Consider the following 52,449-nt stretch of genomic DNA (forward strand, 5'->3'; position numbering starts at 1 on the left):
AGCGAAGGAACCCGAGCCTGCGAGGGCCGAACGTAGGAGCAAGCCTTTTCGGTTACCTTTTCGGCGTTTGGAAAAGGTGACCCGCCGTAAGGGCGGAACCGTAATCAGCAACCCCGCAGCAACGGATATTCACCCAAACCACCCAGAGCATGGCCGGCCCAAAGGCCGCCAAGCCACCAAAAACAAAAAAGCCCCGACCAACCAGGCCGGGGCTCCTTCAAACGTCAGTCAAAAGATCAGAACCGCTCGATCTCCGCCTCAGCTTCCAACTGCTTGCGATACGCCGCAAAGTCCTGCTGCCCTTCACGGGAAGCCAGGAAGCGACGATATTGCGCCTTCTCTTCATCAGTAGGCGCGGCAGCTTCGTTAACACCGTTGAGTCGCACAACCATCAGGCTGCCATCCGGCAACGTAACGCTGGAGAACGTCGGCTTGTCCTTGGCAGCCGGCTTCGGCATACGGAACAGTGCTTGCAGCACAGCCGGATCAACCCCTTCCTGACCACGGGTGGCCGCTTCGGTGATCTTCCAGTTCTGGCCATCGATGGCCTTGTCCAGCGGCGCCTTGCCGTCGTGCAGATCAGCGATCAGCTTCTCGGCACGGGTCTTGGCCTCGGCACTGGCGTGCTCCTTGGTCAGCTGAGTGCGGATCGCCGCGCTCACACTTTCCAGCGGCAGTTGCGCAGGCTTCAGGTGCTCCTTGGAACGCAGCACGATCACGGTTTCCGGGTCCAGCTCGATGGCGGTGCTGTTGGCACCTTCATCAATCACTTCCGGGCTGAACGCGGCAGTGACCACGGCACGGTTGGCGGCAACACCTTCGCCACCTTCACGGCCGAACGGCTTGGAAGTGTGCACGGTCAGTTTCAGATCCGCTGCTGGCTGCGCCAGGTCAGAGGCTTCGAACGCCGAGTCTTCCAGTTGCTTGGTCGCCTCAACAAAACGCTGCTCGACCTGAGCGGCTTTCAGCTCGCGGGTCAGCTTGTCTTTCAGGCTGGCCAGGGTCGGCACTTCAGGCGCTTCCACGCCCAACAGCTTGATCAGGTGATAACCGAAGTCGGTACGAATCGGCTCGGACACCTGGTCTTTCGACAGCGAGTACAGAGCCTTTTCGAAGGCCGGATCGTAAACGCCAGGACCGGCATAACCAAGGTCACCACCATTGTTGGCGGAACCCGGGTCCTGCGAGAACTCCTTGGCCAGCGCTTCGAACTTCTCGCCCTTGGCCAGACGCGCCTGGACTTCGTCGATCTTCGCCTTGGCCTGCGCTTCGGTAGTCTTGTCGTTCACTTCGATGAGGATGTGCGCGGCACGACGCTGTTCCGCCAGGTTGGCGATCTCTTTCTGATACGCCGCCTCAAGATCTTCATCCTTGACTGCGACCTGATCAAAGAATGACGACTTCTTCAGCTCGACGTAATCGATGATCACCTGGTCCGGCGTCATGAATTCCTTGGCGTGCTCGTCGTAGTAAGCCTTGACCTCGTCATCGGTCAGCTTGACCGCAGCCGGGTCGGCCTTGACGTTCAGAGTGGCGAAATCACGGGTCTGTTTTTCCAGACGGGCGAATGCCAGCACTTCGGCGTCGGTGACGAAACCGCTGCCGGCAACGCCAGCGCGCAATTGGCCAATGAGCATTTCCTGAGCCAGCATCTGGCGGAACTGCATGCGGCTGTAGCCCAGTTGACGGATCACCTGGTCGAAACGCTCGGAGCTGAACTTGCCATCGACCTGGAATTCAGGCGTCTGCAGGATCACTTGATCCAGCGCGGCTTCGGAGAACGAGAACTTCGCCTGTTCGGCGCCTTGCAGCAGCAACTTGCGGTCGATCAGGCCTTTGAGCGCCGATTCGCGCAGCATCTTTTCGTCGAGCAAGGAAGCATCGAAGTCCTTGCCCAGCTGTTGCATCAGCTGACGGCGTTGCATATCAACGGCCTGGCTCAGCTCGTTCTGGCTGATTTCGTCACCATTGACCTTGGCCGCCTCGTTCTTGTGAGTCGTGGCCTGGAAAATGGCATCGAAACCGGTCAGGGCCATCAGTGCAACGATGACCCCGATAATGGTCTTGGCAATCCAGCCTTGTGAATTGTCCCTGATATTCTGCAGCATGCGTCCCCCAGAAACGGTTGAACTTCAATTTAGGCAACCGTGGAGCGTGGGTAGAATCCGGATAGAAGAAAGGCGCATCCGAGGATGCGCCTTCTCGTAACTGGCGGAGCGGACAGGGCTCGAACCCTCGATCCCGGCGTTACAGGTGGCTCTTTCAGCCACCTGCTCTACCGCTCCGCTGCCAAGTCAGGCTTGACCCCGACCCGGATGGGTAAAAACCTGGAAACTCAGTTAACAGCTTCTTTCAGCGCTTTACCGGCTTTGAAACCTGGCTTCTTGGCAGCCGGGATTTCCAGAGACTTGCCGGTTTGCGGGTTGCGACCGGTACGAGCCGGACGGTCAGTCACGGAGAAAGTACCGAAACCAACCAGAACAACGGAGTCGCCAGCCTTCAGAGCGCCAGTGACGGATTCGATTACAGCGTCCAGCGCACGGCCAGCAGCAGCTTTCGGGATATCAGCGGATGCAGCGATAGCATCAATCAGTTCCGACTTGTTCACTCTAAGTCCCCTTATATCTATTTTGAGATGTTTCTAAGTTTTTTGGTGAAAGCAAAAACGAGTGCTGAATGGCCTACAGACACTTAAGAGCCGCTTTATAACAAGGGCTCTAAAATGCTGTCAAGGAAAGCCCCCCAGGCTAAAACGTATTAATGCGTGCTAATTCTTTCCTTGGCATCAGACTCGCGTTTTTCGTCCTTGGCAACTATCTCCGGAGCCACATCCGGCAAGGGCTCCGGCGCGTATTGCAGCGCAATTTGCAGGACCTCGTCAATCCATTTAACCGGTTTGATCTGCAGATCCTGCTTGATATTGTCAGGAATCTCCTTCAGATCGCGGACGTTTTCTTCCGGAATAATCACAATCTTGATTCCGCCGCGATGTGCCGCCAGCAGTTTTTCTTTCAAACCGCCAATTGCCAACACCTGACCACGCAAAGTGATCTCACCGGTCATGGCGACATCGGCGCGCACCGGAATGCCGGTCAATGCCGAGACCAACGCCGTGCACATGCCCACGCCAGCGCTAGGGCCGTCTTTCGGCGTAGCACCTTCCGGCATGTGAATGTGGGTGTCGCGCTTCTCGTGGAAGTCCAGCGGGATGCCCAGGCTCTTGGCGCGGCTACGCACAACGGTCTGTGCGGCAGTGATCGATTCGACCATCACATCACCGAGCGAACCGGTCTTGATCAGTTGCCCTTTACCCGGAATCACTGCGGCTTCGATGGTCAGCAATTCGCCGCCAACCTGAGTCCACGCCAGGCCAGTCACCTGCCCCACCTGATCCTGCTGCTCGGCCAGGCCGTAGCGGAACTTGCGCACGCCGAGGAAATGCTCGAGCAGATCAGCTGTCACTTTTACCGAGAAGCGTTTTTCCAGCGCATGCTCTTTCACTGCCTTGCGGCAGACCTTGGCGATCTGCCGCTCGAGGCCCCGCACACCCGCTTCACGGGTGTAATAACGGATGATGTCGCGGATGGCTTCCTCGTCGAACTCTAGCTCGCCCTTCTTCAGACCGTTAGCGGCGATCTGTTTCGGCGAGAGGTATTTCACGGCGATGTTGATCTTCTCGTCTTCGGTGTAACCCGGCAGACGGATGACTTCCATCCGGTCCAGCAGCGCTGGCGGGATGTTCATCGAGTTCGAGGTGCACAGGAACATCACATCAGAGAGGTCGTAATCGACTTCCAGATAGTGATCGTTGAAGTTGTGGTTCTGCTCGGGATCGAGCACCTCCAGCAACGCCGACGCCGGGTCGCCACGCATGTCGCTGCCCATCTTGTCGATTTCATCGAGCAGGAACAGCGGGTTGCGTACGCCCACTTTTGTCATCTTTTGAATCAATCTTCCCGGCATCGAACCGATGTAGGTCCGGCGGTGACCACGAATTTCCGCTTCGTCACGCACGCCGCCCAAGGCCATACGTACGAATTTACGGTTGGTTGCGTGGGCAATCGATTCCGCCAGCGAGGTTTTACCCACGCCTGGAGGACCGACCAGGCACAACACCGGGCCACGGATTTTCTTCACGCGCTTCTGCACGGCGAGGTATTCAAGGATGCGCTCCTTGACCTCTTCGAGGCCGTAGTGATCGGCGTCGAGAATGTCTTCTGCACGGGCCAGGTCGAGGCGCACTTTGCTCTGTGCCTTCCACGGCACCTGCACCAGCCAGTCGATGTAGGAACGCACCACGGTGGCTTCAGCCGACATCGGCGACATCTGCTTGAGCTTGTTCAGCTCGGCAGTCGCCTTGGCCAGCGCGTCTTTCGGCAGGCCGGCAGCATCGATGCGCTTTTTCAGCTCTTCGATTTCGTTGTGGCCTTCGTCGCCGTCACCGAGTTCTTTCTGAATGGCCTTCATCTGCTCATTCAGGTAGTACTCCCGCTGGCTGCGCTCCATTTGCTTTTTGACGCGACCGCGAATGCGTTTTTCAACCTGCAGGAGGTCGATTTCGGCATCCAGCAGCGCCAGCACGTGCTCGACACGGGCCGACAGATCGATGATCTCGAGGATTTCCTGCTTCTGCTCGATTTTCAGCGCCATGTGCGCGGCCATGGTGTCGACCAGACGACCGGGCTCATCGATGCTGTTGAGCGACGACAGGACTTCAGCCGGAACCTTCTTGCCCAGCTGGACGTATTGTTCGAACTGCGAAAGCAGCGTGCGCACGAAGACTTCCGACTCGCGCTCGGCGGCGTCGACTTCTTCGATCAGAGACACTTCGGCGCGGCAATGGCCATCGACTTCGCTGAAGCGCTCGACAGTGCCACGCTGCTCGCCTTCGACCAGAACCTTGACGGTGCCATCAGGCAGCTTCAGCAGTTGCAGAACCGTGGCAATCGTACCTACGCGATAGAGAGCGTCTTCACCGGGATCATCGTCAGCCGGGTTTCGCTGGGCCAGCAGCAGAATCTGCTTGTCACCCGTCATCGCTGCCTCGAGGGCTTCGATGGATTTCTCGCGCCCCACGAACAGCGGGATAACCATGTGCGGATAAACCACGACATCACGCAATGGCAGGAGAGGCAATTCGATGGTTGTCTTCATGATTTCGCCTCTACGGCGGCCGTATGGCCGTAATCAGATGGAATTAAGCTTGAAACCAAGATGGGGGCTGCCTCGAAAAAAAACAAGCGCAAAGCGGAGGTAAAAAACGACTTAAAAAAAAAGAGGCCCGAAGGCCCCTTCTTTGTTGCGGCGCTGTGAACACTTACGCGTCCGGCGCTGCCTTGGCCGTCGGCTCACTGTTTTCGTAGATATACAGTGGCTTGGACTTGCCTTCGATCACGCTTTCATCGATCACGACTTTGCTCACCTCGGACTGCGAGGGGATCTCATACATCGTGTCGAGCAGCACACCTTCGAGAATCGAACGCAGGCCACGGGCACCGGTTTTACGTTCCAGGGCACGCTTGGCGACCGATTTCAGCGCGTCGGAACGGAATTCCAGATCCACGCCTTCCATCTCGAACAGCTTGGCATACTGTTTGGTCAGAGCATTTTTCGGCTCGGTGAGGATTTGCATCAGCGCAGCCTCGTCGAGCTCGTCCAGTGTCGCCAGGACCGGCAGACGACCGACGAATTCCGGGATCAGACCGAACTTGACCAGATCGTCAGGCTCGACTTCACGCAGGGATTCACCAACCTTCTTGCCCTCTTCCTTGCTGCGCACTTCGGCGTTGAAGCCGATGCCGCCTTTGGTGGAACGGTTCTGAATGACCTTTTCCAGGCCGGAGAACGCACCACCGCAGATGAACAGGATGTTACGGGTGTCGACCTGCAGGAACTCCTGCTGCGGATGCTTGCGGCCACCTTGCGGCGGTACCGAAGCGACCGTGCCTTCGATCAACTTGAGCAAGGCCTGCTGCACGCCTTCACCGGAAACATCACGGGTGATCGACGGGTTGTCGGACTTGCGGGAAATCTTGTCGATTTCGTCGATGTAGACAATGCCCATCTGGGCTTTCTCTACGTCGTAATCGCATTTCTGCAGCAGCTTCTGAATGATGTTCTCGACATCTTCACCCACGTAACCTGCCTCGGTGAGGGTAGTTGCGTCAGCGATGGTGAACGGAACGTTCAGCAAGCGGGCCAGTGTTTCGGCCAGCAGGGTTTTACCGGAGCCTGTCGGGCCAATCAGCAGGATGTTGCTCTTGCCGAGTTCGACGTCGTCAGCCTTTTTGTCACGCTGGTTCAGGCGCTTGTAGTGGTTGTACACCGCTACGGCCAAAACCTTTTTCGCACGCTCCTGACCAATGACGTACTGGTCAAGGATGCCGCTGATTTCTTTAGGCGAAGGCAATTTATGCGCGCTGCTTTCGGCCTGTGCTTCCTGCACCTCCTCGCGGATGATGTCATTGCACAGGTCGACGCACTCGTCGCAGATAAAGACCGAGGGGCCGGCAATCAATTTGCGCACTTCATGCTGGCTTTTGCCACAGAAGGAGCAATAGAGCAGCTTGCCGTTGTCCTCGCCGTTGCGGGTGTCAGTCATTCGTTCGATCCAAATCCGATAGGCTTGCAACACAAGATGAAGGCTATTGCGGGCTTTTTCAAGCCCGCCGCTGATCGGACGTGCCGATCAGGCCTGTTTTGCGCTGCTTATATTAAGCTGGACGCTGGTTGATCACTTCGTCGATCAGGCCGTATTCCTTCGCAGCTTCGGCACTCATGAAGTTGTCGCGATTGGTATCGCGCTCGATTTCTTCCAGAGTACGGCCGCTGTGCTTGGCCATCAGCATGTTCAGACGCTCGCGGATGAAGAGGATTTCCTTGGCGTGGATTTCGATGTCCGACGCCTGGCCCTGGAAACCGCCCAGTGGCTGGTGAATCATCACGCGCGAGTTCGGCAGGCAGAAACGCTTGCCCGGTGCACCTGCGGTGAGCAGGAATGCACCCATGCTGCAGGCCTGACCGATGCAGGTGGTCGATACGTTCGGCTTGATGAACTGCATGGTGTCGTAGATCGACATGCCGGCAGTCACCGAACCGCCCGGCGAGTTGATGTACAGATGGATGTCCTTGTCCGGGTTTTCCGCTTCAAGGAACAGCAGTTGCGCACAGATCAGGTTGGCCATGTAGTCCTCTACCGGGCCCACCAGAAAGATCACTCGCTCCTTGAGCAGGCGCGAGTAGATGTCGTAGGCGCGTTCGCCACGAGCGGACTGCTCGACAACCATCGGGACCAGGCCGCCAGCGGCCTGGATATCAGAGTTCTGCTGAATATAAGAATTACGGAACATGCTCTGCAGTCGCTCCCAAATAGTTATGTCTTGAATACGCATAAGCCAGCTCGAGAGCTGGCTTATGGTGTGCACTTCTAACGCAAAATCAATCAGTCGGCTGCTGGAGCTTCTACCGGCTTGACTGCTTCTTCGTAGGAGACCGATTTGTCGGTCACACTAGCTTTCTGCAGAACAGTATCCACAACTTGTTCTTCCAGCACAACCGAACGCACTTCGTTCAGTTGCTGCTCGTTTTTGTAGTACCACGACACGACCTGCTCTGGCTCCTGGTAAGCGGAAGCCATTTCCTGAATCATTTCGCGAACGCGAGCTTCGTCAGGCTTGAGGTCGAACTGCTTGACCACTTCAGCAACGATCAGGCCCAGCACGACGCGGCGCTTGGCTTGTTCTTCGAACAGCTCGGCCGGCAGTTGGTCTGGCTTGATGTTGCCGCCGAACTGCTGAACAGCCTGCACGCGCAGACGGTCAACTTCGTTGGACAGCAGAGCCTTTGGCACTTCGATCGGGTTGGTGGCCAGCAGACCGTCCATTACCTGATTCTTGACCTTGGATTTGATCGCCTGACGCAGTTCACGCTCCATGTTCTTGCGAACTTCGGTGCGGAAACCGTCGATGCCGCTTTCCTTGATGCCGAATTGAGCGAAGAACTCTTCGTTCAGCTCAGGCAGCTTAGGCTCGGACACAGTGTTGACGGTCACGGTGAACTCGGCGGTTTTGCCAGCCAGGTCCAGGTTCTGATAGTCCTCAGGGAAGGTCAGGTTCAGAACGCGCTCTTCGCCAGCCTTAGCGCCAACCAGGCCTTCTTCGAAGCCCGGGATCATGCGGCCGGAACCCAGTACCAGCTGAGTGCCCTTGGCGGAGCCGCCAGCGAATACTTCGCCGTCAACCTTGCCAACGAAATCGATGTTCAGCTGATCTTCGTTCTGCGCGGCACGGTCGGCCACTTCGAAACGGGTGTTCTGCTTGCGCAGGATGTCGAGCATCTTGTCCAGGTCAGCGTCAGCCACTTCAGCGCTCAGACGCTCAACGGTGATGCCTTCGAAGCCAGCAACGGTGAACTCAGGGAAGACTTCGAATACAGCAACGTATTCCAGATCCTTGCCCGCTTCGAGCGACTTTGGCTCGATCGAAGGCGAACCGGCAGGGTTGAGCTTTTGCTCGACCACAGCTTCGTAGAAGGAAGACTGGATGACGTCGCCTACCGCTTCCTGACGCGCATCAGCACCGAAACGGCGCTTGATTTCGCTCATTGGCACTTTGCCTGGACGGAAGCCAGCAATTTTGGCCTTTTGGGCAGTCTGCTGCAGACGCTTGTTGACCTGAGTCTCGATGCGCTCTGCCGGCACGGTGACGCTCATGCGGCGCTCGAGAGCAGTAGTATTTTCAACAGAAACTTGCATGGATATTCCTCGTTGCACAGACGTTAGCCGGCCGTTTCCGACCCCAGAATCAAGGGCATGCATTCTAGTGGGTCAAACTCAAGAAGTCACCCTACTGGAAACGGGTAAAAAAACAGCAGGCAATTTATAGGGAGCGCCGCACGAATGCCGTGCACTCCACTGGCGAATACAAGCGATCACGTCAGGGCTCTGCAGCAACGCTTCTATATATAGAAGCAACTATCAAATCCGCCCCGACAGACGTTCCGGCAAAACCGGAACGACGAGCAGTTCAGCGTCATCCGATCCTTTGAAAGCGATGAAGTGCCCTGCCCTGCGCTTCGAAATCGGCCATGGCCGGATTTCGAAACCGCTAAAACAAAAAAGGCGCCAGACTGTTAAATCTGGCGCCTTTCGAAATATGGGGTGGACGATGGGGATCGAACCCACGACAACGGGAGTCACAATCCCGTGCTCTACCAACTGAGCTACGCCCACCATATTGCGTAACAAAAAAGCCAAACAACTTCTTTGTCGAAACTGCATCAGGCCCTAGGCACAGATGAAGCTTTATTTGGTGCGGATGAAGAGACTCGAACTCTTACGCCTCGCGGCGCTGGAACCTAAATCCAGTGTGTCTACCAATTCCACCACATCCGCGGATGAAGCTTTTAAAGCAAAGGCGCCAGACCGTTAAATCTGGCGCCTTTCGAAATATGGGGTGGACGATGGGGATCGAACCCACGACAACGGGAGTCACAATCCCGTGCTCTACCAACTGAGCTACGCCCACCATATCGCGTTACTTGTGCCAAAGCTGCCTAATGGCGCACCCGGCAGGACTCGAACCTGCGACCATCCGCTTAGAAGGCGGATGCTCTATCCAGCTGAGCTACGGGCGCCTTGTTAATCTGTACTCTTAAAGGACTACAAACTAAGTGCTTTCCAGCGTCGCAGAACCTTGATTCCGCTACACCTTCTTAACCAGTGCTAGGCTGTGCCCGACAAGTGCGACGAATAGTATAGAGGGCTCCAAAGGTCGTCAAATCCTTTTTGAAAAAAATTCATTTAATTAAAGGAGTTAGAGGAATTTGCTGACCAAGCGCCTTTGCCCTCACCGCTCGACATGCGAGAATGCGTTCTCATTTTTTCCCCTCTCGATGGTTAATCACGCGCAATGACTGCACAACTAATCGACGGCAAATCGATCGCCGCCAGCCTGCGCCAGCAGATCGCCCAACGAGTTGCCGAGCGTCGCCAGCAAGGCCTGCGCACCCCCGGCCTCGCGGTGATCCTGGTCGGCAGCGATCCTGCCTCTCAGGTTTATGTCTCGCACAAGCGTAAAGACTGTGAAGAGGTTGGCTTCCTCTCTCAAGCCTACGACCTGCCCTCCGACACCACTCAGGAAGCCCTGACCGATCTGATCGATCGCCTTAATGACGATCCGGCCATCGACGGCGTGCTCCTGCAGTTGCCTCTGCCCGAACATCTCGACGCGTCCAAGCTGCTGGAACGCATCCGCCCGGACAAAGACGTCGACGGTTTTCATCCGTACAACGTCGGCCGCCTCGCGCAGCGCATCCCGCTGCTGCGCCCCTGCACCCCGAAAGGCATCATGACCTTGCTGGAAAGCACTGGCGCTGATCTTTACGGGATGGACGCGGTAGTCGTGGGCGCCTCGAATATCGTCGGTCGCCCGATGGCCATGGAATTGTTGCTGGCCGGCTGCACCGTCACTGTCACTCACCGCTTCACCAAGGACCTGGCCGGTCACGTCGGTCGTGCCGATCTGGTAGTCGTTGCCGCCGGCAAACCGGGCCTGGTCAAAGGCGAGTGGATCAAGGAAGGCGCGATCGTGATCGACGTCGGCATCAACCGTCAGGAAGACGGCAAACTGGTCGGTGACGTCGTCTACGAAACCGCCCTGCCCCGCGCTGGCTGGATCACTCCGGTACCGGGCGGAGTCGGCCCGATGACCCGCGCCTGCCTGCTGGAAAACACCCTCTACGCGGCAGAAACCCTGCACGTCTGACCGGTTTTTTCCGCCGCATCAGAACCCCGCCTCGTGCGGGGTTTTTAATGCCTGAGAAAAAACTTCAACCGTTCGCCGGAAACCGCTCTTTTTACAGGCCTTTTCACGAGATTTTCAGGTCTTACAAACAACCATCGACAGTTCTTCAGCCATACTCCTAATATTATTTTTGGGTTTTGCTATGGGGTGCTGAGTAGCCAACCCCAATGTTTATTGAGGTTGGCCTACTCTGCGACACCCACTGATCTACAGCAAAACGCACACAGTGGTACAAAAATTGGTACAGGATTTTTCCTTCCTCCGGCGTTCTGCCGACCGAAAACCAATCAAAAATTCTACAGCTCGTCGCCAAACCCTCGCCCGCTGGCAGCGCCTCGATTACTGTATATGCAACCAGTGATCAGCAAGGCACGCTCGTGGACCCCCTCTATATAGAAGACACCGACGATTGGCTCGGCAATCCGACCCCGCTCGAAACCTGCCGACACCAGCTCAGGATGTACGAGAACGAATTCGAGGCTCTCACGCTCAAGCTCGATCGAGCGCTGGCGAATATCGAAGGCCTGGTCAGAGACAATGACGCGCTCACGGAGGAGAGAAACTCTCTCAAGGCAAAGCTTCAGTACGCCGAAGGAGCTTTGTTGAGCGAAAAGCGAAGATTCGCCGACGTCGAGCACAACAGAAGCCATCTGTTCAATGAAAACCAGCGCCTTTTCAGAGAAGCTCGAGATCGGGGGGAATTCGCAGGTCATTGCGAATGCTGCGCCGAAAAAGGTTTGTGACGAAGCCTTCCCTTATGGGGTCTACGCTGAATCAGATCCAGCCGAGGGCATGGCAATGTGCGGACGACTTTCCCAGTACAGTGGCATTCACGACTTCGTGGCGGCACTCAGCATGCCGAACGCGCTCATCAACTCGACCGGCGAGCAACCCTTTGAGCGGTACAACGCGGCGCCAACCACTCAGCTCGCCCTCTTCCATCAGGAAGGCGAGTTTCTGCATGCAGATATGGTCCGCTGGGGATGGCGACCGCATTGGGCAAAAGACCGAGCCGCGCCAATCAATGCACGCGTCGAGAAAGTCGCCCATGGCCCTTTCTTTCGCGCGATCTGGCCGCACCGGGCAATCATCGCGATCAACAACTGGTTCGAGTGGGTAGACGAAGGCGGGCCGAAGAAGCAGCCCTACCTGATCAGGCATCGCGACCAGTCCCCGATCCTCTGCGCCGCGATCGGCCAGTACCCGAACGAAGAGCACGGCCCCGGCGAGCACGACGGCTTTGTAATCATCACCGCCGACAGCGCCGGCGGCATGGTCGACATCCACGACCGCCGCCCGGTCGCTCTTCCGCCAGAGCTCGCGCGGGAATGGTTGGACCCAGCCACGCCCAAAGAGCGCGCCGAACAGATGGTGCTGCATGAGGGCGAGCCATCAGAGGCTTTCGAATGGTTCAAGGTCGATCGCGCCGTGGGCAATGTACGCAATCAAAAAAGCGGATTGATCAATCCGATTGATGAAAAAGCTGAATGATTTAATGCTGAGAAAGTGTCTTCAGGTGCTCCACCAGCGCAGATTCGAAAATGATATAGAGCCTTTCAGCATCGCCAGCGCGCAGGGCGCCGGCGGTTTCCAGCCCAAGCACGAAGCCTTCTGCCCGTGCTCCCGCCTTTACCGCCGTGATCATCGAATCCGTCCGGACGATCTGCGCCAGCAGGCGATCGGCCTCTCGCTGCATTTTGTCGCCCATCACTACGCCTTCCACAACGATTCACCCTTTGTATTCACTGCGACATCCAATACATCACCGCCAGGACGACCGTAACCCAAACGAGGGTCATCAAAAACGAAAGCCCTGCGAGTCGCTTGTCCACGTACATATCGCCATCATCAAAAAGGAATGATGGTTCAAGACCAAAGGCCCTGCAAGCGTGGCGGAGGGCCATCAATGTTGCAAGTTTCGCACATAGTCCTGGCACGCCTGCAGCGCGATCAGTCCGCGGTCACCGGTGTCGGTGATGGCGATAATTCTTTGAGCATGCGCCGGGTCAAGTCGGGCGCGTACGGCTGCATGATCCACGCCGCCGGCGCCGGCGGCTTTTGGCACGTCACAGCTACCGGCTGAATCCGCGTCGATGAGGACTGACAGCCGGAGATCAGCAGTAGCAAGGCGATCGCGCAGGCGATCCTGGTCACGTTGGGCATCGTTCAGTTTCCTGTAATGGGTTTGCTCACTGGCTGCCAGCCTCTGCTCGAGCGCCAGACGCTTGTCTTGCTCCAACTTCTGCGCGTCGGCGCCGGCCTTGGCCAGTTGATTCAGCGTCTCGCCGTGCAGCTTGGCTTGCTCGGCGAGTTGCCGGCCGTAGCGCCAGTCCTGAAACTGCCAAGCGCTTCCGAAGGCAGCGAGCGCCAGCGCCAGCACGCCGACCGCTTTCCACGGAACGACTATCACGGCACATCCTTGAAGAAGACGTGGCCGCCAAGCTTGAGCGACTGCTTTGCCTTCGCCGTCCATGCCGGCGCCTTGATGCTGGTGGCGTAGTAGTGCGTGGCGCCGCCGGTAGGATCCGGCACCTTTCCATCAATCACCTGGTCAGCCACGACCTGGCACTGCGCCAGCTCGCGGAACGGGATCTGCTTCACGCCGATCAGGAACTGATAGTTCGGGTCGGTCTTGTTCCAGCAGCTGAACTGCCACGGCTTTTGGCAGACCTCGGCGTAGCCTTCGCCCCACCACGACTTTTCCTTACCATCGAATACGCGGTTGCGGATCGTCCAGGCCACGGCAATCTGGCCGGCCGTGCCTTCACCTCGCGCCTCGCCCCAAATCGTGCGAGCGAGGATGTCGCGGTCTTTCTCGGTTACTGGCATCACTTTTCTCCAGGCAAAAAAATCCCGCTCACTGGCGGGTTTCGGTGTTCAGCTCAAGTCAGATCGCGGCTGACTCGCTCAGCAACGGCGCGGCAATGATTTCGGGAATTGGAGGCTCAACTGGCCATACCGGCGCCTCATACCACGTCGGCTGCACGGTCACCTTTCCCAGCGCGAACTTGTACGCTTTCCACGCCTTCAGTGTGATCAGCAATGCTGCCTGCTCGGCTTCGTCTTCTGCGGTGGCTTCGCCGATGTCGATGCCAAAGCCGATCGTATCGACACGGTCCTGAATGCGCGCGATCTGAGTAACCGCCTTGTTGTTCCTGGATGCCAATTCGGCCTTGGCAGAAGCCAGCTTTTCAGCTTGGGCTGCAGCGGCTTTCATTTCTTTCGTAACGAGCTGGGTCCAGTCGATCCGGCCCGGCGTTGGGGGGCTGGGCAGAGATGGTAGATCAGAGTCAACGTCACCATTGGGAAGTGGCTTCGGCAGTTCAACGCGGCCATCCAGCACATTGACGAGGTCATCAGGGAAGGCCTGTTCAGGGCTGTAGTTCCAAGGGTTTGGAAGTATCAGGGTAAGCACCAGCTCCGCGTTAACCCGATCAACCGAGCCAGCGAACCATTCGGACTCTATGGCTTGGCGAGGCAGCGTGTCGCCTTCATCAATAGGCGATAGATCGAAAGCTTCCCCATTGAGTATGAGCGTGTCGCCGTCCTTCGCCACCTCAAGAATATCGTCTCGGCGCTGTCCGACTAATTTGATGATCATACGAACCACTTCCCGATCGCGATAAGGTTAAGAGTTGAGGCGCTCGTTCTCGACACCTCCGTGTAAATCGCCCAGCTGCCCCAAGTTGACGCGCTCCAATTTACGTAACACGAACCCCACCCGCCGCCCGATGCGTCGGAGATTCCGTTTGCGACCACGTATGGGTTCGCAGCGAACACGGCCGGCATTGCGCCTACAGCAGAGCTTACGCACGTGAAGATAGGGCCAGCGGCAAAACTGGTCGGCCCCAGAGCGACTTTCTTGGCACAGATCATCAGCCCGGAAGCAAACTTCCAGAACTCACCGCCGCTGTTTGTGCCGTACTCCATGAGCGCGCCGGTAGGCAATCCGCCAGACTGGCTGACCGTTCCGACAATTTGGGCTACAGCGGCAGATCCTAAACCCAATGCCGTCCTGCCCGCCGAAGCAGTGGTCGCACCGGTACCTCCCTTCGAAATTGGAACAGTGCTTTCTGTCGCCACACTGCCAAGACCAAGCCCCGCTCGAGCCCCAGCTTGGTCTGTCCCACCTGTCCCCCCTTTTGCTACGGGAACTACATTTTCGGTTGCTACCGAGCCGAGCCCAAGAGAAGATCGCGCCGCCGCAGGATCTGTTCCGCCCGTGCCGCCTTTGGTTACCGGCAAAACATCATAATTTCCGGTGGTGCCCAGCGCGGCCAGAGTTTCGCCGTAGTCATTGAGGATGGTGCGCACCTGGTCAGACAGGTCTTTCTGATAACCCTGCACCGGCATGATCGCGTAGAAACCGCCAGCCGCTGTCGGACCTTCGTAGTTCGGCGAGATCGACAGAGCGGTATTGCTGGCGATGTTGGTCACCTCGTACCAACGGCCGTCCGGGCCGCGAAAGCCGTCGCCAACCCGGCTGTTGGCGATAAAAGCAGTACCCGTGCCGATCACCGCATTGGAATTTTGGGTGACAGAGACCGTTCCCGTCTTGTACCAGGGCATTGAATATCTCCAGAAATGAAAGTGTTCAGGCCAGCAATTTGGCGCAGAGGAATGGGCGGTGGCCCTGATCGGTCCAAGCGGTGAACGCGAGGCTGTACATCATGATGCGGTTGTTTGCGTAATCGACCCCAAGGGCGCATCCGCCGCCTGAGCCGTCGTTGTGGCAGTTCATCGTGAACGGGTTGAGCGATACGAATTCCCCTGCACCAAGGCTCTTGCTGATTCCCCACAGGTATCTGCGCCCAACGCTCAATTGCTCGGTGCCGAGGTAGGTCCAATTGCCCGCGGCAAACGTCACGACCACAGCCGGCGCTCCGCTGTCGTAAACGAGCGTTCCTGCGCCGTCCCAAAGTCGTAACCCATACGCGGCAGTGCCCATCGAAGCCCAAGCGGCAACGAAATATTGACCGCTCAGCGTTTCGTTGACCCTGGACGCGTTCATGGAGAACCCGGTCCAGTTACCGGGTCCGCCGGTGAACCAAACTGAAATAGGAACCTGAATCGCTCCTCCCTGATCAGGTCGAATGAAGACCATGGGCGGGTCCACGCTGGTGACTGCCCTAGCAAATACGCCGGACGCGCTTGCCACCCCTGAATACGTGCCTCTGGTGAGGACGCACAGCCTTGGAGCCTCCGAGTCGATCTGGACAAACGAATTGTCGTTGATGCTCTGAAAGCCGTAGCTCATGTCGAATACCTGATTGCGTAGCCTTTGGCGACGACCCTTGATTGAATCGTGGCCGCGCCGGCGGAAGGGTTTTTAGGCAGAACAACAACCTGACCTGCCGACGTCGTCACATAGGGGTAGGACTTCTGGTTGCCAGAGCCGTCCGCTTCTGACGATTGCACGTCCTGTGCTCTCGTCGGGATGATCATGAAAACGCAATTGGCAGGGTTGAAACCGGGAATCGCGATTGTGTAGCTGGGCACAGTCCCGCTGAAGTCAATCACGCCCTGCCAGATCACCTGATAGGTGAAGCTGTTGGTGTCCATAGCGAGCTGACCGCTCTCGTTAAAGACACGCAGTCCAAATAGCGCCATTGATTACCCCAGATAGCCGAGACGAACACGCAACACGTTGTTGGCGTCGTAGACCGAGACGTTCAGTGAGTTGATCACCAGACGCCCCTGCCCAGGAACGATGCCGTTTATTTCAAGCGTGCCGTCTTTGTTCAGGATCCAGCCTTGCTGGCCGGGGATGTAGTTGGTGGAGCTGATGTAGCTGCCGATCTTGGCGTTGGTGATTGTTCCGTCCTGAATGAACGCCGAGTTCATGAACACCTGGCCGCCCTGCACTGCGAACGGCACCGCGATGGCGCCGCCGGCGATGGTATTGACGATGGCGAAGCGGTCTGCGCTGACTAGAAACTGGCTCTGGAGCCCGGCGCCGGTGTTCTCGATGCCGAGGCCAATGCCGGCTGCGACGTACTGCCCATTCGCCGTGACCTGCATCTTCACCGACCACATCGTGCTCAGCTTGCCGGCCGTATCTGCGTAGGCTGTTGAGGTCTGCTGAATGGCCGCAGAGTTTTGCCCGACGGAAACATTGAGCTGCTCGATCTTCGTCGCGGTCGCCGATTCGTTCGTCGCCACCACCTCCTCCAGCTCGGTGATGTTCGCCGCGTTCTCTCCGATCTTTGCGTCGAAGGTCGTCACACGCCTTGCCATTGCCTCGCTCTCGGATGCTCGAACCTTCGATTCGGACGCAAGCGAAGCGGTACTGGTGTAGCTTTTGATCGCGTCTGCGAGATCACCAGCGCCGTCATCGTCTCGAGAGGAGGCGCGAAGGGCTTCGAATGCAGTGGCTTGAGCGGTGACCACACCGTCGATCTCGGTAATATCGGCGGTGTTGGTTGCCACTTGCTGGGCGAGGCCGTTCGCCGTTTCCACCGTCTGCCCAACATCGAGCCAGTAGAGCGGGTTCGGCGGAGGAGTTCCAACCGGTACCGGGCCGGTGGCCTGGTATATCCGCTTGCCCTGCACCACCAGGTCGTACTCTTCATACGTGGCGTCTGGGTTGTAGCCTTTCAGGCCGTCGAGCGCATCGATCTGCGCCTGCAAGCCTGGGATCTTATCGATCTCGTCTCGCAGATCCTGTCCCAGTTCCGTTTCGGTGATTTGCCCGGCGATCATCTCCAGAATGGCAGCAGCATCGGAGCTGGATTGCCCCTGCACGCCAAGACCGATCGGATACCACGGACCGATGTTGCCGATCTTGTCAACGATGCGGCCCCAGAAATAGAAGGTCACGCCGGCGCGCAGGCCGAGCATGGAGAAATCGCTCTGCGGATAGGCCAGGTCTGTCAGCTTGGTCGCGGCCTCAAGATCGGTCGTCGGCCCGTACCAGATCTCCGTGCGCTGGCTGTCCTCGGCGCCAGCAGGGAATCCCCACTTGAGGTAGATGCCGAACAGCAGCGGCGTGGCAGTCAGGAACGCCAGCGCCGGGGGCAGCCCCTGCTTACCGCTGAGGTTGGTCAGGATGGAGTTGCGCCACGGCGACGTGATGTCGAAGGCGCTCACTGCGCGGACGCGAGCCACGTAGGCCCCGGCATAGATGCCGACCACGTCCACGTTGGTCATGCCGGTGCGTTGTAGCTTGATCCAGTTGCCGCTGTCCTTGCGCCACTCCACGTCATAGCCGACGGCGCCATCCACGGCTGGCCAGCTGATGGTCATGGTGGCCACGGCCAGCCCCTGCACAACCGATGAAGTCGACGAAAGCGACACGCTCGCCGGCGCCGGCACAACGGTTATTGGAATAACGCTGATCGGGCGTTCTTCCAATCGTGCACCGGTGTCGATGAAAGCGAACTTGCTCGGTTCGAACTGGAGCGCGCTGATTTCGTAGTCGCCCTCGGTGGTGCGCTTGGTGCGCAGCACGCGATACAGTGGGATTGCCAGATCGTCCGCGTCGAGCGCCCATTGCAACTGCGCCACCGGAGACTCGCTGTAGGCTACCGTGACTGTCACCGCGCGCCCGTTCACGTTCTGCACTGTGCGACCTTCGGCGCGGCCGCCGGGGAGGTTGATGATCAGCCGGTCGCCGGCCTTGGCCTGGGTATCGCGATCAAGCGTGATAACCCGACCCGCCACCGCCGAGATCCGACCACCCACCTCACGCCCAGCCAGCAGCGAATCCGCCACGGGAATTATGTGTCCGGGCAGCGGGATAACGCCTTCCATACCGGTCTTGAACGAGACAGTGCGGTCTTGGTTGTTGCTGAGGATCGCCCACTTGCCACGGCGCTGAGCCTCGGAGGCGCGGGTGCAGCCAATGGCGCTCAGCTCGGTCGGCCGGTCGCCGTAACGGCGTTGCAGATCCAGGTCAGCGAACGGAATGACGTCGGTGTCGTAGTTGTTCGCCGGGTTGTCGTAGCTGACCAGTGCCCGGGTGTAACGGGTTTTCGCCGAGGCGCTGCCGTAGGAGAACTTGCCGTCGATCACGTTCGACCGAGTGAACACATAGTCGAAGTCCTGCGCGCGCGGCATGTCCGCCTGCATCACCAGCTGCCCCTGCGCCCAGTACGTCATGCCCCGGTAGATCGCCGAGATATCGCGCAGCAGCGACCAGGCATCAGCCTTGCCTTGCAAGTTCATGTCGCAAAGGAAGCGCGGTTCCTGGCCGTCCAGTCCGTTCGGCACCAACTGATCGCAATACTGGGCAATGCGGTACAGCTCCCACTTGTCGACCATGAACGGCTTGATGCGCTTGCCAAGGCCGAAGCGGTCTTCGGTGCAGATGCCGTAGGTGATCCACGCCGGATTATTGGTCCAGGCCGATTTCATCGAGCCATCCCACGTCCCAGTGTAAGTGCGCAGGATCGGGTCGTAGTTGCTCGGCACCATCCAGCGACGGGCCTTGCACTTCACCGTCACGGCCGGAATGTTGGTGAACTGCTCGGCGTCGAACTCGATGTAGAGCAGCGCGGTATTCGGGTAGCGCAGCTTGGCGTCGATCACCTCTGTGTAACCGGCCACCAGCATGGTGTCCGCGATCTTGTTGGTGTTCTGGTTCGGCGTCAGGCGGCGCACGCGGATCTGCCAGCCAGTGGTGGCGTCGGGCAGATCGATACGGCGCGAGCGCTCGTAGCGCGTGGTGGTCTTGCCGTCGACTGCGTCCACCAGCACCTGCTGATAAGCGCCGCCATCGGTGGCCACGTCGATTGCGTATTCGATCCGGTAGCCGCCGACATTGCCCTGGTCATCAGAGCGTTGCAGCGCCGGCCAGGCCAAGCGCATGCGCACGGCCGAAAGCTGGGTGTTGGTGATCGAGCGTACCCACGGCGAATCGCTGCGCAGCTCGATGTTCAGCGACGTCTCGTTCTCAACAGACGGAATGCCCGGGATGTAGGTCTGATCCACCGAGCCCGGCCGCCAGTCCCACTTCACGTTCGGGAAGTTGTAGTTGCCGCTGGCATCGAGGATCGGCGTGTTGTCCAGGTAGATGTCGTAATCGGTTGGGACGCTGTCGAACTCACCCTCGCCCACAGCGATCAGCAGTTTTGCAAGGTTGGTCGAGCGCAGACTGTCGCTGGCTTCAGTCGGCGACTTCGGCTTGCTGCTGCCGCCCTTCTCGCCTCGGATATCAATCTGTGCTACTGCGCCCATGCTTTCCTCCAGGCATAAAAAAACCGCCTCGCGGGCGGTCGGTGTGCTGCTGTCCTGATTACGCTTTGTCTTCAGCCAGAATCGAGGCCGAGATGATCATCCCGCCCCACCGGCGTTCGCCGATGCAGATCGGTACCGGGTTGCCGCTGGCCGTGGTGTTCTTGGCGCTGCCGAAGGCGTAGGACGGGGAGTTTTCGGGGGATGCGCTTTGCTTCAGGCCTGAGGCCTGCGGGCTGAGCATTTGGATCACGCCGCCGGCGATAAGACCAATCCCGGCCGGGGTCAGGTATGGCGCCGTAAATGGAAGCGCGTAGGATATCGCAAGCAAAACGACACCCACGACAGTCTGCAAAACGCCTGCACGCTTGCTACCCTCAACGACTGGCACGATCCTAATTTCCCGAGTGCCGCCAAGATCCAAATCCGGCTCGCCAACATTTACGCGGTTTCTGAAAACCGCAAAGCGCATGCCCAGGCTGGACAGTCGCTTTATTTCCGATTCGAACCCTTCGATCGTGCAGCCCAATGATTTGAAAGCTTCACGGCTTGAGCCTGAATCGATCTGTTTCAGGTGGGTTCTGCCGAACCTTTTTGCGAGAGAGCCTGAGAGCTTAATGACTGTCATGCCGGATGAATGCGGGTACGCTGCCACTTTTTGTCCACCCATAAAAAAACCGCCTTGCGGCGGCTTCAGATTATTTGCATTTCTGGAGCGATTCTCTTAAATCGCCCCTTCCAATTTGTGACCATGCAACTCGCTGATAAAGCTTGGCGACGGAGCCCTTTGGGGCTGCTGTTATATCGAGTACATCATCCGTCTGTTGAGCAAAACCGCTAACGATTCTGTAGCCATTGGCTGTTTCACTCATGCTTGCGTTCGAGTTGTGCTCCTGCCACACGGGAAAGACACACAGCGCCAGCGCCTTCGGAGCTTTCGCGGAAGACACGGTTACTGACGGCCCTGACGCCACCAAGTCAGACGGCGATGAACACCCCGCCAACAGCGCTACCGCCAGCGCTCCTACGATCAATTTCATGCAGGTCACTCCTGTGGGAATGCGGGGAATGTAGCATCGACTATATGCAAACGACAAAACCCAGCTTGTTGCTGGGCTTAAGTCTAATGGCATCGATGATAATCTATATTAAATATCAAGGTGCTTGATGTTCCCACTCTCGAACATTCAACAACACTGCAGTGTTATTTGATTCTTTATCCCATATAGCTTTATGCAGATGCCAATAATAGAAATGTACAACCTTTCCATTATCAAGCGTTTTCTTACTGGACTTTCCTTTTTTACTGTAGATGACAACAAGATCTCCCGCCTTAACCATTAAATCGGGCAGCCAGTATGCTGATTTAGACCCCGACAGTGGGTTTCCTGACGCGCCTCGTTTAGATCGCATGAGCACGTATTTACCAATATCTACGTCCTCTTTTGCTTTCAGAACGACTCGTTCTTTCCCAATATCCCCAGCCTCTGGAATTCTGTCAATTTCGAGTTTCATTGGTTACTCCGCTTTGACCAGAAACTGCCACCCACAAGAGCCGTCCCACCTATGACAACGATAAATGTAAGAGGCCAGTTACCCCAGGCAGTTGGCAGATATCCGAGAACCAGGCAGCCGACACCAAGCATCGTTGACTGCACAGTGTCAAGCGACGCCATTCGCTTGAGAGATGACTCAGCTACGGCAAGACTGCTTTTCACCTCATAATAATCAGATCTAAACTTTTCCAAGATCAGGATTTGTTCTTCTGCAACATCAAGACGATCCAGGATCATTTTCTGAACTCCCGGGCCTTTCAACTCATCGTCGTTTAGTCGCCTTTCCACTCTGGCGAGCGCTCTCTTTTCCACAGGGCTTTCATTTCTTACTGGTATCGCGTCACTGTCATCAGAGGCCTGATCAATCTGACCCATAGTCCGTTATCCATTCCAAGCCCATCGGCACCTAACGCGCAAACCCATTCAAAAAAGGTCAGCGTCCAAATTAGCTTGACCACTCTACAGCTAGCCAGTTCGATCATCCAGCTGGATGCAAAGCCAGTAGCGCCCCGCCTCCCTCCGATAGTAGCCTCTTGCCCTCATGCAACGGATTCCCCAGTCCTTTGCCTGCAAGCCCAAGGACTGGGATTGCGCCAATTTCGGCGCGGATAACGCAAGGAGCATCAAATGAGTGAGAAGAAAGTTCTGAGTTCGTTCGAGACAGGAACACTGGCGGCGATCACCCTTATTGGGACTGCCCTCGCTAGCCTGGATTTATCCAAGCGTACGAAAATCAGCAATGCCGCGCAGGATCTTATGGAAGCGCTACCTTTTGATCGAGATTACGCTGATGGCTCATCGGGTAATCATTTGGCGCTTCGAGCGCTGATAAAAGGTTTGCACCCAGTTGAGTCAACGAAATCTGACGACTGATCCATTGCAACAACTTCCCTGCGTCAGCGTGACCAGGGAAGTCGCTAACGGGCTTATTTTTCGATTGTATTTCACTCATCAATAGCTCCAGCGGCACCGCCGCGTCATTTGGTTGGTTGTGCATGTTTGTGCCTGAGGATCAGACGCGTGCGATCAAGCCATGGACCTCCGAAAACGATCACCTCGGATAGCCTGCCGTACAGGTGGTGCATCAGGAACGGGCCGGGGCCGAACGTCGCGGCATCCTCGCCGGGCAAAGCCGGATCGGCGCCGAGGAAGATCCCAGCGTGGTTCGGGTAAACCGTCCGCCCTACTTCCATCACGATCATGTCGCCGCGCTGCGGCTGGTCGACCCGGTAGAAGCCGGCGGCCTCGTAGTTCGCTTCGTACAGGCTGGTGTTTTCCTTGCTCTCCCACCAGCCATCGGCGCGCTTGAAAGCTTCGAATACCAGCCCCCACTCGCGCTTGTACCAATCCGCGCAGACCTGCCAGCAGTCCCAAGCCCCGTGCACGAACGGTCGTTTCAGCAGCGGCACTTCACCGGTGGGAACGACAGTCCGCAGATCGCCTTCCGGCCAGCTCAGGATGTGCCAGGGCAGCGCCGTCGCTTCGCACATGGCGAGGTCGCGCGGTGAAGGCCTGCTGGTGGCGTCCGGATGCGAATGCACCACGCCGATCACCTCACCGATGTCCTCGCCTGCAGCATACTGCTCAGGATCGATTCGGAATTCTTCGTTCGGCTCGGTCGAGACATTGATGCAGGGGAAGTATTGCTGCTTGCGCCCAATCGCCAGCAGGAGCCCGCAGCACTCTTTCGGGTACTCGGCGGCCGCGTGCGCCTGGATTGCGTTCAAGATGTGCTTTCGCATGTCAGCTCCGTGCGATCAGGGAAACGGCCGGGAAGCCACCGAACGGCAGCGGGTTGCCCTCGCCGAAGCGCGGAATGCAGCCCTTGCCCAGCGTGGCATCGCATTGGTCTAGCTCAGGGTTATCGGTGATCACGCCGTCCTTCGTGACGTACGGGCCGGTGTAGCCGCAGTTCGGCCCGCGATATCCGCCGGTGAGGCACCAATGGCAAAGGGTTGTGGCCTGCCGGCCGATTGACTCGTTGCCAACGTCGCCCGGGCTGGCCAACTCCCAACTGACGTTCTCGCCGTCCTCGTTCGTTTTATGGTCGATGTACCAGACCTCGATCGTCTCTTGGGTAGGGTCGGCCGTTGGGTTGCCGGCCGGGAAGTTCGCGGCATCGAGGTAGCTGCCGAGCGTGTGGCGCATCGTCAGCTTGAACTCGAGCAGATCCTCGAAAGCAAGACAGAGCGCAGTGATGCGCCCGTTTACGTTGCCCACCGACAATGTCGGCCGGACCGCCGTGCCGTCGCCGTTCGCCTCGATGCCGTCGATCTGCATCGGCCAGGCGCTGTACTCGTTGCCCTGCCAGTAGATCGCCTTCGCCGGCAGTTGGTCGGCATCGTCGCCGGCGGCAATCAACTCGGCCGGCGTGTGCGGTATCGCGTGCCCGTGGAAGCGCAGCACGTCCGCACCATAGTCCGTGCCGTCCAATTCAAAGAGCAGCACTTCGCTGCCAGGCTCAAGCACTTGGATGTCACTGATCAGCGGCATGGTTGCCCCTTATGGATGGAATGCACGCTCGAACGTGGCGGTGAGTTTGAAGACCCCGCCGCCCATTGGCGTGGGAGCGGGATTTTTGCAGGTGAACAGCCCAAGTTCGCCGAGCGGCGTTGTCCACAGAAACGCCTTTGCGCCGCCGTGCCGGTCAAGGAACCCCATGATCTCCAGCACCTTGGCCTTTCGACCGGAGCAGGTGATCGGATAGGAGTCCTCCTTGTTGTTCGGGCCGTCGCCAACGCTCTGCGTGTATCCGCCGCCGAATTTAGAGGCGCGCACCCGATAGGTGATTTCGGGTGTCTCACCGCGCTCGGTTGGCCAGGTGAATTTTTCGATGGCCATCAGGCCCTCCCATTGGCATTACGAAAGCTGGTGCCGCCCGCTCGCCAAGAGTCAGCGACGGCTTTCTCGGCCACGGCCTGCATTTGCGATTGAAGGTTTTTCGATAGCGCTTGCTGGTCAATCTGCATGCCTTCAGATCCACGGTCCTCAGTTACCACCGTGACCGGCGCACTGATGCTGATCGTAGTCCCGGAACCGCCACCAGCAGCGAGAACGCCCAGCTTGCCGCTGGAAGTCCGGGTAAGTGGCATGATCGCCTCCGGTCCCGCCTCTCCCATCACGCCCGCCCTGCCGCCGGCCATCTCGAAAGCTGTCGGCGTGCTGACGATGCTGTTGGTGAAAGCGCCGCCGTTGGCAAACATCTGCACACCCGATGACCAGGCACCGCCGAGCGCCTGCGGAAAGTAGCTGCTGGAATAGCCCGCCGAGGAGGCGCCGAGATTGGAGGACGTAGCGCCCGCAGACCCAGCGGCCAGCCCATTGCCGCCACTACCGCCGGAGAAGTAACTGGTGGCAGCACCGACGAGGCTGCTCAGCAATGCCGAACTGGCCTGACGCGTCGCGATGCGCGCCATATCCGCCAGAATCGACTTGGTGAAGTCAGCAAACGACAGCTTCCCGGTCATGGCAAAGTTGACGACTGCGTCTTCCATGGAGCTGAAGGCGTTGCCGAACAGGGTTTTCGTCTGGCCGGCGATGTTGCTCGCCGAGTCCAGGTAATTGGCCCAGGCCGACGTTGCGCCCTTGGTCCAGTCCCCTTGAGCTTTCTCAACATCTGCGTAGTTTTGCCGGATCTGATCGGTTGCGGCCTTGTTCGCATCCGCGAGCGCCTGCGACTTCCGAGAGAACTCCTCTTCCGACATGTTGCGGGATGGGTCAGATCGCTGATTTTCCAGCTCGAGCGATTGTTGAGCGAACCGATCTTGCTGGCTGTTCAGTTCGCCGTTCAGTGCGTTCTGCCGATCACCCTGGCCAACGCCAACTACCGCCCGCTGCCCTGCCAGCTTCAGTGCTCTCTGCTGCTGGCTCAAAGCCTGAACGTAGGAGGAAATCGCTCGCTCCTGCTTCGCCAGCCTTCCGGTTTCGCTGGTAGCGAGCACTTCGAGCTGGCTGTCAGCTTCCTTTTGAGCCTTGACCATGCCGGCGCGAGCATCGGCAATCTTCTGATCCAGCTGGATGCTTTGCGCGGTAGATGTGGTCTTTTTCGCCTTAGCGGCTTCCAGCGCAGCGATCTCAGCCTCGTAGGCTGCGGTCACTTCGTCGCGCTCGTTGCCGATCAGCGCTTCACGCTTCAGGGCGTAGTCGGCTTGGGAAACGAGTCCAGCCTTCTGCGCTGCGTCCAATTCCTTTTGAGCGTTTTTGTATTCAGCGCTGATGGCTACCAGGTTGTTTTTGGCGTTGTTGAAGCTGGTCAGATCAACCTGTGAACTGGCCGTTTTTGAATCCTTGAACTGGTCGTTGATGTTTGCCAGGTTCTTGTCGATCGCCGCCTGATTCAGGCGAGGATCGTTCGGCGCTACCTCGCGGATGTCTTCGAGTTGCCGCTTGTACTCCTTGATCGCGTCGTTACGTTTCTGCTCATTCGTCCACGCCGACTTCGTGAGAGCGTCGACCTTCGCCATGGATGAGACGGCATCACCTTGGGCCTTTGCCTGCTCACCTTGCCACTTGGCGATATCGGCTTCTGCAGCCTGCTGATCCTCCAGCATGTTGAGGCGATTTTGATAGAGATCGATCATCTCTTGCTTGTTCTGGAACAGGCCTACGTCGCCCGCCTGAGCGCCCGCCAAGTCACGGCGGGCTTGCTCGATATCAGCACCGATATCGCTGCGCCCGATATTCTTCAATCCATCAGCAGCGCGAGCAACTGCGTTGTATCCCCTCTCCCAAAAGCTCAGATTCTCGAGGATCCGCGGCGTGCGCTCGTTGATCGCATCGGCGAACGACTCAGTAGCCAGCTTCACGGCGCCGGCATGGTCGCCCTGCTTCTCCAGTGCGGTGATCTGCGAGTAAACCGACGCGGTGAGATAGTGGTACTGCTCATTCAGCGCAGCAGATGCCTTGACCGGGTCGTCGGCGAGCTTGGCGAACTCCGCGACAGTCTCGCTAACGGCCTTGCCGGTCGCTTCCTGCATCGACACCGCGGCTTGAGTGATGCCGGTAAAGCTCTCGCCGGCGATCTTGCCATTGTCGGCAAGCAAAGCCAGCACGGCTGCTGCTTGGCCAGTGGTGCCAACGGTTGCGCTGACCTGACGGGCCATGTCGCCCAATTGCCCGGCGCTCACACCGGCGTAATTGGCAGTGAGGATTAACGATTTGTTGTAGCTGTCCTGCTCTTCGCTGCCCTTGTAAAAGGCGTATGCCAGCCCACCCACCGCAGCGGTGGCGAGCGCAAGCGGACCAAGAATTGCGAGCAGCCCCGCCGCACCCTCGCCCGCACCGGCACCCAATTGCGCGACTGCGCGAACACCGCTACCCCAGTCTCCCGAAGACAGCGCATTCCCCAGCTGCACGACGTTTTCCTGCGCCTGGCGCGAGCCGAGCCGCAACTTTTCGAAGCCGGAGGTAGTTTTGTTGAGCTTGTCGTAGTCCTTGTCGATCTTGCCCAGGGCGGTGTTGTACTCGTCCTGGCTGATCCGGCCGGCATCCAAGTGTTTGCCCAGTTGCTCGACCTGAGTATCCAGCTTCGCCAGTGCAGCGCGGGCCGGGTCAATGGCCCCCAGCAGGCTATTCAGTGCCTTCTGTTCATCCATGGCCGACTTGGCCAGCGCCACCTGCTGCTTGTCGAGCTGCGCAGAAATCTTGGCGGCCTCAGCCTCGCCATAGGCGCCGGTCTTGGTCAGCTTCGCCAATGCTTCCCGCTGTTTTGCGAGATCCTGCGTGGTCTTGGCGTTGGTAGAGAGCGATTTCTCCAGCGCCTGCATTTCGTTCATCAACGAAACGGCGGACTGCTCGGCGCGGCCGCCGGCCTTCGCCATTTCATCCAGGCTGGTTTTGGCCTGAATAGCGTCGGCCGAGTCGATCTTGACGCCGAGTTCTGCAATGTTCATCGACTCACCTTGTATTGACGCCCGCGTTTACGGGCTGTTTTCCCTTTCCTCCGCCATGACGCGCAGGGCTTCGCCTTCCAACACCTGCAGGTCAGGAAAGATCGCGGCGAGTTTCTTTTTCTTGATGCCGAGGAATCCGGCCACATCGCGGATGCTGCTGTAGTCGAGACCGATAGCGCCGCCGGTGCCTGCACGCCACTGAGTGGACATCCTGTTGAACAGGAGGAAGGCTGGCCAAAGGCACGGCCAAACTTCGAATTCCTCTTCGATGTCCTCTGCATCCAACCCGAATGCGGCAAGTTGCTCCGCATTCGGAGGGGGCTGATACATGGCGCGGGCGGCGCGAATCAGTTTCCCGTGCGGGCCTTGGCGTAGGCCGCTTGGTAGGCATTTACCACGGCCTCGGTTGCACCGTGGCAAGACGTCACCAGCGCCTTGATGCCCTCGTCGTCGAACTTGTCATCGAACTCCCAGCCAACAACCAGATCCTTGATCTGCTGCACTTGGTTTTCGGTGTCGACCGCAACGATTTGAGACATCGTAGGCTTGTCGCCGAACTGCTCAAGAGCTTCCTTGTGCCGTAGGTTCCACCCATCAAACAGCGCCGCCAGCTCAATCCGGTCCCGATACTTGAAAATGAATTCCACCTTCACCGGATCCTGGCCAACTACCGGGACCATCACCGCACCGGTGAATGTTGGCGCTTGCGCAATCTTGAACTTCGCCATGATCAGGCCCCGCCGCCAGCAGCAACCGGCGCACGATAGGCGGTGATCTCAGCGTTGATGGTGAAGCCAAAGGAAACGGCCGCACCTTCGTTGCGCACCAGCGTCGGAGTTTTGTTGAAGGATGCATAACCGGCGTAATAGATCGTTTTGCCGTTGGGCAGCGACATACGCAAGATGCGCACTTCCTTCTCTCGATCGGCCTTATCCAGTTCTTCATACCAGGCCAGGCTGTCATCGTCAGCCAGCTGGAAAGCGAACGCCTGCGCATTTTTGGTGGTCGGGATCTGCTTGTCACGCCGCGCTTCGAGCGGCGCGTAAGTCCAGTATTGCTGCTCGCCGCCGGACATGGAGTTGCCGATCACCTGGTTGACGGCTACCCAGCCGGTCACTTTCTTGGCGGTACCGCCGCTGATGCCATCGGGAAAGAAAGCCACGTTGGACGTGTCGATGCCTTCAAGGGTGAATGCGCCTGCCGCCGCGTTGGATACACGCACCGCGCGCTCGTTGATGTCCTCCCAACCGGAGGTGATCAGAAGGATGTCGCCATTGGCAAAGCCATTTGCGGCACTGGTAGCGACGCCTGGGTTGGCGTTGCTGATTGCCGAAATCAGCTTGGCAGCGGCGAATCCGCTGGAAATCGAAAGCGTCGCCCCGTTGGGGAAGTAAACAGACATGGGTTTTCCTCTTTGCAGAAATGACATAACCCGCTCGGAGGCGGGTTCAGGATTTGCCCAACGGGCGGGTTATGGCGTGGTGTCGGACCGGTATGAGAACGACAGCGGGACGGTGTAGGTTGAATCGCCTGTGATGCCTGGGCCGACGTCTACAGGTGTCATGGGCGTAACTACGAAACCATTTTTTTCGTCACGCACATAAAGTGGAAATAACGCGATGATCTCGGCGGCAATAGGGTTGGTTTTTGCCTTACCGGTGCCGGCCGGGCAAATAATGCTGACCTGGAACACGCCGGTATACAGCCGGTGGTCTCCGCCGAGCGTGTTGCTGGCCGTGTCGCCCGGGATGGTGAACGCCCGCAGGTAAGTCTCGCCCGCTGTGGGTGTGTAGGGCATGTTCTCAAAAACGATTTTTTGCTTCTCCGGCCTGGCATTGTTCCAAGCGATCAGCTTTGCCTCGTAGATTGAGGCGATGATGGCGTGACTCATACCTGGTTGTTCCTGATGGCCTCCAACACGATTTGCTGGAAGCGAGCCACGGTTACCCGAACCATGCCTCCGGGCGCCTGGGTCGAATGGCCGAACTCCAGCGGGATCGCATAGGGCAAGTTGTTGATGATGTAGGCCATTTGGCCAGCAGTGAAGTCGCTCATTGCAGCGACCAGCGCGGCCGTGGTTTCGGCGCCGCTCGGGTCTACCTCGTCAAAGGTGACGTTTTCCACTACGCCAAGCGAGATGTGCCAGTTCGCACGGAACCGGCCGCCGACGTAGCCTTCTGGCGCCTTGATGTCCATGCCGTCGTTGAGCTTGCGGCCTTTCTTGAGCCTGCCCCCTTTGGTCAGGTTGGCCGGATCGCTGCGCAGCGCGGCGTTGTGTTCGTCGACAGCCTTGTTGTACTCGGAGGCAACTGCGTTCTGTGCCCAGATCTCCAGGTTGCCCACGGGAGACATGCGGATCAGGCTGCTGCCGACCTCGATGATGATCTCGCGCACACTGGCATCGATCGCTTCGCTGGTTTGCGCGGCGAACTCGGCCAAGCTCAGGGCGAAGCTGCCGGATTGAGCGGCCATGTCATTTCCTCAGTTGCGCCGTCCACGTTGCATCAGCAGGGTCCGCAGACACGTTCATCACCCGCAACCCATTGACGATATCGCCGATGGCCGGGGTAGCTGGCACCGTTGTCGGCACACCGGCCTCTGACACGAACAGCTCGTTTTGCAGCAACAGAAGCTTTTTGTCGGTGGTTTGGATCAGTGAGCCGTCGATTTCCTTGGACAGGTAGCTGCCCAAGACGCCGCGCCCCATGTAAGTGATGGTGGTTTCCGGCGTCGCGCCGCCCAGGTCGGGGTCATACTCGCCCGCGACCTTACGCACACCGGTCACCGGCTGGACCGCGTCAGCGAGGCCGTCAGGATCGTCGAACGCCTCAGCCATTTCGGCCTGAATCTCTTCGCGCATACTCATGATCAGATCCTTTTCAGCATCATCACGCCGGAGCGCTTGATCCAAGGCTCCAGCAGCGCCAGGGCGAAGTTCACACCCGCCGACTGATCAGTAGATCCGGCCACGTAGGTCTTGCTCACAGACGTGCCGGACTGAGCCGAAACCGTCTTGCTCTGCACTTCCTTCTGAGTGGCCGTGTACAACTTGCCCGCTGCCGCTTCTTTGGCGACCTGGGCGCCGGCTGTCTTGATCTCGTTAGGAACCGGATCTGGAACAACCCGCTTGATCTTGCCCGTGAGCCAGGCGTTAGCCATGGTCACAGCAAGGACCGGATCACCGGTGCCGGCCCAGCCAGGACCCAGCGAAGCGTCAACATCGGCAACGGTGATGAAGTCGGTCATGTGCTTGTCCTTATTCCGCTGGCACCAGGGCCTGCAGGTCTTCTTTCTTGGCGGCTGGGTCGAAGGCGATGCCCTTCGCCGTCAGCCACTCTTTCAGCTCCGGCACCTTCATTTTCAGAGGGTCGGTTTCGGCATTTTCAGGCTCCTTGCCATCCGAAACTTTGATGCCCGCCGCTTCGTATGCATCGTAAATTTCAGGCGCATCACCCTCGATAACCACCTCAGTGGCAGTGCCAATGACGCCGAAGAATTCGCTCAGCAGGCGGTAGCAAGCGCCGCGCTCTTTGCCCGGTTTGTCCGTGTAGATAACTTTCATGAGTCACCTCAATGCAGTCCGGCGCCCTTGCGGACGCCAGGGTAAGTGAAAGCCGGATTACGGCGTGGTGGTACCGCTGATGACGGCGGCAAATGGGACCTGCTTGCGGCTGAACACGCGTTCCCAGTTCGCAGCAGCGGCATACTGGGTCGCGGTCGGGCTGAGGTTCTGAGCTTCGGAGCCTTTCCAGCTGAAGCCGGCAGGCTGAAGAATGTAGGTCTTCCGCTCCCACAGCACCTCAGCACCACCGCCATTACCGCCGCCCGGTTTGCGCTCGATCTCCACCGGCACCTTCGGCGAGCCTTCGCCGTAGCCGAACGCGCCTTGGCCGAAGAACACCGACAGGTACTTGCCAGCGCCGTACACCAGGCCATCGTCCATGAACACCGGCTTACCCAGATACGTGGCCAGGATGATCTTGCCGTCGGAATCGCGCAGATACTCGATGAGGTCCTGCTTGACCATCTGGTTCATCACCACCGAGTGCACGCCGATCGCGCCGAACTGGTCGGCCGCATCGCCGGCAGTGAAAGCGGCATCCTGAAACGCGTTCGCGCTGATGGCCGCGCCGGCGTCAATCACCATGTCACCGCCGTTGTTGGCAATGTTCGAAGCGATGATGCCGCGCGCTGCGCCAAGAGCGTAACGCTGCCACTGGCGAGTCCAGTAGGTGCCGAAGCGGTTGCGGATCTGCTGCTGAGGCTCGCTGTTCGCCAGTTCGGCGGTCAGGTCGGCTACGCCATAACCTTTGTTGAGGTACAGGACGCGAGCACGCATGCTGTCCTGAGTAACCTTGCCGACTTCGCCCTGGTCGTTCGGGTCATCGTTGCTGATGTTCGGGGCTTCATCAGCGTTGAGATCCTGCCAGTAGCTGATCTCGGCGGTGCCTTGGCTGCCGGAAGCGATAGCGTCCAGAACGGGCGAGCGGGTCACAATGCCAGACTCGTAGACAGCGGTTTTTTCCGGGCTATTTACCGGCTCCAGCGAGGCGTAGTAGTCACCGACAAAAATGTCGGTCAGTTGGGTAGTTGCCATGAATTAGGTTCCTTTGGTGGCCTGGATTTTCTTGAACAGCTCGGGGTTGTCACGGGCGATCGCAGCGCGCTCGGTTTCCGTGTACTCGCCCCATTTTTTCGTGGCCTTGCCACCTTGATCGCCGGTCGGACCGGCACCCTGAGCCCTTGGCCACAGGTGTGTTGCTGTTTCACGCAGCGACTCCGCCCATTCGAGCGGCGACAGCGGGGTTTTCCCGTCCTTCCCGTAAACGACCTCGCCGTCACGGTCGGTGGCAATCGCCTCGCCGTCTTCACTGAGTTTGAAAGTGCCCCGGGCGCGCAAGATGATGTCTTCGGCAGCCTCGGGTAGCGCGCCGGCCTTGATGGCAGCAGCGCGGATGGAGTCAGCCAAGACTTTGTCGCTGTACTTGGCAGCGAATTGCTCGGCCTTGTCGGCGCGCGCTTTCTCGGCGGCCAGCTTGGTGTCGTAATCGGTGCGCAGGCGCTCAGTACGACGGGTGATGACCTCGTCCAGCTTGCCTTCGGCAATCAGCTTGGTTTCTTCGTCCTGGCCGACTTTGGTCAGCAGCCCTTTCACGGCGGCGATATCCAAACCTTCGAACTGGGACTTGAATCCGTCCAGTTCAGTTTTGGTAGTCCGGAGCGAGCCAAGCAGCTCGGTGTTTTTGTTCTTGAGGCCCACGGTCGCAGCCTCAACAGCTGCAGCAATGGCGGTCTGAACTGCCGGGTCTTCAAGATCAATCTGGTTTTCGTCTGCCACTTGGTGCACCCCTTGGGTTTGGTCGGCCCGCTTTGCAGGCATAAAAAAACCCCGGCATGGCCGAGGCTTGGAATTTTGCTAATGTTCGTGACGTGCTGATCATTCAGCGATAGGAAGCGGTCATGAGCGAAGAACGATATTCAATGTCGCAAGACGAATTTGTCAGAAGCTTCATCAATGGATGGATAGTTGATGGTCGAGACGGCGGACTAATAGTCGGGCGTACTCACCAAGAAGGTCACATCCTCATGTTCCAAGCAACCGATGTTCTCGGAGAATTTGAGCATATGGGCTTTGTAGAGGGCGGCGAGTACATCATGAGCACTGACGCGACGGCGCATCATTACAGCCGACTCGAAGAAATCAACAGCGACAAGTCGCCGTGCGACGCGGATATTTTCGTGACCGCCGACAGCCAACTGATAAACACCATGGCAGAGCCGCACGACAAGTTTCTGATCATCCATAAACAGTTCATCATTAACAGAAATGCCACAAAAAGACATTTTGATGAACTGGAAAGACTAAACAGGCCTCATCGATATCATCGCGGCAGAATCCTTGATGACGATGTAATTGCCGCCATTACTGAGCCTGGGTTCGTACGATACTGAGGCCGCGCATCACCAAGTAATCGGCGAACTGCGTCCTGCTCGGCGCGTATGGCGGAGGACGTATGCGCAGCCCAGGCGTATCGCGGTTGAGGCGCGTGCGCCGTCCATTCGGCTCAGTGCAGTGGGTCGGCTCTTCGATCTGGAAGCCCTGGTCGGCGGCGTATAGCTCGACCGCCAGCCGTACCTGTCCCCACTCAAGCTCAAAGGGCACGAACGTCTCGGATAGCGTCTGGTATTCGATCTTGCAGTCACGCCGCGGCCAGGCCATTGCCTGTTCGGTCCTAGCCTTGCGCCCTTTCCACTGACGACCGTTGATTTCGGCGGCAGCGCGCAGCAGCAGTTCGGTTTGCTCAGCCTCAGTTTCAGGTATCCGGAACCCGTAGTAGTCGCGGTAGAAGGTCAGCTTCTCCAGCGGCACGAAGCTGTTGGAGTCCGGCCTGCCCTTTCCGTCTTCAACGATGATCTGCATCGGCTTTCTCAACCCGGTGGAGCGCCGAGTGTAACGCCTGCGCGGATGAACATGTCAGGCTCAGCCGCCTTCAGTTGCGCCAGCGTCAGCGGCTTGAACGACTTGTCGAGCTGCAGCTTGGCGAACTTCTCCGGAGTCAGTCCTCCATCACGGAACAACTTGGCCCGCACCGGGCCGAGCGCATGATCTTGGAAACTCGCCGGCTGCGTTGCCAGCCACTCGTAATAGTTCAGGCTGGCATCGACCTGCGCCCCGCCATTGTCGCCCACCGAAGCACGCGTGGCGTCCTTGGCGAACATCTCGGAAAGCCGGGTTGTCGGCACGGTAGTTGACCGGCAGTTAATGTGCGCCGGCGGCAGCGGCCCTTTGCCCAGGTCGAAGCGCATGCCATCCAAGCCCTTGCACTGCTGCGAGGTCTTGCGGTCGAGCGTCGATACCCAGCGATAGCCCAGCACCACGTCGCTGTTGGCTTTCAGCGTCTCCATTCGCGACGTCGTGGCCACGTGCTGGATTGCCGTCTGCACCACAGAGGCGGCGTTGCGATTGCTCACCGCGAGGATGCCGTCCGTGAAGTTTTGCGCCGCGGTGCCGCGAATCGCCTGAATAATCTGGGCATTGGTCTGGCCTTGGCCGAAGCCGAGCCTGATGGTATTCGTCACGCGCATCGTCTCCGTGCGCGTCCAGCCACTGACGAAACTCTTCAGCAGCTTGCCGCCGTCGATGCCTTTCACCTGCAGCGGATAGGAAAACACCGCCGCTCGGATCACGGTATTGCTCGGCACCACTGCGTCGATGGACAGCGCATTGCTCAGGCTGTTGGCCTCGAAGGTCGACTCGTACAGCGCGATATCGACCAGATCGGCCTGCACCAGGTCACCGTAGGCCTTGTAGATCTCGAGCAGCTTACCGTCCACACGAGCTAGGAACTGCTCAAGGCGGTCCCGGCTGTAAGTGGTTAACTCCTTGCGGGTCAAATGCACCCGCACAAGCGTGTCGATCTGCCGAAGGTACTTCTCGAACTTCTTGACCTCACCGGCCTTAAGCCGCTCCAGCATTACCGAGTGGCGCGTCGTCTGTTCCAGCAGTTGGCTATCCGCCTGCGCCAGGTTTTTCGATGGCATCGTCTTTATCCAGGTTGAGGCCGGCCGACTCGCGCTCATCGCTGATCAGGTCGGCTTCGTCTTCGTATGGGCGATCTGGCAGATTGGCGGTGGTGAGGTACTGCCAGTAGGTGTCGGCGCTGATCGTGCCAGCCATCACGCCCTTGAGCAGTTCGGCAAGCACCTGAGCATCGACCACTGGGGTCACAAACTCAGGGCTCACCTTGAACTTGACTTGTTTGGGGTCGTAACCCTTCCACTCAGCCGCGTACCGCAACCCCTGCTCCACTGCCTCTGCCACCGTGACGACAATGCTGTGCAACGTGGCGTGCTGGTCGTTCTGACGTGTTTTGCGCGCCTCGCCCGACTCGGTGCCGCCCACGTCCATGACCTTGGCGCCCGCTTCAAGGGCGGCGTTCTTCTGGTCATCCATTGCCTTGCGGACGGCTTCAATTCCGGCGCCTTGAAACTCCAGATAGCCACATTGGCCAGCTGGACCGAGGTCCCATGCTGCAGATGGTCCGGTCACGCTCAGCTCTACCGAATCATCAAGGCCAGACACCCATGGTTGCGGGTGACTGGTCTGGTGTAGCGCAGTGAAGTAGTCAGCGCTCAACTGGTAGGACTTCAGCGCGGCACGCGCCATCGTGAGCAACGGCACCTCATCCACTTCCGGCGAGTTGTCGGTCGAGCCGCAATAGATCACCGGCAAGTATGACAGGCCTTTGACCAGTCGGTTGTCGGTGCCAGTGGTGCCCAGGGGTCTCTCCTCCTCCACGATCTCGCCGCCTTCGTTCCGCACAGCGGTGTAACAGGTCTCGCCTTGCATGAAGAACTCGCGGAACACCGTGTCGCAGTCATGGCTGTAGCGATCGCTGCCCTTCTTGCGGAATTCCCGGAACACCGAAAGGACCAGGTCTTGACGACCGCCTTGATCAGCCGTGTCCCAGTTGATCGCGTTGCGCGTGGCGTACGTCGAGAAGTACGGTTCGCCGCGCTCATCAATGTTCACCACCAGCGGGACGCGGCCGTGAGAGATGGCCTGGCGCACCATGCGGAAGAACAGCTGCTTCAGGCCGAAGCCGTCTGAGGTGGCATTGTCCTCTATCCCCTTCAGGCCGGTGGGCAGCTCAATCTCCGGAATCAGCCGGGAAACCAGCCCCATCATCGAACGAAGCGAATCGCGCACCCAGTGTTCGTACTGAGCCCGGTTCGTGTAATTCTCGTAGAGGTACTTGTTCCCGGCGGTGTCGAGCTTCTCAGCTTCGACCATGCCGCTCGGCTTGGGAAGGTTGCGCTCGTTACGCTTGACGGCGCATTCACCCTCGAGCGCGTCGTCCATCATTTCCCACTCGGCGATGTGCGCGTCGTAGTCAGGGTTTGTCGATTGCACTGGCATCAGGCCAAGCCTCCAATTCGGCGTGTTCCGCCTGTGCGTGTTTTGATCGGGTACCGCTTGGCAATGAAGTAGCCAGGGGCATCCACCAGGTGGTCGTAGCCGGCCTTCTTATCGGGCTCGCCCTTGTCGGTGTAAATCTGGCGCTCCAGGCACTGCGTGTATTTCGGACACTGGTCGACGTTGACCAGATATCGATGCTCGCCGTAGGTATTAGCGAACATCGCGCACATGGCGTTGACCCGATCCTTCACAGCGGGGTTGGTCGAATCCACCACTACGGTAAATCCAGCCTTTTTCAGCAGTGACAGGTCAGATTCGCTTGCGCTCTTGCTGCTTGTGTTCTGGCCGCTGGCGTCCGGGTAGATCGCGATGCTGTGGTCAGGAAAGCGGAGCTTGATCTTCTCGATCATCTCAGGCGTGTCCCGCACATCTGAAAACTCGCTGAGCGCCAGTGGCAGGTCATCGCGAATGACATGCACGACTGCCGCCATCTTCATGACGTTGAAGTCCATGCCGATGTGCAGGGCCTCACCGCGCTTGATCGTTTCGCTGGTTCGATTTGCCTCACGATTGAACGTGTAATAGACGACACCCGCGTAGTTCTCAAAGCTGGCCTCGTATTCCTGCCGAAAGGTTCGAGGGTCCATCTTGCGGCGCGCCGCATCCAGCTCTTCAGCCGGAACGTTGCCGCCATCGAGCGAGGTGTAGAGCCAGCTCTTGTGATCAGGCTCATGTCCCGGCCGGCCGTCTTGAAACGTGTCGTAGCAGTGATTGAATCCCTTGGGCGTACCGATGCGTAACGCGTGACCGCCTTTCCGCATGCCGATACCCGGTATCGAATATTGGCATGTCGAAAGCATCGGCCGCAGAACCTCCTCCCAAGCCTCCCATGGGCAGTCCGCCCATTCATCCACCAGGACGAAGAACAGACCTGAGCCGCGCAGATTGTCGTAGTTGTCGAGCCCTACCACGCGCATCACATGTCCAGACTTGAGCGTGATCGAGCATTCCGTCTCGTTGGGCCGGTGTGCACGCCACGCCTCAGGGATTGCCTGCTTCAGCCGTCGCCAGAACACGCGCTTGGCCTGCTTGAACGTCGGCGCGCCGTACCAGATCTCATCTTCGACGCTCACGCCCCACTCAGCAGCCAGCCGAGCAGCTCGTCGCATCTCAGCTTTGCCCAAGAACGTCTTGCCGAACCGGCGACCACACACCGCATCGCGGAAGCGCGCCTGAGGCTGGAAGCCCCAGCAGTAAATGTTCGCCTGTTTCGGCGTCAGCTTTACCGGCGGATCATAGGTACGGGGTAGCGGGGACATTCTCATCAGGCTCCAGGGTGTACTCAGCAATGGCGTGCTGCTGGTCCGCTTGAGAGCCCAGAGGTTTTTCAGGTTCTAGGCGACGATTCACGTAAACGTCGCCCACTTCTTTGGCTGCCTGCTCAAGCAACTGGGCAGTCAGCGCCATGTTCTTCATGTTCTCTGCCTTCTCGGCCATTCGTCCCAAGGTGCGAAGTCGATACGCTCGGTTGGCGATCGGGATCTCTGCCGTCTCTTCACGGAAGCGCTTGCGAGTATCTTCGAACAGAGTGCGCCACTTGGCTGCCAGATTGGCGCCGGCGCGCTTTGTTGGATCGTGCTGCTCCACCTGCTGGCGGGTCACATCGATGTCGAATTCTTGCTTAACGTTTTGTGAGACGAGCGTGGGAGTGTCGAAACACGCCAAAGCCTGAACGATGAAGGCTTTCACATCGTTTTTCAGGGCTGCCATAGATTGGATTCCGTCTCATGCCTGTCTCACATTCAGGCCAGCTTAAGCAGACAGGTTCCGCAGGCCCTCGATATGTTCAATTTCCCCACCTCGGCAGGACTGTTTGCAGCGTCCACCAGCTCTTGCACTTGAGCGCTTGCCCCGTACCGACGCACCACACCAACGAACTCTTCAACGTCATGTCCACGCATCTCAAGCTTGGGCAATCCTTCCTGGGTGAACTTGGGTGCGCCGTACTGATCGGTCGCTTGAGCGATGTGATACAGCTCATGTTCGACCAGTGCGCAGAAGTCGGCGTCGGAACAGTCTGCGCAGTAGTCTGCCGCCAAAGTGATGATGTAGGCCGGCACGTCGCCGAACCAGTCCAGCATCTGCTGTTCCATCCGGGCCTTCTGCCAGCCCCCTGCACGAAACGCTACCTGTTCGGCTTGGCCTACCACCGTGCGCCCCTTCTTCGTGAAGGCGGCAGACGCCCACATCACTCTCACGTCCGCATCGATCAGATGGGCGTGGTCTTCGTTGTGGACGCTGCCGGTGTCGGCGAGAATCTCGGATTGGAGCCATTCCCACACCTCAGGCGCGGGGATAAGGCGGATACCAAAGCCGGACAGCTCAGACAGGTCGAGCAGCGACTGAGGCGGCATTGGTCGATTCATTTCATCTCCATCCGGCCACTCAACTAAGATCAGTTGGTCTCAGAAAAGGAAATCCGTAAGTGAGCCATCGCATTGATGAAACAGCTGTGTTGAAGGCCGCATCAGAATGGGCGGAGCGAACCGGGAGGAACACCGAGACGGTAAGCTCGACTGCTCAGGACGTCATGGTCAGGCTTAAGTCCAAGCTCACAGCTTCCGAATATCAGGGAGCGCTCAAGCAGCTTCATGGCCAATACAAACGCGATAATGTCTCTTGAACAGTGTCGCGACACAATTTGCACACTCGCTAAACGTGTCGCGACCTACTTGCTCTTCTGTGCGGCAGCGTATGCAGCCTCACACGCCAATCCAGCTATTCGGCTTCGATCAAGCGCTTCTGCCAGTCTTCCCGCTTCTTCGTCAGCGCTTCTACGCAGGTCGGCGAGCAGAACGGTAAGGTCGGTTCTTGCCTGGCTTCCGCTGGCAACCTCGGCAGCACAAGACCTTCGCTTGGCGAGGAGGTCGGTAATTTGCTGCTGCAGGCTGCGAGCCCGGTTATCAGCAACAACAACGGCAGCCGACACATGCTCAGTCTTGGCTTTCGCATCATCGGAGACTCGGTTGATGTCATTGGTGATCTCGCGCTGAATGCGGAGCGTGTTGGTGAGCGAGTCCACGCGGGCGGTGGCGGTATCGAGCTGGGCGGTGATTGCTGCTCGATCGTCCTTTACGCTATCCAGGCGGATCGCGAGATAACAGATTGATCCTGCAGCGGCGAGAACAACCCACAGCCAGATTGGTATCAGCCGAATGAGTCCGCTCAAGGGCGCTTCCTATCTGGAGCCTCTCCAGATTTACCTGTCACGATCGGGCGGTCGCAGCCCATGCAGTGTTCGCAGTTCATGGTGCGGCACAGCCAAGCTTTCACCCTCAGCCACCAGATGACCATGAAGATGTGGCGTAGCCCGGCCAGCGCAAGCGACATATGCAACGTCAGGCCTGCGGTGGTTGGACCGAAGAAGATGTTCTGGCTACGCGTCATCACGACGAACCCGCTAATGGCCACAGCCGAGTAGATCAGCTTGCCAATGACGCCGTCCCGCACTCGGCCACTGAGAACACACCAGGTCGCCCAGAAGGCAATCAAGCCGCAGGCGATGGAATTGATCAGTTCAAGACTCATGGTGGATTGCCTCCCCCGAACCGCTGGCGAATAAGCGCCCAGAGGTCAGCGGCTTTGATGGCTCGGTTGATGGCTGCCAGGAGTGACCCGCCGAAGGTGCCTAGCAAGAAGCCCACACCAACCACGATATTCGGCTCTGTCACTCCGAGGTATGCGGTCACCATGCCGGTGAGGTACACGGCGCAAGCCAGCCCTGTGGTCAGGAAGAACAGCCATGCACGCCAGTCTCTCAGGTCGTCTTTATGCCACCAGCTTGCGACGACAGCACCGATCAGTCCTGCGATCAGCAATTCAAGCCTGTCGAACCTGTCGAGCAGGCGCTGCAATAACTCCATGCGCTCGACTCCGTGGGTGCATGTGAATAGATCGGCGTCCGCTGCACTCCCAGCTCGGGGCAATGGGTGTGGGGAGCCGAAAACGAAAAAGCCCCTGCGAATGCAGAGGCCCTGAATAGGTGCGCTGCGACCGAAACCCGGCAGCGCATAAACAAAAAGCCCCGCACATTGGCGAGGCTCTGAAGTGGTCGTGCGCTGGAGGTAAGTTGCGCAGTGTGGGAAAAGTACATCAAATTCCCCACCATGACAACACCTTTATGCCGCATCCTCTGAATTTTCTGCGTGAATAACCTGCCACACCGGCTGTTGTGCCTGAATATCCACCTCCTCAATGGCCTTTCGCAGGAAATTCCAGATGTCGAGCCAGTCGCGATCCCAGTGTTTGGGCTGGATAGCGATCCCGTACAGCTTCAACATGGCGTCAGACACTCGGGCCGGCCCCCAGGCATCGCCGCCGTTCGCCTCGGCCTTGTAGGACTGCAGGGCACAGGTGATCAGGCAATGCACCTTCGACGCCTTGGCATCAGTGAGAGCACTGAAGTCGGTATCCGACCAGATCAACTTCTCGGCGTTGAGCATGTGAACCACCGTCATGCACGGGTGGTAGAGGTAGTGTCCCAACTGCTGCACCTGGAACGGCAACGACTCGATCGCCTTCTGGACCTTCCCCATTGTCACCAGGTGGGCAGCTCGATGTGTCGAACGACCAATCGGCGTGCGGCGCGTCTCGGCGATGTGGATCTTCTGTCGCACGGCCTTGATGCGCTCTTCCTTGTCGTCGCCCTGGGCAGCGAAGATGATCTCCCGGAGCGCGGCCTTCTCCTTCCGGACAACGGTCGCGGATTTTGCCCGGTCAGCCGCTGCCGCACTGATTGAGGCGTTCGACTCATGCTGTGCGTCTGTCCACGCTTGACGTGCGTTGATCAATTTCATGCTGCCTGCCCCTTCTTCAGTTCTCGGGTCTTGGCCCGGTATTCGGCCTTGATGGTTTTGATTTCTTCGACGGTGTACTTGCGGGGCTCATGAGGCCCTTCCAACCAAGCCACGGTTTCGGCGCCGATGCGCTGCACCAACCGGATGCGGTACTCGACCGCGTTACCGGACAGGTTGCGGTTGCACTTCACGCACTGGCGGTGAATGTTCAGTGGCTCGAAACGCAGCTCCGGACAAGCGCCGACGGATCGGTAGTGGCCTGCGTCCCAGCGGCTGCCGGTCATCAGGTCATTGTCGTTCGGCATCGAGTCGCAGCTGATGCACGGCAGGTGCGCATCCCGGGTGCGAACGTATTCGTTCACCGCCGCCTGGGCTTCGCGCAAGTGATCCGCCCTGCTCTTCAGCTTCTCCTTGCGGACTTTGATCTCATGGCGCTCGCATTGACCGATGGCTTTACGGGCTTTCTCGCTGTTCGCCGGCGCATGGGCCAGCGCGCATTTCGGGCTGCACACCACCTGCGTGGTGTTGAACATCGGCGCGAACTTCTCGCCGCAGGCTTTGCAGGTTTTCTGCTTCACATCCTTGAGGGCAGTGCGCATCAATACCGCCCTCCCCACTTGTCCTGCTCGGTCCAGCGCACGTCATGCTCGGCGCCGAAGGCATGCATCAGCTCGAACAGATCGCTGAACCACTTCTGGGATTGCTTGCGGGTCGATACGGCCATCACAACGAAGCCACCGTCCAGGCCTGGTTCCGCGCGCTGCTTCTCCAGCGAGGCACTGAAAAGGCACTTCCAGTCTTCACTGGTCAGTTTCTTGCCATGCCAAACCACCTGCTCGGATACGTCCTTGAGCATTGCCCACATCTTGCGGTTGCAGACGTCGGGGCGTTTCTCGTCCTTGATGACCACGATCTTGGGTTTGGTGAAGTCGGATGCGTGCAGGACGCCCATGAGGCGGCTGATATCGCGCTGGCTACGGATTGCGAACTCGTTCATGGCTGCACCGTCTTGGCCATCGCGCCGTCCACAAGCGCGTCGAGGTCTTCGCCGGTCATCCCGGTAGCGTGCGGTCCGATCCACTCGACGACTTCGATGTAGCCACTGTGACCGTGCTGAAGCCACCGGTAGCGCTCGGCGTCCTTGCGATACGCTTCAATGGTCGTGTATTGCCTGTCAGCTTCTCGGGTAAGCGAATCAACCTCGGCATTGAGCTGGTCAATACGTGTGCGCAGCACATCCGCTCGGTGACGACCTAGTTCCAGCGCTTGAACGGACTCCTGCACCCATTCGGTTTTTTCGATCCACTCAGAAAATGCTTGCTCGATGCGTCCGAGGCGATCGTTCTCCGCCAGCAGGTCCAGCGCCACCTCCTCCACGGTCTTCTCCCCGAGGAATTCGCCGAGCGCTTCAGCGTTCTGCTTCCACTCTCCGCAGTCAGCCTTCCAGGAGGCGACTTCACTCCACAGCAGCTTCTGGAGTTTTTGTTTGTCGATAGTCATTGAGCCGCACTCCTTGCTTCCAATTGTTCGGCCTGCTGAATGAGCAGCGCCCGGCGATCCGCCAGCTCATTGGCTGCCAGAATTCGCAGTTCTGTTTTTTCCTCGGCCGATGCCTGGCGCATGGCGAGCATCGAGTCCTTCACCGCGGCGAGCTTTTCGCGCAGCTTTGGCGAAGGCCGCGCTACCACACCGGTGAGCAGCGCAACGACGGCCCGACCGTCTTCAGTGACCGGCACGACACTCAAGTCGGCCAGGTACTGCTGAGCGCGCTCCTGAGGGATTCGCTGCATCTGCACGGCCTTGGCGATCGCCTGTGTGCGGCGGTTGGCGTCGAAGCCGACCGACACATGCCAGTTCACTTCCTTGCTGTCCTCCCGGGCCTGCCCCACCAGACGCTCGTAAGCACTGTTGAATGCCATGCGCGCACCGACCTTGTCGCCGGCGTCGAGGACAGGTTTCGCGGCTGCCAGCGCGAGCTGAATTTCGTCCGTCAGCACTACGGTTTCGAATTCATCGTTGGTGGTCATCGCGATCGCCCATGCTTCGTCCTTGCCGGGGCGGCCATCGGCGACCTGAACGCGTTGAAGAATGTCAGCCATTGCCAACTTGCCTCTCACTTCAAAGCGGCAGGCCTTCAGTGCGGCTTTCACGACCGGCACCGGGTAAGCACAGAGGTCTTCGGCCATGATCGCCGCAGTGCCTGGGTTCATTTCCTGCCCCATGGCCTCAGCAGTGGCGCAGATCGCAGCAGCGAGCCCGGCAACCTGTTGGTCATTCATTTCAAAGGTACTCATTGCGCTCCCCTGCTTGGCGCTTGGCCAAGACCATTTGCGCGGCCTGCTCGGCGGCGGAGACGTTCGCTTCGGTACGTTCCATCTGGCGCGCGGTTGTTCCGTTGATGCGCTGCCCGGTCACCCACTGGGTGTGGTAGCTCTCGGCATTGGCCAGCAACTCGTTAAGGCTGTGGCATTTGCGCAGAACGGTGGCATCGCTGGTTTTCAGGAAGTGGGCGGCGACGTGATGGGCGACATCGGCGCCGAGGCGGTCGACCAATTGACCGAGCTGGCCACCGACCTTAGCGTTCCACACCGGCCAGGTGCTGTAGCGCTTGCGGTAGGCCATGGCGTAGTTCGCCCAGACCTTGAAGGTTTTGCAGGACCGGTCTTTTGGGCCTGGCATGTCGGCAGGGATCTCGACCCGTGGCGCATCGGTGCGATCGACCACGAGAACCAGATTGCGAGCCGGCTTGTCCGGGCTGCCTTGCAAGTCCTGACTGGTATCCTGATTGGTAACCTGATGATTGGTATCCTGATTTGTCGGAGATTTTTCCGACCCTTGTTCGGATTTTTCTCCGACCTTGCTCGGATTTTTTTCCGAGGTAGATCGGATTTTTTTCCGACCTTCGTTCTTTGGTGGGGTCGGATATTTTTCCGACCCGTCCAGCTTCTGATTCCACTCAATCGCCTTCTCGGTCAGGCGGAACAGCGTGATGTTCGAAGTGCTGGAAAGCTCAATCAGACCGGCCTCTTCTAGGGCCTTCAGCATGCGGTAAGCAGTGTCTGGCTTGTCGGTGAGCAGCGGCAGCTCCTCGATGATCTTGGCCTTGCTCAGCGCGAAGAAGATCCCGTCGTCGGTCTTGATTGGCTTGGTCCAGCTTGGGCAGCCGTAGACGAAGGCGAACAGCAAGGCCTGCTGAGAATTCAGCCCCCACTCCAGCGCCTTCACCTGATTGATCGTGACGGTGAATTGCATATCAGGCCTTCCCGACCAATTTGGCCAGTTCGAGGAAGCGATCGACGTACCAGTGAGGCTGTGTCTCGCGGGGGCATTGAGGACTGGTGAGGTTCTTGCCGTAGTTCAGCCCCTTGTCAGTCACCGACCAGAAGTCGACCATCTCTTGTTTGGAGTTTTTGCGCTGAAGGACTTTGAGGAAGCCGTGAGCTTCCAGTGCAATGTTGAAAGTGCGTGCGGTACTGGCGATGCAGTGATCTTTAATCAGCGCAGTTATGGCCTTGGTCGGCATCGAGCTGCCGCCAGTGGCATCTGGCGCAGCATCCACGGCATAACCCGGAAGGAAGCTCGACTCCAGACCGTTATTGGTGGCTATCCTCGCCAGCATCATCACCTGGCTGGACGGCGACGGCTTCAGCAAGCGCGTGTAGCACTCCATGAGTGCCAGTTCACCTACAACTTTGGAACTGCTCGGGCTGGCAGCCTCGAACTTTCCGGTTTTGCGAATGCTGGGCAGCACCTCACCCACTACCCATTCTTCAAAGCGTTCCGCACCAACCAGCTTCGAGCGCATCACCAGTCGGTAGACATCGCGCTCAGGAATGACGGTCATGAAGCCACCACCCTGTTTCGGGGTAGTGGTCGCGGCCTTGCAGTGACGGGAAATAGCGTTCTCTGGCTTGGCGTAGCCCAAGGCGTCAGCGACATCACGGGCAACGAACCACGGATCGCCGAGCTCGTCGGTGATAACGCGGATGGCACCGCCATCGAAGTCGAAAGGGACTACTGAGTTGGTACACGACACGTTTTGTGATTTGTTAAAACGTGTCGCGTCATTGTTCTGGGTGTTGCTCGAATTCGGTTGGCTCTGCATAATCGGGCCTCTCTAGTTTTGCGAATCAGCCGACATTGCCCGTCGGCTTTTTTGTGTCTGTTATTTGTTCCATTTATTCAACAGTGCTGTTGATGGCGCCTTTTTTTCGATTTTTTGCGCGACAGCCGCAAATAAAGTTTGCACATGCGCAAACTCCTCAGGCGGCCTTAACCGAGGCGTCCATCACATCCAAGCTCTGCCGAACGTGGTTGATCTCTTGGCGAATCATGGATTTTTCGAAGCCGCTGACGTGGTCGTCGTCGAGCGCCTGGTGAACCGCGATGGTCAGATCCGCCACTTCTTTCCCGACATTGATCAGCGACTTGGTTAATGCCTGAGGTTCCGGCGTGGTTTTCGCAACGAGCTCGAAACCAAACTCGTTTGCCAGTGCCGCCAGAGGTCGCATGTCGCCGGCGTGCAGCAGAATCCCGAACAAATGCTCCACGGTCAGGTGGTGTGCGTCGTTGTCCGGATTGGCGCGCTGAAGCAGGCCAACGTGAGCAACGCCCATCTTTGCAGCAAGGGTCTTAGCTTCGTTGTCCAGGACAGCGCTCTGACAGGCCCGCAGAAAATCTTCCATTCGTAAAACCTCAAATTTGTTTCCGTGGCGCCCTGCCAGTGCGTGGGCGATGATTTGTTCGTGCAGTAAGCAATGACTGCATCAGGCTGCTGTGCGCTTTGGGCGCGCAGGGATCGGACGAATCTCATTCGCCTCAATACGGCCGTCGTCATAAAGGGTGATTTCGATGCTTCTGCCGGCTCGAACCATTTGCGAGATCGCGCTCTGGTTCACGCCGAGAGCAGCAGCAAGCGCAGCTTGAGTGCCGTGCTCTTCTAGGTATTTGCTCAAAGGGATCTTTTTCATGGAATTTCCACGGTTTGATATCTGCCATGGATAGTAGCAGCGCTGCTTTTTATCAGCAACAAAATACTAGCAGTGCTGTTTGCTTGGATATCAGCTCTGCTAATACTCTTATTCGTATGAAAATACGTCGCCCCCTCACCCCCGAAGAAGTCGCCGAGAGCGCCCGGCTCAAAGCTATCTACGAACAGCGGAAATCAGCTGCTAAAGCGGCCGGGCGCAGCCTGACGCAGGCGGACGTTGCCGAAGCGTGCGGATGGTCTGGGCAAAGCGCATTCAGCCAATACGCCACCGGAAAGGTGCCACTAAATGTGGAAGCGCTGCTGAAGCTCGCAAAGGCGCTCAACTTCGACGCAAGCGAGGTCAGCACTCGACTGTTATCCACTGTTGCCAGCGTGCAGCAGGACCGCATACAGCCAAGCGTGAAATTAGGAAGCATCGAGACTTGGGACGACGAAACCCCGCTCGATGACGATGAGGTCTACGTCCCCTTCCTTCATGAAGTCGAACTGGCGGCTGGATCTGGCAGGTTTGCGATTGAGGAAAGCGCAAACTCGCGCCTGCGCTTTAACAAGAAGGACCTGCGCCACAATGGCGTTCAGTTCAGCAATGCGAAGTGCGTGAAGGTTGGCGGCAACAGCATGGTGCCCGTGCTGCGCGATGGCGCGACAGTCGGCGTTAACGTCGGCAAGAACTCTCTGAGCGATATCGTCGACGGCGAGATGTACGCCATCAACCACAACGGCCAGCTTCGCGTGAAGCAGGTTTACCGGATCCCAATCGGTATTCGCCTGCGCAGCTTTAACCGAGATGAGCATCCGGACGAGGACTACACGTTCCAGCAGATCCAAGAGCAGCAGATCTCGATCCTAGGGCACGTATTCTGGTGGGCGATGTATTCGCGCTGAGTAGAATATGAGGTTTGAATTTCTCCAGAGAGCAACGCAGTCACTCATAACAGGCGTGATTCTCTCCGGTCAGTCACTCCCTGCAAATGCCCATCTGATATAGTTTGCAAATGGCAATTCGCCACCCTCGATACCGACAGCCAAGGAAGGATGCAAGCTGTGAGCTATTCAGAGAGCATCGCTGATCGATGCGCAAAGGTCTTTCCAGTCGTCGCGTTCCATATAATTTCACAATTTCCTGCTGGCAACGAGTTAACCTATAGGTTAATGTTTGTGTGTGAGTCGAGCCTGTCAGGTGCACCTTGGAGCTAAAAATCCACTTCAAGAACCGATGGATGATCGTCTCACCGATGGAGAGTGATGGTCGCTCTCAGGTCGAAATTTTCATGGATGACGTGAGCGCGAATTTCCACTCCAACATCAGTGGATTGATGGTGATGATGGAAAGACATAGCAAGCATGGTTGCGAAACCTTCAACACAGAGCAATGTCACTATGTAGACCAGAGCGAAAAAATTTACGAGTACATTAAGGGCAGGTTACGGTTTTTCTGGTTTGAAGACGAAGACAGGGTGATTGTATGTACACATGGCATTGTCAAAAAATCTCAGAAAACCCCGAAGCGCGAGATCGAAAAAGCGCTTCGCGTAAAAGCGGCATACTTACTCAGTAAGTCGCGCCGAAGCCTACAGTTTATTGATGAGGCATAAAGTTATGATGAAGTCATTCAAGGAAAGAATGGAAGCTCTTAGGCGCACTCACGTATATTGCGTTGAGCAAGCCAAGCTGGAATTTGTAAGCGGCATAACTAGGCTTATGAAACACAAGGGAATCAATAACAAGGCTCTAGCAGTAAAACTTAATACTAGCAGCGCCTATGTTACTAAAGCGTTGAGAGGCGATACTAATTTTACTATCGACTCTATGGTTAAGATCACTCACACGCTGGGTGGCCGCATCCATATCCACGTCGCTGACTCTGTTGCAGACGTCCATTGGCTTGAAAAAATTCAAGGCGGTGCCCCTACTCAGGGGGAAGTCAGGGCAGACCTTAGCGCTATCGACCATCCTGAAAAAATCTCGAATCTTTCAATGATTTTGCATGAGATCGATAATGAAGAGCGCAAAATTTACGCTTGATCAAATGTTCTACACAGAGTTCTCTGTCAAGGCGAACGCGGCCTTTAAAAGAGATTGTGAAGAATACCCAACGGAACCGAAAGTAAGTATTCACATCACGCCTACTGACGAAAACCGCTATGTAGTCGGTATGAATCTTGTGAAAAATCAAGAAGTCGATGCTGATGCCTATGATGCCCGCGTAGTTGCAATTGGGATTTTTGTTGTCGACGATGATATAGAAAAACAAGAACAAATAGCATTGGTGGTTCAGAGCGGGCCCAATATTCTTTATGGATCGATTAGAGACCAAATAGCCTCTCTAACTGCTCGCGGACCATGGGGAGAATATTTACTTCCTCCTAAAGTATTTGAACCAGATGATTACGCCTCCTTTGATGGTTCAAGCTCATAAAGAAAAGCCCGGCCCTGCGCCGGGCTTTGTGTTTCCGCGTCACCCATCGCTGAGTCTCGCCGATGCTCTGTAAAAATTTGACCAGGCTAGGCCGCTGAAACCCAATATTCCTGCCACGACGTTCCCGTTCTGCTTGATCGCTGAGTACAGCCCGGCAATCCAGCGCGGCGTCCCCTCCACAAATTTCCCATTCAAACCTAGGTAGGCACTTCCCAGAAGAACAATTCCGAGCGCTGCTATAGCCAGCACAACGGTCGCGACTCCCCGAGCCTTCATTCCACACTCACTCGTATTCACGGCCCGATCCCTCAGATGCGCATCTCGAATAAAGCTATTGCACGCGATCGGAGGGCTCGTATTCCCTCTCTCGGCCAATGGTGGCGCACAGCCACGAATGTTAAAATTTCGGCTCAATTGAGGGAGGGATCCAATGAAAGGTTTTGGGACCGTTGCAATGGTTGTCGGCATCTGCTGGCTGGTATTTGCGCTTGGTATGGATGTTTCCGTCGCGACGGGATCCGGCGGTAGGGTCAACAACCTTGGGCTCATGGCTGACCGCCAAGTGCATACCATCGTAGGCGGCGTGATTATGTTGGCAGGCTTACTCATGATTTTGCTGGGGGGCAAATCCTCCGCGGCCCAAGCTGGCGCTGACACCGACACTCGCCCCTGCCCTCTCTGTGCCGAATCTATCAAGATGGCAGCAATAAAGTGCAAACACTGTGGTGCTGACGTTGAGCCGATGGCAGCTCCAAGACTGAAAAATGGATGGGTCGCTTCAACTTCCTGCCGTGACGAGGAAGAGCAGCTGCGCACGATAGAAGCCATTGCTGCCACCGGACTTCCCGTAGTTTCGATGGTCGGCCTGGCCGTTGGCGCAGGGCCATTCGAGACGAAGGACGAAGCCAAGCAAGCCCTGATCACAATGCGAGACGGCCCGAGACTGTTCAGCGAGATTGTTTACAGGGATTCAGTGAGCGGGAAATATCCGCCTATCACTGACAGTATTATCGAGCGTTCCTTTCAGGGTTGGACAGTTCGGATCAAAACCCCTCCAGCAGACTCGATCAGAATTGAGAACCTGCTTGAAAGTCTAGCGATACCAGTGCTTGCGGTAGATGGCAACACTATCATCACGGGACCCTTTGAGAATGAGCAATCCGCCCAAGTGGTTTCTGTGGAACTCAGTGACAATCATGATATTCAGTGCAACATGTACTGGGTGCCGTCTTAAAGCTGATCCAACGAGACGACCTATCAAGCCCGCTGACCGCGGGCTTTTTTACGCCCGCAAAAATTATTATTAGCAGCGCTATTTACTTTGAATAGCAGCACTGCTACTTTTATTCGCAAGCCGGATGACTCCAGCAAAGCAGCGAAAGCCGCGCAGCTCTTTAGCGACACCCTTTGCCGGATTACCACCGGCCCAGATTCGAAGGCAGCGATGAACCGGCCTCAACGGTTCAGAGGGTTGGCAACTGACCCGGGCGTGCAGCGTAAATCGTCGAAAGCAGTTATCCAGCGGGAGAACAAGCCGAAAGGCCCGCGGCTGGAAGAACAATTTGAATCGATCTGTACCGCGCCAGTAGCGCCGAAGGATCAGCGGAAAGTTTCACTGATGCACCTGGTGACGGGTGCATTGGGAAAACAACCGAGGGCAAGACGAGATGATCATCATCGAAGACGACTTCACAAGCGGCGCCCAAGTGAGCATGCAGATGGACAAAGAGGCGGCTGAGCTGTTCGTGTTTCATTGTCCCGCTGGTCAAGGCTGCAAAGTCAGCAAGTGGCCTCTCGATAGCTTCCACATGCCAATCGCGGTGGCTCATTACGAACAATGCTGCGAGCTGGAACGCGCCGTCTGAACAACCAGCGCCACGACAGCCTGTCGGTAACTGCCCGATCCTCTCTATGAGAGCGCATCGGGGTGTGATCTGAGTACCGTCTGGCTGCGTGAGAGCAATGTCAGGCAAACGTCATGCAGATCACACCCCGATGCGTACACCCGATAGCTCAAAGGTTGCAGCTGTATTGATATTCGAACGGGAAAAAGACGGTATCGACCACCAGAGAAAACGGCGCGTCGATCAGCAAAAAGGGAATCAGCTTTCCTTTGGAGGTACCCACCAACCACCAGTCGAATCGCAAGCCAATGTAGGGGCACCGGTGCTTGTCATAGTCCATGCGCATGGCGGTTGCCATACACCCACTCAGGCTGGCAATCAGCACCAGTAAAATCGCTTTTCGAACCACGTAACGTCCTTATTACTTCTTTGTGCGGAGCTGGATAGACGCTGGCGCGCAGAGTTAGTCACCCTCCCCCGACACCACCCGAATGCACTCCCCTCCGCGCCCAACGGCAACCAGCGGAGCGGATGAGTGCATCCGAGTTTTGTTGGATCAACACCCGCCACTCTGGAGGCGACCATGTCAGCTCTACGCAAACTCATCCCGGAAGAAGAGTTCCTCGATACGAAGGCAGGTCAGGAATGGCTGACCGAGTCGGTCGAAGATCTGCTTTCTCGGCAACACGTGGAAGCGCCGAATCCGGTAGGCCGAAGCAAGGTACTGGTCAACGCAGACCACTTGCCGGAGGCGCTGGCGGATTACATGGCTGCGAACCCAGACCCAGATCGGTACATCGAGAAAATCCTGATCGAACTGATCAGGCGGCAAGACGGCGGGGTTCTGCACACCTGGGCCGTTGAAGCCGTCGGCGGTGATCCGCAAATCGTTCGGTCGCTCGCCGCCGACTTGGTTGCCGTGCACGCCAACGAATACCGCGACGCCAAACGCGAAAGCGATCTCGTCGAGCAGGAGTGTGGGTTTTGAGTCCGCACGTCCTTATTGGCGAAGAGTTGGAGACCTTGCAGCACCCAGAAACGCCGATCAGTTGGTCGCTGATGATTCAGAAGACCATCAGCGAAATGATGACCGACGAGCGCATCACCATCGAAGAATTCAACCACTACTGCGGACGCCTCAACAAGATTGTTGCCAGGCGCAAGGAGTCGTCATGGCTACCCCAATCGTGAAATCGCTGGTCGCTGAACAGCTCGAGGATATCGAGCGCCGCATTGCGATTCTCGGCTTCGGCCTGGCCTTTAACGAAGTGATCGGCCGCAAGCGCGAGGATCTGGTCGACAGCCTCCCGCAGCGCCTGTCGGTGACCATGAAAGGCGGGCGTATCGCTGTGAGGGCTCGGCCATGAACCTTGTCTACTGGATTCTCGTAGTGATTCTGGTTGCCGGTGCAGGTTTCTACGGAATCGTGAAAGACGGCTCGGGCACTTGCCAGGTGCCGCGTTCCACCACCTACAACGTGTTCCGATGACCAGCCTTCAGCGGGCGCGCCGCGTGCTGATCCGGCGCGGCTCGTTCCCAGTCCTCGCAATCTACACATTCCTGATGCTGCTCAGCGCCCTCGCCGACCGCATCACTCAATAACCCAAGCATTCAATCGCTGCGCATAGCGCGGCAAGGATTCCTCATGTCCACGAATACGCGGATCTGGGATCAGGTCAACACGACCGATCCGAGTGCCACCAAGAACTTCACAGGGATGGGCGGCTTCAAGGGTACGGCCATCAAGCCGACCTACCTGATGCGCAAAGCCACCGAAGTGTTCGGCCCATGCGGTGAAGGCTGGGGATGGACCATCCTTGAAGAGCGATTCGACGAAGGTGGCCCGCTGCAAGCGCCGACCAAGGAATGGCCGACTGCACCACTGATCAACGCGAAAGTCCACACCGTGAGAATTGAGCTTTGGTATCAGGGCGAAGGCGGACAGAAATGTACCGTGACGCACTACGGGCACACGCCGTTCGTTCTCCTGCAGCAAG

The 52,449-nt window shown here is 57.8% G+C and carries 68 protein-coding genes and 4 tRNA genes (1 of these 72 only partly in view); 17 read left to right on the forward strand and 55 right to left on the reverse strand.

Annotated elements, in window-relative coordinates:
- Positions 1-236 precede the first annotated feature (236 nt).
- The 10 genes from D8U61_RS25865 to D8U61_RS25910 form a co-directional block, all read right to left on the reverse strand.
- Positions 237-2,108, reverse strand: coding sequence for a SurA N-terminal domain-containing protein (locus D8U61_RS25865; protein ID WP_130927900.1), 1,872 nt, complete (start codon positions 2,106-2,108; stop codon positions 237-239).
- A 227-nt stretch (positions 2,109-2,335) separates the two neighbouring features.
- Positions 2,336-2,608: an HU family DNA-binding protein gene (locus D8U61_RS25870; RefSeq protein ID WP_016775333.1), complete on the reverse strand. Its 273-nt coding sequence runs from the start codon at positions 2,606-2,608 to the stop codon at positions 2,336-2,338.
- A 149-nt stretch (positions 2,609-2,757) separates the two neighbouring features.
- On the reverse strand, positions 2,758-5,154 hold the full coding sequence (lon, locus tag D8U61_RS25875) for an endopeptidase La (protein WP_016775334.1): 2,397 nt from the start codon (positions 5,152-5,154) through the stop codon (positions 2,758-2,760).
- A 163-nt stretch (positions 5,155-5,317) separates the two neighbouring features.
- Positions 5,318-6,601: an ATP-dependent Clp protease ATP-binding subunit ClpX gene (gene clpX / locus D8U61_RS25880; protein WP_016775335.1), complete on the reverse strand. Its 1,284-nt coding sequence runs from the start codon at positions 6,599-6,601 to the stop codon at positions 5,318-5,320.
- Between the two features lie 112 nt (positions 6,602-6,713).
- A complete protein-coding gene (clpP, locus tag D8U61_RS25885; RefSeq protein ID WP_016775336.1) occupies positions 6,714-7,349 on the reverse strand; it encodes an ATP-dependent Clp endopeptidase proteolytic subunit ClpP in 636 nt (211 codons plus the stop codon).
- Positions 7,350-7,441: 92 nt separating this feature from the next.
- On the reverse strand, positions 7,442-8,752 hold the full coding sequence (gene tig / locus D8U61_RS25890; RefSeq protein WP_016775337.1) for a trigger factor: 1,311 nt from the start codon (positions 8,750-8,752) through the stop codon (positions 7,442-7,444).
- Between the two features lie 401 nt (positions 8,753-9,153).
- Positions 9,154-9,229: transfer RNA gene (locus tag D8U61_RS25895), tRNA-His, on the reverse strand.
- A gap of 77 nt (positions 9,230-9,306) precedes the next feature.
- Positions 9,307-9,391: transfer RNA gene (locus D8U61_RS25900), tRNA-Leu, on the reverse strand.
- A gap of 57 nt (positions 9,392-9,448) precedes the next feature.
- A tRNA-His gene (locus tag D8U61_RS25905) sits at positions 9,449-9,524 on the reverse strand.
- A 32-nt stretch (positions 9,525-9,556) separates the two neighbouring features.
- Positions 9,557-9,633: transfer RNA gene (locus D8U61_RS25910), tRNA-Arg, on the reverse strand.
- A gap of 275 nt (positions 9,634-9,908) precedes the next feature.
- On the opposite strand from D8U61_RS25910, the gene folD reads away from it, so the two are divergent.
- The 3 genes from folD (at position 9,909) to D8U61_RS25925 (ending at position 12,293) form a co-directional block, all read left to right on the forward strand.
- On the forward strand, positions 9,909-10,763 hold the full coding sequence (folD, locus tag D8U61_RS25915; protein ID WP_110600737.1) for a bifunctional methylenetetrahydrofolate dehydrogenase/methenyltetrahydrofolate cyclohydrolase FolD: 855 nt from the start codon (positions 9,909-9,911) through the stop codon (positions 10,761-10,763).
- A gap of 416 nt (positions 10,764-11,179) precedes the next feature.
- Positions 11,180-11,545, forward strand: a complete 366-nt coding sequence (locus D8U61_RS27965) for a hypothetical protein (RefSeq protein ID WP_130927901.1) — start codon at positions 11,180-11,182, stop codon at positions 11,543-11,545.
- 55 nt (positions 11,546-11,600) lie between these two features.
- The gene (locus tag D8U61_RS25925; RefSeq protein WP_130927967.1) at positions 11,601-12,293 is read left to right on the forward strand and encodes an SOS response-associated peptidase family protein; all 693 of its coding nucleotides are present in this window, start codon (positions 11,601-11,603) and stop codon (positions 12,291-12,293) included.
- A gap of 1 nt (position 12,294) precedes the next feature.
- On the opposite strand, the gene D8U61_RS25930 is transcribed toward D8U61_RS25925, so the two are convergent.
- From D8U61_RS25930 to D8U61_RS25985, 12 genes are all read right to left on the reverse strand, one after another.
- Positions 12,295-12,525, reverse strand: coding sequence for a hypothetical protein (locus tag D8U61_RS25930; protein ID WP_041481025.1), 231 nt, complete (start codon positions 12,523-12,525; stop codon positions 12,295-12,297).
- Positions 12,526-12,705: 180 nt separating this feature from the next.
- Positions 12,706-13,209, reverse strand: coding sequence for a lysis system i-spanin subunit Rz (locus D8U61_RS25935; protein ID WP_130927968.1), 504 nt, complete (start codon positions 13,207-13,209; stop codon positions 12,706-12,708).
- On the reverse strand, positions 13,209-13,631 hold the full coding sequence (locus tag D8U61_RS25940; protein WP_130927902.1) for a cell wall hydrolase: 423 nt from the start codon (positions 13,629-13,631) through the stop codon (positions 13,209-13,211). The genes D8U61_RS25935 and D8U61_RS25940 overlap by 1 nt, the downstream gene beginning before the upstream one ends.
- Before the next feature lie 58 nt (positions 13,632-13,689).
- The gene (locus tag D8U61_RS28165; protein WP_241663659.1) at positions 13,690-14,019 is read right to left on the reverse strand and encodes a phage tail protein; all 330 of its coding nucleotides are present in this window, start codon (positions 14,017-14,019) and stop codon (positions 13,690-13,692) included.
- 380 nt (positions 14,020-14,399) lie between these two features.
- A complete protein-coding gene (locus D8U61_RS28170) occupies positions 14,400-15,371 on the reverse strand; it encodes a phage tail protein (protein WP_241663656.1) in 972 nt (323 codons plus the stop codon).
- Positions 15,372-15,396: 25 nt separating this feature from the next.
- Positions 15,397-16,059, reverse strand: a complete 663-nt coding sequence (locus D8U61_RS25955; RefSeq protein ID WP_073474223.1) for a hypothetical protein — start codon at positions 16,057-16,059, stop codon at positions 15,397-15,399.
- Positions 16,056-16,364 (reverse strand): hypothetical protein, encoded by a 309-nt coding sequence (locus D8U61_RS25960; RefSeq protein WP_241663657.1) that lies wholly within the window; start codon positions 16,362-16,364, stop codon positions 16,056-16,058. The genes D8U61_RS25955 and D8U61_RS25960 overlap by 4 nt, the downstream gene beginning before the upstream one ends.
- A 51-nt stretch (positions 16,365-16,415) precedes the next feature.
- Positions 16,416-19,979 carry a phage tail protein gene (locus tag D8U61_RS25965; RefSeq protein WP_130927905.1) on the reverse strand — a complete coding sequence of 1,188 codons (3,564 nt, stop codon included), beginning with the start codon at positions 19,977-19,979 and terminating at the stop codon, positions 16,416-16,418.
- A 58-nt stretch (positions 19,980-20,037) separates the two neighbouring features.
- Positions 20,038-20,646: a tail assembly protein gene (locus tag D8U61_RS25970; RefSeq protein ID WP_130927906.1), complete on the reverse strand. Its 609-nt coding sequence runs from the start codon at positions 20,644-20,646 to the stop codon at positions 20,038-20,040.
- Between the two features lie 28 nt (positions 20,647-20,674).
- Positions 20,675-21,016 carry a hypothetical protein gene (locus D8U61_RS25975; RefSeq protein ID WP_130927907.1) on the reverse strand — a complete coding sequence of 114 codons (342 nt, stop codon included), beginning with the start codon at positions 21,014-21,016 and terminating at the stop codon, positions 20,675-20,677.
- 115 nt (positions 21,017-21,131) lie between these two features.
- Positions 21,132-21,491 carry a hypothetical protein gene (locus D8U61_RS25980; protein ID WP_130927908.1) on the reverse strand — a complete coding sequence of 120 codons (360 nt, stop codon included), beginning with the start codon at positions 21,489-21,491 and terminating at the stop codon, positions 21,132-21,134.
- Positions 21,488-21,907 (reverse strand): hypothetical protein, encoded by a 420-nt coding sequence (locus D8U61_RS25985; protein WP_130927909.1) that lies wholly within the window; start codon positions 21,905-21,907, stop codon positions 21,488-21,490. Before D8U61_RS25985 ends, D8U61_RS25980 begins: the two co-directional genes overlap by 4 nt.
- Positions 21,908-22,159: 252 nt before the next feature.
- Between D8U61_RS25985 and D8U61_RS25990 the strand changes: the two genes are divergently transcribed.
- Positions 22,160-22,405 carry a hypothetical protein gene (locus D8U61_RS25990; protein ID WP_130927910.1) on the forward strand — a complete coding sequence of 82 codons (246 nt, stop codon included), beginning with the start codon at positions 22,160-22,162 and terminating at the stop codon, positions 22,403-22,405.
- A gap of 104 nt (positions 22,406-22,509) precedes the next feature.
- Here D8U61_RS25990 and D8U61_RS25995 read toward each other — a convergent pair whose 3' ends face one another.
- The 14 genes from D8U61_RS25995 to D8U61_RS26060 form a co-directional block, all read right to left on the reverse strand.
- Positions 22,510-23,274, reverse strand: a complete 765-nt coding sequence (locus D8U61_RS25995; RefSeq protein WP_130927911.1) for a C40 family peptidase — start codon at positions 23,272-23,274, stop codon at positions 22,510-22,512.
- A gap of 1 nt (position 23,275) precedes the next feature.
- Positions 23,276-24,025 carry a phage minor tail protein L gene (locus D8U61_RS26000; protein WP_130927912.1) on the reverse strand — a complete coding sequence of 250 codons (750 nt, stop codon included), beginning with the start codon at positions 24,023-24,025 and terminating at the stop codon, positions 23,276-23,278.
- Positions 24,026-24,034: 9 nt separating this feature from the next.
- Entirely contained in the window at positions 24,035-24,373 is a 339-nt protein-coding gene (locus D8U61_RS26005) for a phage tail protein (RefSeq protein WP_130927913.1), read from the reverse strand.
- Positions 24,373-27,423, reverse strand: coding sequence for a phage tail tape measure protein (locus D8U61_RS26010; protein WP_130927914.1), 3,051 nt, complete (start codon positions 27,421-27,423; stop codon positions 24,373-24,375). Before D8U61_RS26010 ends, D8U61_RS26005 begins: the two co-directional genes overlap by 1 nt.
- Before the next feature lie 27 nt (positions 27,424-27,450).
- A complete protein-coding gene (locus tag D8U61_RS26015) occupies positions 27,451-27,753 on the reverse strand; it encodes a DUF1799 domain-containing protein (RefSeq protein ID WP_130927915.1) in 303 nt (100 codons plus the stop codon).
- A gap of 17 nt (positions 27,754-27,770) precedes the next feature.
- Positions 27,771-28,151, reverse strand: a complete 381-nt coding sequence (locus D8U61_RS26020) for a phage tail assembly chaperone (protein WP_130927916.1) — start codon at positions 28,149-28,151, stop codon at positions 27,771-27,773.
- Positions 28,152-28,153: 2 nt separating this feature from the next.
- A complete protein-coding gene (locus D8U61_RS26025; RefSeq protein ID WP_056785418.1) occupies positions 28,154-28,825 on the reverse strand; it encodes a phage tail protein in 672 nt (223 codons plus the stop codon).
- A 69-nt stretch (positions 28,826-28,894) separates the two neighbouring features.
- On the reverse strand, positions 28,895-29,314 hold the full coding sequence (locus tag D8U61_RS26030) for a phage tail terminator-like protein (RefSeq protein WP_130927917.1): 420 nt from the start codon (positions 29,312-29,314) through the stop codon (positions 28,895-28,897).
- Positions 29,311-29,895, reverse strand: a complete 585-nt coding sequence (locus tag D8U61_RS26035; RefSeq protein WP_130927918.1) for a hypothetical protein — start codon at positions 29,893-29,895, stop codon at positions 29,311-29,313. Before D8U61_RS26035 ends, D8U61_RS26030 begins: the two co-directional genes overlap by 4 nt.
- Before the next feature lies 1 nt (position 29,896).
- Positions 29,897-30,289: a hypothetical protein gene (locus D8U61_RS26040; RefSeq protein ID WP_130927919.1), complete on the reverse strand. Its 393-nt coding sequence runs from the start codon at positions 30,287-30,289 to the stop codon at positions 29,897-29,899.
- Between the two features lie 2 nt (positions 30,290-30,291).
- Positions 30,292-30,669 (reverse strand): hypothetical protein, encoded by a 378-nt coding sequence (locus D8U61_RS26045; RefSeq protein ID WP_130927920.1) that lies wholly within the window; start codon positions 30,667-30,669, stop codon positions 30,292-30,294.
- Positions 30,670-30,679: 10 nt separating this feature from the next.
- Positions 30,680-30,985: a HeH/LEM domain-containing protein gene (locus D8U61_RS26050; RefSeq protein ID WP_130927921.1), complete on the reverse strand. Its 306-nt coding sequence runs from the start codon at positions 30,983-30,985 to the stop codon at positions 30,680-30,682.
- Between the two features lie 57 nt (positions 30,986-31,042).
- Positions 31,043-32,020 carry a major capsid protein gene (locus tag D8U61_RS26055; RefSeq protein WP_016774007.1) on the reverse strand — a complete coding sequence of 326 codons (978 nt, stop codon included), beginning with the start codon at positions 32,018-32,020 and terminating at the stop codon, positions 31,043-31,045.
- A gap of 3 nt (positions 32,021-32,023) precedes the next feature.
- Positions 32,024-32,761, reverse strand: coding sequence for a hypothetical protein (locus D8U61_RS26060; protein WP_130927922.1), 738 nt, complete (start codon positions 32,759-32,761; stop codon positions 32,024-32,026).
- A 122-nt stretch (positions 32,762-32,883) separates the two neighbouring features.
- Between D8U61_RS26060 and D8U61_RS26065 the strand changes: the two genes are divergently transcribed.
- Positions 32,884-33,375: a hypothetical protein gene (locus D8U61_RS26065; protein WP_130927923.1), complete on the forward strand. Its 492-nt coding sequence runs from the start codon at positions 32,884-32,886 to the stop codon at positions 33,373-33,375.
- On the opposite strand, the gene D8U61_RS26070 is transcribed toward D8U61_RS26065, so the two are convergent.
- The 6 genes from D8U61_RS26070 to D8U61_RS26095 are packed head-to-tail and all read right to left on the reverse strand — an operon-like array spanning position 33,347 to position 38,769.
- A complete protein-coding gene (locus D8U61_RS26070) occupies positions 33,347-33,844 on the reverse strand; it encodes a DnaT-like ssDNA-binding protein (RefSeq protein ID WP_130927924.1) in 498 nt (165 codons plus the stop codon). The two genes, D8U61_RS26065 and D8U61_RS26070, sit on opposite strands and share 29 nt — an antisense overlap.
- A gap of 8 nt (positions 33,845-33,852) precedes the next feature.
- Positions 33,853-34,965: a minor capsid protein gene (locus D8U61_RS26075; RefSeq protein WP_177433372.1), complete on the reverse strand. Its 1,113-nt coding sequence runs from the start codon at positions 34,963-34,965 to the stop codon at positions 33,853-33,855.
- Positions 34,934-36,343, reverse strand: a complete 1,410-nt coding sequence (locus D8U61_RS26080; RefSeq protein ID WP_130927925.1) for a DUF4055 domain-containing protein — start codon at positions 36,341-36,343, stop codon at positions 34,934-34,936. Before D8U61_RS26080 ends, D8U61_RS26075 begins: the two co-directional genes overlap by 32 nt.
- On the reverse strand, positions 36,343-37,662 hold the full coding sequence (locus D8U61_RS26085) for a terminase (RefSeq protein WP_038861476.1): 1,320 nt from the start codon (positions 37,660-37,662) through the stop codon (positions 36,343-36,345). Before D8U61_RS26085 ends, D8U61_RS26080 begins: the two co-directional genes overlap by 1 nt.
- The gene (locus tag D8U61_RS26090) at positions 37,637-38,113 is read right to left on the reverse strand and encodes a DUF2280 domain-containing protein (RefSeq protein WP_130927926.1); all 477 of its coding nucleotides are present in this window, start codon (positions 38,111-38,113) and stop codon (positions 37,637-37,639) included. Before D8U61_RS26090 ends, D8U61_RS26085 begins: the two co-directional genes overlap by 26 nt.
- A gap of 32 nt (positions 38,114-38,145) precedes the next feature.
- On the reverse strand, positions 38,146-38,769 hold the full coding sequence (locus D8U61_RS26095; RefSeq protein ID WP_130927927.1) for a putative metallopeptidase: 624 nt from the start codon (positions 38,767-38,769) through the stop codon (positions 38,146-38,148).
- A 59-nt stretch (positions 38,770-38,828) separates the two neighbouring features.
- Here D8U61_RS26095 and D8U61_RS26100 point away from each other — a divergent pair, with 59 nt between their 5' ends.
- The gene (locus D8U61_RS26100; protein ID WP_016773999.1) at positions 38,829-39,026 is read left to right on the forward strand and encodes a hypothetical protein; all 198 of its coding nucleotides are present in this window, start codon (positions 38,829-38,831) and stop codon (positions 39,024-39,026) included.
- 45 nt (positions 39,027-39,071) lie between these two features.
- Here D8U61_RS26100 and D8U61_RS26105 read toward each other — a convergent pair whose 3' ends face one another.
- The 12 genes from D8U61_RS26105 to D8U61_RS26160 form a co-directional block, all read right to left on the reverse strand.
- Positions 39,072-39,572 carry a DUF2514 family protein gene (locus tag D8U61_RS26105; protein ID WP_130927928.1) on the reverse strand — a complete coding sequence of 167 codons (501 nt, stop codon included), beginning with the start codon at positions 39,570-39,572 and terminating at the stop codon, positions 39,072-39,074.
- A complete protein-coding gene (locus D8U61_RS26110; RefSeq protein WP_130927929.1) occupies positions 39,569-39,931 on the reverse strand; it encodes a hypothetical protein in 363 nt (120 codons plus the stop codon). Before D8U61_RS26110 ends, D8U61_RS26105 begins: the two co-directional genes overlap by 4 nt.
- Positions 39,928-40,266 (reverse strand): MFS transporter, encoded by a 339-nt coding sequence (locus tag D8U61_RS26115; RefSeq protein WP_130927930.1) that lies wholly within the window; start codon positions 40,264-40,266, stop codon positions 39,928-39,930. Before D8U61_RS26115 ends, D8U61_RS26110 begins: the two co-directional genes overlap by 4 nt.
- A 255-nt stretch (positions 40,267-40,521) precedes the next feature.
- Positions 40,522-41,199, reverse strand: coding sequence for a hypothetical protein (locus D8U61_RS26120; protein WP_130927931.1), 678 nt, complete (start codon positions 41,197-41,199; stop codon positions 40,522-40,524).
- Positions 41,196-41,798, reverse strand: coding sequence for a recombination protein NinG (locus D8U61_RS26125; RefSeq protein WP_130927932.1), 603 nt, complete (start codon positions 41,796-41,798; stop codon positions 41,196-41,198). Before D8U61_RS26125 ends, D8U61_RS26120 begins: the two co-directional genes overlap by 4 nt.
- Positions 41,798-42,196, reverse strand: a complete 399-nt coding sequence (locus D8U61_RS26130) for a recombination protein NinB (RefSeq protein WP_130927933.1) — start codon at positions 42,194-42,196, stop codon at positions 41,798-41,800. The genes D8U61_RS26125 and D8U61_RS26130 overlap by 1 nt, the downstream gene beginning before the upstream one ends.
- Positions 42,193-42,699 carry a hypothetical protein gene (locus D8U61_RS26135; RefSeq protein WP_130927934.1) on the reverse strand — a complete coding sequence of 169 codons (507 nt, stop codon included), beginning with the start codon at positions 42,697-42,699 and terminating at the stop codon, positions 42,193-42,195. Before D8U61_RS26135 ends, D8U61_RS26130 begins: the two co-directional genes overlap by 4 nt.
- Complete coding sequence (locus tag D8U61_RS26140) at positions 42,696-43,493, reverse strand: hypothetical protein (protein WP_130927935.1); 798 nt, start codon at positions 43,491-43,493, stop codon at positions 42,696-42,698. Before D8U61_RS26140 ends, D8U61_RS26135 begins: the two co-directional genes overlap by 4 nt.
- On the reverse strand, positions 43,480-44,451 hold the full coding sequence (locus D8U61_RS26145) for a phage replication protein (RefSeq protein ID WP_130927936.1): 972 nt from the start codon (positions 44,449-44,451) through the stop codon (positions 43,480-43,482). Before D8U61_RS26145 ends, D8U61_RS26140 begins: the two co-directional genes overlap by 14 nt.
- 1 nt (position 44,452) lies before the next feature.
- Entirely contained in the window at positions 44,453-45,304 is an 852-nt protein-coding gene (locus D8U61_RS26150; protein ID WP_130927937.1) for a BRO family protein, read from the reverse strand.
- Positions 45,305-45,461: 157 nt separating this feature from the next.
- Entirely contained in the window at positions 45,462-45,884 is a 423-nt protein-coding gene (locus tag D8U61_RS26155) for a phage regulatory CII family protein (protein ID WP_130927938.1), read from the reverse strand.
- A gap of 81 nt (positions 45,885-45,965) precedes the next feature.
- Positions 45,966-46,169, reverse strand: a complete 204-nt coding sequence (locus D8U61_RS26160; RefSeq protein WP_025110113.1) for a Cro/CI family transcriptional regulator — start codon at positions 46,167-46,169, stop codon at positions 45,966-45,968.
- A 116-nt stretch (positions 46,170-46,285) separates the two neighbouring features.
- Here D8U61_RS26160 and D8U61_RS26165 point away from each other — a divergent pair, with 116 nt between their 5' ends.
- From D8U61_RS26165 to D8U61_RS26190, 6 genes are all read left to right on the forward strand, one after another.
- Positions 46,286-47,074: a LexA family transcriptional regulator gene (locus D8U61_RS26165; protein WP_130927970.1), complete on the forward strand. Its 789-nt coding sequence runs from the start codon at positions 46,286-46,288 to the stop codon at positions 47,072-47,074.
- A gap of 335 nt (positions 47,075-47,409) precedes the next feature.
- Entirely contained in the window at positions 47,410-47,784 is a 375-nt protein-coding gene (locus D8U61_RS26170) for a type II toxin-antitoxin system RelE/ParE family toxin (RefSeq protein WP_206663101.1), read from the forward strand.
- A gap of 4 nt (positions 47,785-47,788) precedes the next feature.
- Positions 47,789-48,214, forward strand: a complete 426-nt coding sequence (locus D8U61_RS26175) for an XRE family transcriptional regulator (RefSeq protein ID WP_177433373.1) — start codon at positions 47,789-47,791, stop codon at positions 48,212-48,214.
- Positions 48,189-48,608, forward strand: coding sequence for a protein-export chaperone SecB (locus tag D8U61_RS26180; protein ID WP_177433374.1), 420 nt, complete (start codon positions 48,189-48,191; stop codon positions 48,606-48,608). The genes D8U61_RS26175 and D8U61_RS26180 overlap by 26 nt, the downstream gene beginning before the upstream one ends.
- A gap of 430 nt (positions 48,609-49,038) precedes the next feature.
- Positions 49,039-49,842, forward strand: a complete 804-nt coding sequence (locus tag D8U61_RS26185; protein ID WP_130927941.1) for a zinc ribbon domain-containing protein — start codon at positions 49,039-49,041, stop codon at positions 49,840-49,842.
- A gap of 433 nt (positions 49,843-50,275) precedes the next feature.
- Positions 50,276-50,473 carry a hypothetical protein gene (locus D8U61_RS26190; protein WP_130927942.1) on the forward strand — a complete coding sequence of 66 codons (198 nt, stop codon included), beginning with the start codon at positions 50,276-50,278 and terminating at the stop codon, positions 50,471-50,473.
- Between the two features lie 148 nt (positions 50,474-50,621).
- Here the strand turns inward: D8U61_RS26190 and D8U61_RS26195 are convergent, their stop codons facing one another.
- Entirely contained in the window at positions 50,622-50,861 is a 240-nt protein-coding gene (locus D8U61_RS26195; protein ID WP_130927943.1) for a YceK/YidQ family lipoprotein, read from the reverse strand.
- Positions 50,862-51,035: 174 nt separating this feature from the next.
- Between D8U61_RS26195 and D8U61_RS26200 the strand changes: the two genes are divergently transcribed.
- The 5 genes from D8U61_RS26200 to D8U61_RS26215 all read left to right on the forward strand — a co-directional run.
- A complete protein-coding gene (locus D8U61_RS26200) occupies positions 51,036-51,440 on the forward strand; it encodes a hypothetical protein (RefSeq protein ID WP_130927944.1) in 405 nt (134 codons plus the stop codon).
- Positions 51,437-51,643 carry a hypothetical protein gene (locus tag D8U61_RS26205; protein WP_130927945.1) on the forward strand — a complete coding sequence of 69 codons (207 nt, stop codon included), beginning with the start codon at positions 51,437-51,439 and terminating at the stop codon, positions 51,641-51,643. Before D8U61_RS26200 ends, D8U61_RS26205 begins: the two co-directional genes overlap by 4 nt.
- Positions 51,625-51,819 carry a hypothetical protein gene (locus tag D8U61_RS26210; RefSeq protein ID WP_130927946.1) on the forward strand — a complete coding sequence of 65 codons (195 nt, stop codon included), beginning with the start codon at positions 51,625-51,627 and terminating at the stop codon, positions 51,817-51,819. The genes D8U61_RS26205 and D8U61_RS26210 overlap by 19 nt, the downstream gene beginning before the upstream one ends.
- On the forward strand, positions 51,816-51,941 hold the full coding sequence (locus D8U61_RS28245; RefSeq protein ID WP_277751630.1) for a hypothetical protein: 126 nt from the start codon (positions 51,816-51,818) through the stop codon (positions 51,939-51,941). Before D8U61_RS26210 ends, D8U61_RS28245 begins: the two co-directional genes overlap by 4 nt.
- 156 nt (positions 51,942-52,097) lie before the next feature.
- On the forward strand, positions 52,098-52,449 hold the beginning of the coding sequence (locus D8U61_RS26215) for a hypothetical protein (protein WP_130927947.1). 386 nt of this gene lie beyond the right edge of the window; 352 of the gene's 738 nt are visible here — the first part of the coding sequence; it begins with the start codon at positions 52,098-52,100; its stop codon lies off the right edge, out of view.

It is taken from the genome of Pseudomonas sp. Sample_14 (genome assembly GCF_004307515.1).
Taxonomy (GTDB): domain Bacteria; phylum Pseudomonadota; class Gammaproteobacteria; order Pseudomonadales; family Pseudomonadaceae; genus Aquipseudomonas; species Aquipseudomonas atacamensis.

Bases quoted from the DNA above. Each gene is read 5' to 3' on its own strand.
- D8U61_RS26090 (WP_130927926.1), bottom strand. From the start codon at position 38,113: ATGGCAGCCCTGAAAAACGATGTGAAAGCCTTCATCGTTCAGGCTTTG.
- D8U61_RS26010 (WP_130927914.1), bottom strand. From the start codon at position 27,423: ATGAACATTGCAGAACTCGGCGTCAAGATCGACTCGGCCGACGCTATT.
- D8U61_RS25955 (WP_073474223.1), bottom strand. From the start codon at position 16,059: ATGAGCTACGGCTTTCAGAGCATCAACGACAATTCGTTTGTCCAGATC.
- D8U61_RS26040 (WP_130927919.1), bottom strand. From the start codon at position 30,289: ATGAGTATGCGCGAAGAGATTCAGGCCGAAATGGCTGAGGCGTTCGAC.
- D8U61_RS26005 (WP_130927913.1), bottom strand. From the start codon at position 24,373: ATGGCCATCGAAAAATTCACCTGGCCAACCGAGCGCGGTGAGACACCC.
- D8U61_RS26130 (WP_130927933.1), bottom strand. From the start codon at position 42,196: ATGAACGAGTTCGCAATCCGTAGCCAGCGCGATATCAGCCGCCTCATG.
- D8U61_RS25960 (WP_241663657.1), bottom strand. From the start codon at position 16,364: ATGGACACCAACAGCTTCACCTATCAGGTGATCTGGCAGGGCGTGATT.
- D8U61_RS28245 (WP_277751630.1), top strand. From the start codon at position 51,816: ATGAACCTTGTCTACTGGATTCTCGTAGTGATTCTGGTTGCCGGTGCA.
- D8U61_RS26145 (WP_130927936.1), bottom strand. From the start codon at position 44,451: ATGCAATTCACCGTCACGATCAATCAGGTGAAGGCGCTGGAGTGGGGG.
- D8U61_RS26080 (WP_130927925.1), bottom strand. From the start codon at position 36,343: ATGCCAGTGCAATCGACAAACCCTGACTACGACGCGCACATCGCCGAG.
- lon (WP_016775334.1), bottom strand. From the start codon at position 5,154: ATGAAGACAACCATCGAATTGCCTCTCCTGCCATTGCGTGATGTCGTG.
- D8U61_RS25995 (WP_130927911.1), bottom strand. From the start codon at position 23,274: ATGCGAAAGCACATCTTGAACGCAATCCAGGCGCACGCGGCCGCCGAG.
- tig (WP_016775337.1), bottom strand. From the start codon at position 8,752: ATGCAAGTTTCTGTTGAAAATACTACTGCTCTCGAGCGCCGCATGAGC.
- D8U61_RS26175 (WP_177433373.1), top strand. From the start codon at position 47,789: ATGATGAAGTCATTCAAGGAAAGAATGGAAGCTCTTAGGCGCACTCAC.
- D8U61_RS26150 (WP_130927937.1), bottom strand. From the start codon at position 45,304: ATGCAGAGCCAACCGAATTCGAGCAACACCCAGAACAATGACGCGACA.
- D8U61_RS26135 (WP_130927934.1), bottom strand. From the start codon at position 42,699: ATGACTATCGACAAACAAAAACTCCAGAAGCTGCTGTGGAGTGAAGTC.
- D8U61_RS26025 (WP_056785418.1), bottom strand. From the start codon at position 28,825: ATGTCTGTTTACTTCCCCAACGGGGCGACGCTTTCGATTTCCAGCGGA.
- D8U61_RS26020 (WP_130927916.1), bottom strand. From the start codon at position 28,151: ATGGCGAAGTTCAAGATTGCGCAAGCGCCAACATTCACCGGTGCGGTG.
- D8U61_RS26165 (WP_130927970.1), top strand. From the start codon at position 46,286: ATGAAAATACGTCGCCCCCTCACCCCCGAAGAAGTCGCCGAGAGCGCC.
- D8U61_RS26110 (WP_130927929.1), bottom strand. From the start codon at position 39,931: ATGAGTCTTGAACTGATCAATTCCATCGCCTGCGGCTTGATTGCCTTC.
- D8U61_RS26140 (WP_130927935.1), bottom strand. From the start codon at position 43,493: ATGAGTACCTTTGAAATGAATGACCAACAGGTTGCCGGGCTCGCTGCT.
- D8U61_RS28170 (WP_241663656.1), bottom strand. From the start codon at position 15,371: ATGCCCTGGTACAAGACGGGAACGGTCTCTGTCACCCAAAATTCCAAT.
- D8U61_RS25925 (WP_130927967.1), top strand. From the start codon at position 11,601: ATGTGCGGACGACTTTCCCAGTACAGTGGCATTCACGACTTCGTGGCG.
- D8U61_RS26015 (WP_130927915.1), bottom strand. From the start codon at position 27,753: ATGTATCAGCCCCCTCCGAATGCGGAGCAACTTGCCGCATTCGGGTTG.
- D8U61_RS26070 (WP_130927924.1), bottom strand. From the start codon at position 33,844: ATGCAGATCATCGTTGAAGACGGAAAGGGCAGGCCGGACTCCAACAGC.
- D8U61_RS25980 (WP_130927908.1), bottom strand. From the start codon at position 21,491: ATGAAACTCGAAATTGACAGAATTCCAGAGGCTGGGGATATTGGGAAA.
- D8U61_RS25970 (WP_130927906.1), bottom strand. From the start codon at position 20,646: ATGGGTGGACAAAAAGTGGCAGCGTACCCGCATTCATCCGGCATGACA.
- D8U61_RS25975 (WP_130927907.1), bottom strand. From the start codon at position 21,016: ATGAAATTGATCGTAGGAGCGCTGGCGGTAGCGCTGTTGGCGGGGTGT.
- D8U61_RS25990 (WP_130927910.1), top strand. From the start codon at position 22,160: ATGAGTGAGAAGAAAGTTCTGAGTTCGTTCGAGACAGGAACACTGGCG.
- D8U61_RS26065 (WP_130927923.1), top strand. From the start codon at position 32,884: ATGAGCGAAGAACGATATTCAATGTCGCAAGACGAATTTGTCAGAAGC.
- D8U61_RS26050 (WP_130927921.1), bottom strand. From the start codon at position 30,985: ATGAAAGTTATCTACACGGACAAACCGGGCAAAGAGCGCGGCGCTTGC.
- folD (WP_110600737.1), top strand. From the start codon at position 9,909: ATGACTGCACAACTAATCGACGGCAAATCGATCGCCGCCAGCCTGCGC.
- D8U61_RS25985 (WP_130927909.1), bottom strand. From the start codon at position 21,907: ATGGGTCAGATTGATCAGGCCTCTGATGACAGTGACGCGATACCAGTA.
- D8U61_RS26075 (WP_177433372.1), bottom strand. From the start codon at position 34,965: ATGCCATCGAAAAACCTGGCGCAGGCGGATAGCCAACTGCTGGAACAG.
- clpX (WP_016775335.1), bottom strand. From the start codon at position 6,601: ATGACTGACACCCGCAACGGCGAGGACAACGGCAAGCTGCTCTATTGC.
- D8U61_RS26085 (WP_038861476.1), bottom strand. From the start codon at position 37,662: ATGTCCCCGCTACCCCGTACCTATGATCCGCCGGTAAAGCTGACGCCG.
- D8U61_RS25865 (WP_130927900.1), bottom strand. From the start codon at position 2,108: ATGCTGCAGAATATCAGGGACAATTCACAAGGCTGGATTGCCAAGACC.
- D8U61_RS26155 (WP_130927938.1), bottom strand. From the start codon at position 45,884: ATGGAAGATTTTCTGCGGGCCTGTCAGAGCGCTGTCCTGGACAACGAA.
- D8U61_RS26115 (WP_130927930.1), bottom strand. From the start codon at position 40,266: ATGGAGTTATTGCAGCGCCTGCTCGACAGGTTCGACAGGCTTGAATTG.
- D8U61_RS26000 (WP_130927912.1), bottom strand. From the start codon at position 24,025: ATGCCGCTGATCAGTGACATCCAAGTGCTTGAGCCTGGCAGCGAAGTG.
- clpP (WP_016775336.1), bottom strand. From the start codon at position 7,349: ATGTTCCGTAATTCTTATATTCAGCAGAACTCTGATATCCAGGCCGCT.
- D8U61_RS26180 (WP_177433374.1), top strand. From the start codon at position 48,189: ATGAAGAGCGCAAAATTTACGCTTGATCAAATGTTCTACACAGAGTTC.
- D8U61_RS26200 (WP_130927944.1), top strand. From the start codon at position 51,036: ATGTCAGCTCTACGCAAACTCATCCCGGAAGAAGAGTTCCTCGATACG.
- D8U61_RS26170 (WP_206663101.1), top strand. From the start codon at position 47,410: ATGATCGTCTCACCGATGGAGAGTGATGGTCGCTCTCAGGTCGAAATT.
- D8U61_RS26185 (WP_130927941.1), top strand. From the start codon at position 49,039: ATGAAAGGTTTTGGGACCGTTGCAATGGTTGTCGGCATCTGCTGGCTG.
- D8U61_RS26210 (WP_130927946.1), top strand. From the start codon at position 51,625: ATGGCTACCCCAATCGTGAAATCGCTGGTCGCTGAACAGCTCGAGGAT.
- D8U61_RS26030 (WP_130927917.1), bottom strand. From the start codon at position 29,314: ATGAGTCACGCCATCATCGCCTCAATCTACGAGGCAAAGCTGATCGCT.
- D8U61_RS26160 (WP_025110113.1), bottom strand. From the start codon at position 46,169: ATGAAAAAGATCCCTTTGAGCAAATACCTAGAAGAGCACGGCACTCAA.
- D8U61_RS26125 (WP_130927932.1), bottom strand. From the start codon at position 41,798: ATGCGCACTGCCCTCAAGGATGTGAAGCAGAAAACCTGCAAAGCCTGC.
- D8U61_RS26095 (WP_130927927.1), bottom strand. From the start codon at position 38,769: ATGAATCGACCAATGCCGCCTCAGTCGCTGCTCGACCTGTCTGAGCTG.
- D8U61_RS26045 (WP_130927920.1), bottom strand. From the start codon at position 30,669: ATGACCGACTTCATCACCGTTGCCGATGTTGACGCTTCGCTGGGTCCT.
- D8U61_RS26035 (WP_130927918.1), bottom strand. From the start codon at position 29,895: ATGGCCGCTCAATCCGGCAGCTTCGCCCTGAGCTTGGCCGAGTTCGCC.
- D8U61_RS25965 (WP_130927905.1), bottom strand. From the start codon at position 19,979: ATGGGCGCAGTAGCACAGATTGATATCCGAGGCGAGAAGGGCGGCAGC.
- D8U61_RS26190 (WP_130927942.1), top strand. From the start codon at position 50,276: ATGATCATCATCGAAGACGACTTCACAAGCGGCGCCCAAGTGAGCATG.
- D8U61_RS26120 (WP_130927931.1), bottom strand. From the start codon at position 41,199: ATGAAATTGATCAACGCACGTCAAGCGTGGACAGACGCACAGCATGAG.
- D8U61_RS28165 (WP_241663659.1), bottom strand. From the start codon at position 14,019: ATGAAAGCCGCTGCAGCCCAAGCTGAAAAGCTGGCTTCTGCCAAGGCC.
- D8U61_RS25940 (WP_130927902.1), bottom strand. From the start codon at position 13,631: ATGCCAGTAACCGAGAAAGACCGCGACATCCTCGCTCGCACGATTTGG.
- D8U61_RS26055 (WP_016774007.1), bottom strand. From the start codon at position 32,020: ATGGCAACTACCCAACTGACCGACATTTTTGTCGGTGACTACTACGCC.